45 protein-coding genes, 2 pseudogenes and 2 riboswitches (1 of these 49 only partly in view) are annotated in these 57,671 nt (G+C 62.9%); of the genes and pseudogenes, 29 read left to right on the plus strand and 18 right to left on the minus strand.

Annotated features, from left to right (window positions below; all coding sequences use genetic code 11):
- The first annotated feature begins 172 nt into the window (after window positions 1-172).
- A complete protein-coding gene (locus tag JYG34_RS11605; protein ID WP_213660811.1) occupies window positions 173-1,426 on the plus strand; it encodes a PucR family transcriptional regulator in 1,254 nt (417 codons plus the stop codon).
- 46 nt (window positions 1,427-1,472) lie between these two features.
- Here the strand turns inward: JYG34_RS11605 and JYG34_RS11610 are convergent, their stop codons facing one another.
- On the minus strand, window positions 1,473-2,033 hold the full coding sequence (locus JYG34_RS11610) for a TetR/AcrR family transcriptional regulator (protein WP_249746251.1): 561 nt from the start codon (window positions 2,031-2,033) through the stop codon (window positions 1,473-1,475).
- 225 nt (window positions 2,034-2,258) lie between these two features.
- On the opposite strand from JYG34_RS11610, the gene JYG34_RS11615 reads away from it, so the two are divergent.
- The 4 genes from JYG34_RS11615 to JYG34_RS26645 all read left to right on the plus strand — a co-directional run bounded on the left by JYG34_RS11615 (window position 2,259) and on the right by JYG34_RS26645 (window position 6,891).
- The gene (locus tag JYG34_RS11615; RefSeq protein WP_213660812.1) at window positions 2,259-3,251 is read left to right on the plus strand and encodes a DNA-binding protein; all 993 of its coding nucleotides are present in this window, start codon (window positions 2,259-2,261) and stop codon (window positions 3,249-3,251) included.
- Window positions 3,252-3,332: 81 nt separating this feature from the next.
- Window positions 3,333-5,603, plus strand: a complete 2,271-nt coding sequence (locus tag JYG34_RS11620) for a KAP family P-loop NTPase fold protein (protein ID WP_213660813.1) — start codon at window positions 3,333-3,335, stop codon at window positions 5,601-5,603.
- Window positions 5,604-5,851: 248 nt separating this feature from the next.
- Complete coding sequence (locus tag JYG34_RS11625; RefSeq protein ID WP_213660814.1) at window positions 5,852-6,286, plus strand: hypothetical protein; 435 nt, start codon at window positions 5,852-5,854, stop codon at window positions 6,284-6,286.
- Between the two features lie 365 nt (window positions 6,287-6,651).
- Window positions 6,652-6,891 (plus strand): hypothetical protein, encoded by a 240-nt coding sequence (locus tag JYG34_RS26645; RefSeq protein ID WP_434011710.1) that lies wholly within the window; start codon window positions 6,652-6,654, stop codon window positions 6,889-6,891.
- On the opposite strand, the gene JYG34_RS11635 is transcribed toward JYG34_RS26645, so the two are convergent.
- Window positions 6,820-7,038, minus strand: a complete 219-nt coding sequence (locus JYG34_RS11635) for a hypothetical protein (protein WP_191087916.1) — start codon at window positions 7,036-7,038, stop codon at window positions 6,820-6,822. The two genes, JYG34_RS26645 and JYG34_RS11635, sit on opposite strands and share 72 nt — an antisense overlap.
- A gap of 552 nt (window positions 7,039-7,590) precedes the next feature.
- On the opposite strand from JYG34_RS11635, the gene JYG34_RS11640 reads away from it, so the two are divergent.
- The 6 genes from JYG34_RS11640 to JYG34_RS26450 all read left to right on the plus strand — a co-directional run bounded on the left by JYG34_RS11640 (window position 7,591) and on the right by JYG34_RS26450 (window position 13,687).
- Window positions 7,591-8,058, plus strand: a complete 468-nt coding sequence (locus tag JYG34_RS11640; RefSeq protein WP_224372301.1) for a hypothetical protein — start codon at window positions 7,591-7,593, stop codon at window positions 8,056-8,058.
- 11 nt (window positions 8,059-8,069) lie between these two features.
- Window positions 8,070-9,029 carry a hypothetical protein gene (locus JYG34_RS11645; protein ID WP_213660816.1) on the plus strand — a complete coding sequence of 320 codons (960 nt, stop codon included), beginning with the start codon at window positions 8,070-8,072 and terminating at the stop codon, window positions 9,027-9,029.
- A complete protein-coding gene (locus JYG34_RS11650; RefSeq protein WP_213660817.1) occupies window positions 9,016-9,690 on the plus strand; it encodes a hypothetical protein in 675 nt (224 codons plus the stop codon). The genes JYG34_RS11645 and JYG34_RS11650 overlap by 14 nt, the downstream gene beginning before the upstream one ends.
- Before the next feature lie 102 nt (window positions 9,691-9,792).
- On the plus strand, window positions 9,793-11,694 hold the full coding sequence (locus JYG34_RS11655; protein WP_213661154.1) for an ATP-dependent nuclease: 1,902 nt from the start codon (window positions 9,793-9,795) through the stop codon (window positions 11,692-11,694).
- Complete coding sequence (locus JYG34_RS11660) at window positions 11,694-13,487, plus strand: UvrD-helicase domain-containing protein (RefSeq protein ID WP_249746252.1); 1,794 nt, start codon at window positions 11,694-11,696, stop codon at window positions 13,485-13,487. Before JYG34_RS11655 ends, JYG34_RS11660 begins: the two co-directional genes overlap by 1 nt.
- An 80-nt stretch (window positions 13,488-13,567) precedes the next feature.
- Window positions 13,568-13,687: an antitoxin Xre/MbcA/ParS toxin-binding domain-containing protein gene (locus tag JYG34_RS26450; RefSeq protein ID WP_213661156.1), complete on the plus strand. Its 120-nt coding sequence runs from the start codon at window positions 13,568-13,570 to the stop codon at window positions 13,685-13,687.
- A 703-nt stretch (window positions 13,688-14,390) separates the two neighbouring features.
- Here the strand turns inward: JYG34_RS26450 and JYG34_RS11670 are convergent.
- Entirely contained in the window at window positions 14,391-14,711 is a 321-nt protein-coding gene (locus tag JYG34_RS11670) for a hypothetical protein (RefSeq protein ID WP_023102075.1), read from the minus strand.
- A complete protein-coding gene (locus JYG34_RS11675) occupies window positions 14,708-15,109 on the minus strand; it encodes a hypothetical protein (RefSeq protein WP_213660818.1) in 402 nt (133 codons plus the stop codon). The genes JYG34_RS11670 and JYG34_RS11675 overlap by 4 nt, the downstream gene beginning before the upstream one ends.
- A 367-nt stretch (window positions 15,110-15,476) precedes the next feature.
- On the opposite strand from JYG34_RS11675, the gene lexA reads away from it, so the two are divergent.
- The 7 genes from lexA (at window position 15,477) to JYG34_RS11710 (ending at window position 25,850) form a co-directional block, all read left to right on the plus strand.
- Window positions 15,477-16,094: a transcriptional repressor LexA gene (lexA, locus tag JYG34_RS11680; protein ID WP_044488012.1), complete on the plus strand. Its 618-nt coding sequence runs from the start codon at window positions 15,477-15,479 to the stop codon at window positions 16,092-16,094.
- A complete protein-coding gene (gene imuA, locus JYG34_RS11685; RefSeq protein WP_213660819.1) occupies window positions 16,094-16,714 on the plus strand; it encodes a translesion DNA synthesis-associated protein ImuA in 621 nt (206 codons plus the stop codon). Before lexA ends, imuA begins: the two co-directional genes overlap by 1 nt.
- Before the next feature lie 6 nt (window positions 16,715-16,720).
- Window positions 16,721-18,139 (plus strand): Y-family DNA polymerase, encoded by a 1,419-nt coding sequence (locus tag JYG34_RS11690; protein ID WP_213660820.1) that lies wholly within the window; start codon window positions 16,721-16,723, stop codon window positions 18,137-18,139.
- Window positions 18,136-21,216, plus strand: a complete 3,081-nt coding sequence (locus tag JYG34_RS11695) for an error-prone DNA polymerase (protein ID WP_213660821.1) — start codon at window positions 18,136-18,138, stop codon at window positions 21,214-21,216. Before JYG34_RS11690 ends, JYG34_RS11695 begins: the two co-directional genes overlap by 4 nt.
- 88 nt (window positions 21,217-21,304) lie before the next feature.
- Window positions 21,305-22,753, plus strand: a complete 1,449-nt coding sequence (locus JYG34_RS11700; protein ID WP_213660822.1) for a sensor histidine kinase — start codon at window positions 21,305-21,307, stop codon at window positions 22,751-22,753.
- A 207-nt stretch (window positions 22,754-22,960) separates the two neighbouring features.
- Window positions 22,961-24,454, plus strand: a complete 1,494-nt coding sequence (locus JYG34_RS11705) for a sensor histidine kinase (protein WP_213660823.1) — start codon at window positions 22,961-22,963, stop codon at window positions 24,452-24,454.
- Complete coding sequence (locus JYG34_RS11710) at window positions 24,423-25,850, plus strand: sigma-54-dependent transcriptional regulator (protein WP_213660824.1); 1,428 nt, start codon at window positions 24,423-24,425, stop codon at window positions 25,848-25,850. The genes JYG34_RS11705 and JYG34_RS11710 overlap by 32 nt, the downstream gene beginning before the upstream one ends.
- A 202-nt stretch (window positions 25,851-26,052) precedes the next feature.
- Here JYG34_RS11710 and JYG34_RS11715 read toward each other — a convergent pair whose 3' ends face one another.
- The 3 genes from JYG34_RS11715 to JYG34_RS11725 all read right to left on the minus strand — a co-directional run bounded on the left by JYG34_RS11715 (window position 26,053) and on the right by JYG34_RS11725 (window position 28,461).
- Complete coding sequence (locus JYG34_RS11715; protein ID WP_213660825.1) at window positions 26,053-26,346, minus strand: hypothetical protein; 294 nt, start codon at window positions 26,344-26,346, stop codon at window positions 26,053-26,055.
- A 108-nt stretch (window positions 26,347-26,454) separates the two neighbouring features.
- Entirely contained in the window at window positions 26,455-27,807 is a 1,353-nt protein-coding gene (locus JYG34_RS11720; protein ID WP_213660826.1) for a GntP family permease, read from the minus strand.
- A 114-nt stretch (window positions 27,808-27,921) separates the two neighbouring features.
- Window positions 27,922-28,461, minus strand: coding sequence for a gluconokinase (locus tag JYG34_RS11725; protein ID WP_213660827.1), 540 nt, complete (start codon window positions 28,459-28,461; stop codon window positions 27,922-27,924).
- 208 nt (window positions 28,462-28,669) lie between these two features.
- Here JYG34_RS11725 and JYG34_RS11730 point away from each other — a divergent pair, with 208 nt between their 5' ends.
- From JYG34_RS11730 to JYG34_RS26655, 4 genes and pseudogenes are all read left to right on the plus strand, one after another.
- Window positions 28,670-29,689, plus strand: coding sequence for a LacI family DNA-binding transcriptional regulator (locus JYG34_RS11730; RefSeq protein WP_213660828.1), 1,020 nt, complete (start codon window positions 28,670-28,672; stop codon window positions 29,687-29,689).
- Window positions 29,690-29,926: 237 nt separating this feature from the next.
- Window positions 29,927-33,100 carry a hypothetical protein gene (locus JYG34_RS11735; RefSeq protein WP_213660829.1) on the plus strand — a complete coding sequence of 1,058 codons (3,174 nt, stop codon included), beginning with the start codon at window positions 29,927-29,929 and terminating at the stop codon, window positions 33,098-33,100.
- Window positions 33,101-33,595: 495 nt separating this feature from the next.
- Window positions 33,596-34,312: pseudogene (locus JYG34_RS26650) on the plus strand (PAS domain-containing protein); the annotation flags it as partial.
- A gap of 102 nt (window positions 34,313-34,414) precedes the next feature.
- Window positions 34,415-34,849 (plus strand): annotated as a pseudogene (locus JYG34_RS26655) (methyl-accepting chemotaxis protein); the annotation flags it as partial.
- Here the strand turns inward: JYG34_RS26655 and JYG34_RS11745 are convergent.
- The 7 genes from JYG34_RS11745 to JYG34_RS11775 all read right to left on the minus strand — a co-directional run bounded on the left by JYG34_RS11745 (window position 34,824) and on the right by JYG34_RS11775 (window position 41,322).
- Window positions 34,824-38,102 carry a transporter substrate-binding domain-containing protein gene (locus tag JYG34_RS11745; protein WP_213661157.1) on the minus strand — a complete coding sequence of 1,093 codons (3,279 nt, stop codon included), beginning with the start codon at window positions 38,100-38,102 and terminating at the stop codon, window positions 34,824-34,826. The pseudogene JYG34_RS26655 and the gene JYG34_RS11745 overlap by 26 nt on opposite strands.
- Before the next feature lie 6 nt (window positions 38,103-38,108).
- Window positions 38,109-38,723 carry a response regulator transcription factor gene (locus JYG34_RS11750; RefSeq protein WP_213660831.1) on the minus strand — a complete coding sequence of 205 codons (615 nt, stop codon included), beginning with the start codon at window positions 38,721-38,723 and terminating at the stop codon, window positions 38,109-38,111.
- 207 nt (window positions 38,724-38,930) lie between these two features.
- Window positions 38,931-39,173 (minus strand): DUF1272 domain-containing protein, encoded by a 243-nt coding sequence (locus JYG34_RS11755; RefSeq protein ID WP_213660832.1) that lies wholly within the window; start codon window positions 39,171-39,173, stop codon window positions 38,931-38,933.
- Window positions 39,174-39,239: 66 nt separating this feature from the next.
- Window positions 39,240-39,992, minus strand: coding sequence for a precorrin-4 C(11)-methyltransferase (cobM, locus tag JYG34_RS11760; RefSeq protein ID WP_213660833.1), 753 nt, complete (start codon window positions 39,990-39,992; stop codon window positions 39,240-39,242).
- Between the two features lie 28 nt (window positions 39,993-40,020).
- Entirely contained in the window at window positions 40,021-40,431 is a 411-nt protein-coding gene (locus JYG34_RS11765; protein WP_213660834.1) for a cobalamin biosynthesis protein, read from the minus strand.
- A complete protein-coding gene (locus JYG34_RS11770; protein ID WP_213660835.1) occupies window positions 40,431-41,126 on the minus strand; it encodes a CbtA family protein in 696 nt (231 codons plus the stop codon). The genes JYG34_RS11765 and JYG34_RS11770 overlap by 1 nt, the downstream gene beginning before the upstream one ends.
- Before the next feature lie 10 nt (window positions 41,127-41,136).
- Entirely contained in the window at window positions 41,137-41,322 is a 186-nt protein-coding gene (locus JYG34_RS11775; protein ID WP_011533637.1) for a CbtB domain-containing protein, read from the minus strand.
- Window positions 41,323-41,429: 107 nt separating this feature from the next.
- Window positions 41,430-41,652, minus strand: a riboswitch (cobalamin riboswitch).
- 61 nt (window positions 41,653-41,713) lie between these two features.
- Window positions 41,714-41,912: riboswitch (cobalamin riboswitch) on the plus strand.
- A 101-nt stretch (window positions 41,913-42,013) separates the two neighbouring features.
- Between JYG34_RS11775 and cobW the strand changes: the two genes are divergently transcribed.
- Genes cobW through JYG34_RS11795 form a run of 4 tightly spaced genes read left to right on the plus strand, consistent with a single transcriptional unit; the run spans window position 42,014 to window position 48,515 of the window.
- Complete coding sequence (gene cobW / locus JYG34_RS11780) at window positions 42,014-43,081, plus strand: cobalamin biosynthesis protein CobW (protein ID WP_213660836.1); 1,068 nt, start codon at window positions 42,014-42,016, stop codon at window positions 43,079-43,081.
- Window positions 43,082-43,084: 3 nt separating this feature from the next.
- Window positions 43,085-46,846 (plus strand): cobaltochelatase subunit CobN, encoded by a 3,762-nt coding sequence (gene cobN / locus JYG34_RS11785; protein WP_213660837.1) that lies wholly within the window; start codon window positions 43,085-43,087, stop codon window positions 46,844-46,846.
- Between the two features lie 2 nt (window positions 46,847-46,848).
- A complete protein-coding gene (locus JYG34_RS11790) occupies window positions 46,849-47,847 on the plus strand; it encodes an ATP-binding protein (protein WP_213660838.1) in 999 nt (332 codons plus the stop codon).
- A 53-nt stretch (window positions 47,848-47,900) separates the two neighbouring features.
- The gene (locus JYG34_RS11795) at window positions 47,901-48,515 is read left to right on the plus strand and encodes a vWA domain-containing protein (RefSeq protein ID WP_249746254.1); all 615 of its coding nucleotides are present in this window, start codon (window positions 47,901-47,903) and stop codon (window positions 48,513-48,515) included.
- 95 nt (window positions 48,516-48,610) lie between these two features.
- Here JYG34_RS11795 and JYG34_RS11800 read toward each other — a convergent pair whose 3' ends face one another.
- A complete protein-coding gene (locus JYG34_RS11800) occupies window positions 48,611-48,877 on the minus strand; it encodes a hypothetical protein (RefSeq protein WP_213660839.1) in 267 nt (88 codons plus the stop codon).
- A 334-nt stretch (window positions 48,878-49,211) separates the two neighbouring features.
- On the opposite strand from JYG34_RS11800, the gene JYG34_RS11805 reads away from it, so the two are divergent.
- Window positions 49,212-50,537 (plus strand): sigma-54 dependent transcriptional regulator, encoded by a 1,326-nt coding sequence (locus JYG34_RS11805; protein ID WP_213660840.1) that lies wholly within the window; start codon window positions 49,212-49,214, stop codon window positions 50,535-50,537.
- 142 nt (window positions 50,538-50,679) lie between these two features.
- On the opposite strand, the gene galE is transcribed toward JYG34_RS11805, so the two are convergent.
- From galE to JYG34_RS11820, 3 genes are all read right to left on the minus strand, one after another.
- Window positions 50,680-51,642: a UDP-glucose 4-epimerase GalE gene (galE, locus tag JYG34_RS11810; RefSeq protein ID WP_213660841.1), complete on the minus strand. Its 963-nt coding sequence runs from the start codon at window positions 51,640-51,642 to the stop codon at window positions 50,680-50,682.
- Between the two features lie 117 nt (window positions 51,643-51,759).
- Window positions 51,760-54,360: a glycosyl hydrolase family 5 gene (locus JYG34_RS11815; RefSeq protein WP_213660842.1), complete on the minus strand. Its 2,601-nt coding sequence runs from the start codon at window positions 54,358-54,360 to the stop codon at window positions 51,760-51,762.
- 5 nt (window positions 54,361-54,365) lie between these two features.
- Window positions 54,366-55,892 carry an O-antigen ligase family protein gene (locus JYG34_RS11820; protein WP_213660843.1) on the minus strand — a complete coding sequence of 509 codons (1,527 nt, stop codon included), beginning with the start codon at window positions 55,890-55,892 and terminating at the stop codon, window positions 54,366-54,368.
- 95 nt (window positions 55,893-55,987) lie between these two features.
- Between JYG34_RS11820 and JYG34_RS11825 the strand changes: the two genes are divergently transcribed.
- Both JYG34_RS11825 and JYG34_RS11830 read left to right on the plus strand, forming a co-directional pair.
- Entirely contained in the window at window positions 55,988-57,364 is a 1,377-nt protein-coding gene (locus tag JYG34_RS11825; protein ID WP_213660844.1) for an oligosaccharide flippase family protein, read from the plus strand.
- A gap of 304 nt (window positions 57,365-57,668) precedes the next feature.
- Window positions 57,669-57,671 carry the beginning of an FAD-dependent oxidoreductase gene (locus tag JYG34_RS11830; RefSeq protein WP_213660845.1) on the plus strand. Its footprint extends 1,470 nt past the window's final position, so the window shows 3 of its 1,473 coding nt (coding positions 1-3); it begins with the start codon at window positions 57,669-57,671; its stop codon lies off the right edge, out of view.

A 57,671-nucleotide genomic window follows, 5' to 3' on the forward strand; every position in this document is an offset into this window, starting at 1 on the left:
GAAACAGGCCTGCTTGCTACTGCGCTAAACCCAGGAAAGGGACATGGAGCGCCACGGTGCCTCCTGGTTCTTTTTGTTCAGGCAGTGAGTTCATGCTAGGTTTGCACTGGCCCTGCGCCAAGGTACGAACTGCACCATTTTCCAGCCGATTTTTGAGTGATTTGCACCGCCCATGACCAGCACGCCATCGCCCTGGCCACGCCCCTCGGAAGCCGTTCGCGAGCTTATGCGCAAAGGCGCCGAACTCGCTCAGGCGCTGCCCCCTGAGTGGGTCGAGCGGCTGAACCAGTCACTGTTCTCTTCACCCGAAGATGCCAGGTTGCTGGAGGACCCGGTCATCCTCGCGTCGTGCCGGCGCGCCAACCGAGCAGAGTTGCTGCATTGGGCCAATGCCAACCTGCAGCGCCCTGGTGAGCCGGTGGAGCCCTACGTGTCTGCTGACATGGTGGACACGGCCAGGGAGCTCGCCCGCAGGGGGCTGTCCGAGCTGCTGATGAATGTTGCAAGGTCGACACAGAACGCAGCCTGGGACCTGTGGATGAAGATGGCCTTCAGCCTGACGCAGGATCCCGTGGTGCTCGAGGAATTCCTGAAGGTCTCGTCGCGTTCGATCTCGGAATTCATCGACAGCAACATGCGTGTGGTGACGCAGATCATCCTCGAAGAAAAGAACGCCCAGACCCATGATGATCCTGTCGATAAACGCAGCCTGGTCAGCCGGCTGCTCGATGGCAGGGATGTGGACGCGGAGCAGTTCGGCAGGCGACTGGGCTACAGCCTTGCGCAGAGACACCATGCCTGCCTCATCTGGAGCGAAACCCCGGACGCCGAGATTCGCCCCCTGGAAGATATGGCGCGTGCCCTGGCGCAGCTCACGGGCACGGTAGCGCCCCTGATCGTATTTGCGGGCCCTGCGACCCTGTGGGCCTGGAGCAATGCGGCAAAGCCGCTGGACCTGAACCTGCTGCAAGGCGTCGCTCGACAATTTCCCAAGATTCGCGCGGCAATCGGTTCGGCGGGCGCGGGGATGAATGGCTTCCGGCGCTCGCACCTAGAAGCCTTGACCACCCAGCGGGTGATGGGCCGCTTGGCGGGTTCACCCGCCGTTGCCACGATCGATCAGGTGAGGATGGTGTCGTTGATGACCCAGGATGTCCGCGCGGCCAGGCAGTTCGTCTTGAGCACCTTGGGGCGTCTGGCGACCGAACCCACGGTGCTTCAGCATTCGTTGCACGCCTTCCTGGCCAATGGCTGCAGCATCACCCAGACCGCCGAGGTGCTGGGTACCCATCGAAATACCTTGCTGCGCCGGCTGGAGCGCGCCCAGGACCTGCTGCCTGTCCCGCTTGCCGATCATCGCATCCAGATCGCCGCCGCTCTTGAGCTGGTGATCTGGAGTACGCCGCTCGATGGCGACGAGCAATAGCGGTTATCCCCTTCCTTTGGCGCAATAGCGCTTCACGGCTGTTGCCCTACGCGGGCGCCCAACAGGGTGCCCGCGTTGCAATGCCCTGCAAAAACGCGTTCTCCAGCATCTTTGCACGCTCGCTTGGCGCATGCCCTCGCTGGCGGGCATGGACCATGCCGTGCAACAGCGATAAGAACATCTCGGTCAGCAGCGCCGCGGTGACATCCGCTCGAAATACACCCTGTCGCTGGCCGCTGAAGAACAACGCATCGAGCCTTTCCAGATAAAACCGCAGGTCGTGCTGCACGCTCATGTGCACAGGGTAACGGGAAGCCAGGAAGGCGATCAGTTCGCCTTGGGCCAGGTGTTCGCGAATCAGCTGACGCAACGCGGCCAGGGGCTCTGTGGAAGCCAGCGCGCCGCTGTTGTCGAGGATCTGCATGAGCGTGTTTTTGGCGTGCTGTTCGAGCTGGCTATCGAGGTTTTCTCTCGTCCCGCAGTAACGGTGCAAGGTAGCCCGGCTGATGCCAGCCAACGCCGCCAGTTCACCCATGGACGCTCTGGGTCGCAAGGCGGCGCCGCCATAGCCTTCTTGCGCGATCACCGCGATCGCCGCCGCCAGCAACTCGGACCTTTTGGCGTCGCGATCTCTAACCGGGCGCCCACGACGGGCAAGCGGTAATTAACGCCTCGGCCGCGGCGCCACTGCTTCTACCGCCAGGGGAACTGAGACGGCAATTCCTAGTAATTATGTATTATTTAATACGTTGAACGTATTATTTATTAGTTTTTGTCGAGATTAGATCGGATAAGATTCAATTATCAGACCTAAGGCAGCGGAGGACAGGGCATGGCAGTAGGCGTACCGGAAAACCACGTATTCGCTGCAGCGGATGCGGTCTTAGCCCGCGGTGAACGGCCGACGGTGGAACGGGTGCGCCTGGAACTGGGTCGAGGCAGTCCGGCGCGGGTCGGTGCCTTGCTCGACCAATGGTGGGAGCAACTGGCGGAGCGCTTGCGCGGCGAAACGCGCTTGCCGGACCTGCCAGCGGAGCTGGCGCAAGCCTTCGTGGCAATTTGGCAGCAGGCCATCACTTTGGCCCAGGGCGTGGCTGAACAGGGGCTGGCCAGTCAGCGGCAGGTGCTCACGGAAGAGCGGGAAGCGCTGGTCGCGTTGGAAGCCCGCGCCCGTCTGGACGTTGCCCAAGCACGCCAGCAGACGGGAGAGGCGGTGAGTGCGCGACAACGCGCAGAAACCCGTCTGGCTGACTTGGAGCAACTGCTAGCCCAGCGACTAGCGCAGATCGATGATCTGCGTGGCCAACGCGACGAGCTGTTGGCTCAGCGCAACGAGGCGCGCGGACAGGTCGTAAACCTCCAGCAGCAGGTTCACGACGCCCGGGTGCAAGCGGAGCAGGCGCGTGAAGAGCAGCAGCGCTACACCCGCGAGGTTGAAGATCGCGCTTATCGGGAAATTGACCGTACCCGGGAAGAGAACAAAGGCTTGACGCTGCAGTTGACGGAGAGCAGCGGCAAACTGCAGGTGATGCAGCAAGCTTTGACGACGAGCCAAGGGGAATTGAGTGCAGCGCGTGAGCAACGCAGCAGCGCCGAGCGGCTATCGCGGACCGCAATTGAGCAGTTGGAGCAGGTACGGACGACCTCGCTGCAGCTGGATGAGCAGCGGCAAGTCCTGCAGGAGCGAGTGCAAGTCCTGTACGGCGAGTTGGCTGATGCACAGCGCAGCGCGGTGGCGCAGCAAGCGCGCGCCGACACCCTGGAGACGCAGCTCTCGCAGTTGCGGCAGACATTGCAAAGTAAGCATCAGCGCACTCGACCCTGAGGCGCCGACTGCCGACCTACCCCGTCCGCGGCTCGCAGATGCTGTGCGTCGTTCCATGCCACCTTGTTCCAGGAGCTGTTGATGAACCACGATAACCTGCAGTTTGCCCACGATAGGCCGATCGCTCGGCAACAAGACGACCGGCTGGATCGAGCCGACTTTGCTCAACGCCTGGCATGGGCTGTCAGCTCCTGGAAGAACCAGGAAAGCCTGGTCATTAGCCTTACCGGCAGTTGGGGAAGCGGCAAAAGCTCGATTAAAAACATGACTCTAGAGCAGTTGGCGAGCATTCAAGGTTGTCAGGTGATCGAGTTCAACCCCTGGCAGTGGGCCGGCCAGGACAAGCTAAGTAGTGCCTTCTTCGAGGAGATCTCTCGGGCAGTTCAGCGCCAGGACTCAAGCAAGGATGACAAGCAACTTGCCAAAGTGCTTCGGCGCTATGAGCAGCGCCTGAACGCGGGCGTCAGTGTCCTCAGCCATACCGCCAAATGGGCGCCGATCCTGCTCGGCTCGGCCGTGATGACCACCGCCCTGGGCAGCATTGCGCAAGGCACTACTGCACAGGTGACCATTTGGACGCTCAGTGCGGCCAGCTGGCTGGGGAGTATCGCCCCATGGCTGAAACAAGGGGCTGAATGGTGTCTCAAAAAGGCGAACATCCTTGATCAGCAGGCCAAGGACAACGAGATGACCCTCCAGCAGATTCGCGCAGAACTGCAACAGTTGCTCAGCAAGCGCCAGCAACCGCTGTTGATTGTCCTCGATGACCTGGACCGGCTGTCCACCGAGCAGCTGAAAGATATGTTCCAATTGGTCAAGGCGCACATGGATTTCGCCAATGTGGTGTTCCTCTTGTTGTTCCAGCGTGACACGGTCGAGCAAGGCCTTGCCCGTGCAGGGTTCGACGGCGCGGATTACCTGGAGAAAATCATCCAGGTACCGTTCAGCGTACCGGCGATCTCGACCAATCAGCTGGAGGAGATCCTGCTCAGCAGGTTGAATGACATCCTAGCCAGTGAACCGCAACTGCAACAACGCTTCGACAAGGCGTATTGGGGGCAGGTGTTCCAGCGCGGGATGCGCCCTTTTTTTGGCAACTTGCGCCATGTCTATCGCTACGCTTCCACCTTGGCGTTTCATTGCCGGCTGCTTCGTGGTACCGAGGTGGCGGAGATCAATGCGGTCGATTTGTTTGCCCTGGAGTGCCTGCGGATCTTCGCACCGGAAACCTACGCAGCGATGCCGCGCTACAAAATACTGCTCACCGGCAGCGAGCCCTACGCTCGACAGGATGAAGCGCAACGCAACCGTATTATTGAGGTCATTGACCAACTGGTGAAGCTTGCCCCGGAGGTTCATCAGCCGGCCACACGCCAGTTGCTCCAGGAAATGTTCCCGACCCTGGACTGGGTGTTCACTCGAACGCAGCACGATCAACCCATCCAGCTCCGCTGGCTCATCGACTCGCGGGTCTGCTGCGAGGAAGTGTTTGATCGCTATTTCGAACTGTCGATTCCCACGCAGGAGCTTCCTAACTCGCTGTTGCACGAGTTCGCCCGGCGGATCACCGAGCCAGAGGACTTCGCCAGCTTACTGTGCACATTCGAAGATCACCGACAGGCGGGAATTCTGCAGCGCTTGCTGGGCCTTGTGGACGAGTTCCCGCTCGATCAGTCACCGGCCGTAGTGCAATCTTTGCTACGGGCCGGTGAGCAAGTGGGCCGGCGCATGTCGCACACCCACTGGTCGCCGCGCGAGCAAGTCGTACGCTTGCTGCGGCTGTTCCTGAAGCGCCACGCGCAAGAGAGTACGCGCAGCCAGCTGGTTGTCGAGGCGTTTCACGCAGTGCCCAGCCTGCCCGTGGCCGACCAATTGCTCGCCGCAGACTATGCGCTGCGCCGCAGAGGCGATATCGGCATGTTCGACGATGCGGGGCTGGAGCAACTGAAAAACTTGTACCTGGGTACCGTACGCCAGGTGGCAAGTGCAGACCCTGATGCGTTTCTGGGTGACGAAGACCTATCTTCCTATCTCACGGACCTCAACCGCTACGGCACCGGCGGCGATGAGGGGCGCGGCTGGGTGGAGCAGCACGTCAACTCACCGAGCCGATTCCTCCAGTTCGCACGGGGATTTACCAGTTTTCAAAGCTCGTACACCGGCGGCAATACGACTTATACGGCCTACATTTCGCCAAGTACCTTGGAATACATGATGGGGCTCAGTCGCTGCGCTGAGTGGGTTGAGCGGTTGGAATCGATGGGATTGGGTGACGACGATTCGGAAACGCTAGCGCTGGTCAAGGACGCTTTGTCGCGTCATGCACAAAGTGAGGCCACCATACAAGAGTGACGCGCACAGGACGGGAGAAGCTGGCAAGGTCGGTAAGGCCAGTCATTGTTGGCGTGTGTGGTGAGCGAGACCATCAGTGCTCCCGCAAATGATTGAGGTATGACCGACTGTTCAACTTAGCGTGATGATGTAGCGCGCATGGCGGGGCCTCACCGATTACCTCCCACGCGCCCTGCATCGGCCGGAGCGGGTCAGCGAAGCCAACCGCGTGGTCAGGGCCATGGGTTATATGCCCAATCAGCCGGCTGGTGGCCATCCTGCTGCCAACCATCATCAATTCCATCTTCACCACAGCTGTGCAAGCTATCATGGATCGCTTCACGGAAGCTCGCTACTGGCAGTCGTGCTCGGTGGCGTGTCAATCACGGCGATGTCCGGATGCGTCGGATTTTAGTGGCTTCGCCATGATGGCGAGCGGCTGGCTATGGGCTTTTTCGCCTCCATGCCCGGAGGCGCTGCGAAAAGGGTACTGTACTGATTTGCGCGTGAGGTGGATTCCGGTCTCCTTCGCCGAGCAGCCTGAATGGGCCCTCACCGAGCGCGCAATGGAAATACATACTATGGCGTTGAGATTTGCCGGTAATGTGGTGATTGTGTCCTTTCAGCCTGAGACGCTGCTCTGTTCAGGAGAACGATATGCCAAACAAAAAGTGCCTCACCGAACGGGAGATTCGGAGCCTTGAAGACGAGATTCCAGCAGTCGCCGCAGATGCAACTCATGCAGCCTATCTGCGAGCGATCTCAGCCGGGCATACTGTTATAAAGGTGCAGGGCAATTACCTCGTTGAGTGTAAGGCCGACAGGCCCGCGATGGTTGTCGGCAACGCCAAACCACGCCGCAAAGTGAGCGTTGGCCATGCCATTCAGGTCCGCCGGTTAAGCCCCAGTATTAGTGTCTAGACTTTATGTTCTTATGAGTTCAAAACCGTCGAAAAAATTCATGCCGCGTTAACTGTGCGGTGGCCGCGGCGAGCGACCAACGGTGGAGAAGGCAGCACTGCCGGTCGAGCTGCAAGCACGCGTGGTGTCGGCCACATGGCACTCTCGAATGACTCGATCTCCAATAGAGGGATACGACAGTTGGTCGAAGCATGAACAAATACGTGCCGCTGTAACACGCGCCGGCATCACTCGTTGGTTGGCAATCGATGACGACCCTAATCACAGTTGGCCAGCCCGCGACTATCGTCTGATACGTTGCGAATCCACCATGGGGCTAGGCAGCGAAGCTACTCAGCTGGAGTTGCGTGCCAAGTTGCAGGCGCTGGTAGACACCTCTGATGGCTAGTACTGACGACCACCAGTGCGGGAAGATATCACCCGATTGATCCGGGATAACGAGAGGATCATTGCCGAGAATCGCCAACAGGCGAAAGAGGCCTCGCAACATCGCGAGGCCCTCGAACGTCTGCAGGGTGATTTGGGCATTGCCCATGCCGCTACTGCCCGTGCGGAGGGTGCCTAGGAAGTGCTCGCAAGCCAGCTAGAAGCGATATTTAGAGGCTCGTGGCGCTCAGTGAGGTCGCAGCTGCGAAGCTGAGGGCGGAGGGTATGGCACACAAGCTCGTCAGCTCAGAAGCAGAACATACAGCGTTGCGTGCATCGAGTGGGGTGGATGATCCAGAGGCGTAGCGCTGAGAACCTTTAACCAGTAGTGCAGTATGGAATACATTTGTACTCCACCAGGATTCGTAGCGCGCGATCCGAGCCTGGTGGCATCCATGCGAAACCAGCGCTTGTCATACCTTCAAATTTCAGGCGTATGAGTACCTGCAAATCGCCACCGCAGGTGAAGACGTCGCCCAGACCACAAGCCGAAAGTAAGCACCGCAACGACTAAAGCATGGGGCGTGAAGGGTATTATTGAGTCTCGGGGCTGCGAAGGAACGCAACATACTGGCCCAAAGGTGCTCAGCAGGTACGAACATGACGAATCGCTCAGTTCTCCGTAATATGTTGGCACATCGCCATACAGGAGTTCAGCGTAATGCCTACAGCCTCCATCCCCGCATATAAGGCAGTTTCACCCCTGCTCGCAAGAAACGCTGTGCCGAGAACAGGTACCGACAATCTGCCAGGCTATTACTCGACTCAGCACGATATGTGGGTTGTTGAGACACCTAATGGTACTCAGCCCATTATTGCTCGTGGAGCGCTGGACGAGCTTCTCACCAAGACGAAAGTCAATAGTGAAGAGGATGACGACTCGTTCGTGACGCTCGAAACGCTCACAAAAACATACTCCAAGCCCGAAAGTGACGACGATCTCACCTCCAATGGGCAGGCCTCTCATCTGCTCCAACTGATGACCAAGACTGATACGGTGATCGAAGAGGATGACCCGGGCGACAGCTACGCCATGCTGGAGCTGATGACCAAAACCGAGGCAGAGCTTGAGCACGATGATCCAGGGGATATGCAATTCGGCCTCGATGAGCGCTTTTACCTGGATTGAGGCTTTCCACCATGTTTCTGCTGGTCACTAATCGCCGCGACATCACGATGGACTTCGTCGTCGCAGAGCTCCAACGGCGAGGCTTGCCTTATTTCAGGCTTAACACTGAACTGCTCCCTCTGTCCCGAAGCACGTTGGGCGTGAGTGCCATGGATGATTGGGCAATTGAGCTGGAGGGGAAACGAATTACGGGGCGTGACATTACCGCTGCATATTTTCGCAGGCCTGGCGCGCCACAAGCACCTGAGGCAGTCATGGATACGGGTGAGCGTGCCTACATTGAAGCGGAATGGAGTAGTTTCCTGAAGAGTCTCTATTTCCGATTGGAGGGTTGCTGGTTCAGTGACCCTACTCAGATTTTTCTGGCTGAAGATAAACCGCGACAGCTCCTAGTTGCGCGGCATCTCGGTTTCAATATTCCTGATACCGCCATCACTAACGAGTTGAAGCCGGCCGAGTTACTGACAGCAGAGGGAAGGGCAATTGGGAAGCCTCTGCGGCAAGCGGTATTGCCGGGCGTGCTGGAGAAGGTGATGTTCACCTCACGACTGCAGCCATTGACCGAAGCAGATGCGCCTGCCCTTGGCCTTGCCCCGTTGATCATTCAGGCTGAAGTGCCAAAAAAATATGATGTTCGTGTCACTGTCGTTGGTGCTCAGGTGTTCGCCACCGCCATCTGGTCTCAGGATAACGAAGAAACCGAAGTTGACTGGCGACGGGGTAGCCGCCCGGACTTACGACACGAGGCCATTAGTTTGCCCGATCAAGTGGCTGCTCAATGTCGAGAGTTGGTAAACCGTTTGAACCTGCGGTATGGCGCTATTGATCTGGTATGCGACACAGATGAAAAGCTGTGGTTTTTGGAGATCAATCCAAACGGTCAATGGGCGTGGATCGAAAATCAAACCGGATACCCAATTGCTGCGGCAATCGTTGATGAGCTGGAGATGATCCGAAATGGCCCGCTTTAATAGGCAGTTGCTTTGGCCGACACTGGCTTCACCTACGCCTGAACAGGTTGTGGCAAATGACCAAATGCGCGCCGGGTGGAAAGCATCCGTCAACGACGGCAATTGGGATCTGCAGAGCGAAATAGCGTTGGAAGAGGCGCGCCGGATGTACGACGCCGAACAGGAGCGTCGTAAAGGTGCTGACACGAAAGCAGGGGTCTATCTTGCGGCAGTAACCGCACTCATCCCAGTGTTGGTGTCGTTATTGCCGACCCTTTGGAGCGACAAGACCAGTAAAGCCCTTGGCGCCCTGTCGCTAGTAGTGTTTGCGCTTGCAGTGGCGTATGTCCTTCGAGCGGGGTACAGCGCGTTCTGCGTACTGCGCGTGAGCAATGCCCACACGGTGGGGGCCGGCGACATTTCGCGTTGCTGGAGTACGCAACAACCCGCCGCGAGCTTGGCCAAGTCTATCGCTATCAAAGTCATCGAAAACTACCCAGGCAACAACGCCAAGGTTAGCCATATCAAGCTGGCGCATGCCTACCTCCTGCGAGCGTTTTTCATTTTCACCGTGCTGCTGGCTGTACAGGCGCTGTGGCCTTGCGCGACATGGGTAATAGAAGAGGTTTCCAAGCTGATGGCACCTGATGTGAGACAACCCCTAGTGATGTGTTTTTCCTGAGCAAGCACCACAAACGAGCAGACCTGGCTCGATGTCACTGTGATAGTGCAGATGGAGCGGCTCAAATCCGGCTATTCAACAATTTATGAAGAAGGGATGCTCATGTATTTACGTACGCTGGATGTTCAGGGCTTCAAATGCTTTGGGGAGCCGTTCTCGATCGAACTCCATGACGGCCTGAACGTTCTGGTCGGCGAAAACGGGGCCGGCAAGACTGGCGTCGTCAGCGCGATACGACAGCTCTTCAATGACTCCGAGTCGGGCAAACGGGTTATCAGTGAGCGTGATTTCTACAGGGGATTTGGCAAGGATGATGTCGCGGCTGAGGAGATCAAAATTCAGGCGACCTTCTCCGGTCTGGACAAAAACGACGTCATTGCGTTTGACACCTGGTGCGGCAACCAGCCCGAGGCAACACTCACGTTCACGGCCCTAAACCAGGAGTCTCGTGGTCGGTTCAAACACCATACTTACGGTGGCCACGAGTACACCAAAGCGTTTGAAACCGAGAAATTGGACTATGTCCACTGCGTTTACCTCCCACCGTTACGTGACGCTGAAGTCAAGCTGCGAGAAGGGCGCCAGTCTCGCTTGGCGCGCCTGCTCAAAGCACTCTGCCGCAAGGACATAGACGCTGCTAGAAAAGCCCGCGTTCCGCATCCGCTTGAGCAGCATGTCGGAGACTTCAATCGCGAGCTGTCAGAGAGCGACAAGTTCGCGATCAAAGCAGCTAACCAGCGAATTGGTGAAAGTCTAAAAGCTGCCCTGGGCGCTCACCTGTCTCAGGGCACAATGATCCAGTTCTCGGAGGTGAGCTTCTCCCGAATCGTGGAAGGGCTGAGGCTCCTTTACTTCCCGGATCTGAGCAAAGCTGACGCCGCTCAATTTCGGGCGCTGGAAGAGAACAGTCTGGGCTACAACAACCTTCTGTACATCGCCTCCATTCTGGCAGAGCTGACCTACGAAGCAGATGAAGGGCAGGGCGAGAAAACGTACCTACGCCTGCTGTTGATCGAGGAGCCGGAGGCGCACCTTCATCCCCAGCTTCAGCTCCGGCTCCTTCGGCACCTCAAGAAGGCCGCTGAGGCTCGCGGAATGCAGGTGATCATAACCACCCACTCGACTGTGATCACCTCTGCGGTATCTGTAGATCACGTTATCCACCTGTCCAACCTGAGCCGCCCCAAGGCAGTGCCCCTCAGGAAATGCGGCCTGCCCGAGCAAAGCCGACACTTTGTGGACAGATGGCTTGATGCTACGAAGTCCAACCTGCTCTTCGCCAAAGGCACGATACTAGTCGAGGGCATAGCGGAGGCCATGGTCTTGCCAGCGCTCGCCAAGATCGTACTGCAGCCCTTCGGCGACGGGCGAAATTCCCTGGACGACTACGGTGTGTCGGTCATCAATCTGGGCGGAATCTATTTCAACCACTTCATGCAGCTGTTCTGCAACGTCAAAGCCGAGCATCAAGGTGAAAACATCCCTGTCAGGTGCTCAGGATTGACCGACAACGATCCTCCAAAGTCAGTGATTGAGGACAATAGAGCGGGTGGTCAAAAGAACGTTCCATTTCTGCCCCATGCAGACAACTGCATCGTCGGCAACAACCCGGCGCTGGCTTTGCAGAAGCACATAGGCCTGTCAGAGTTTGGACGGTTGTTTGCGGGGAAGTACAAAACCTTCGAGTACGACATTGCAATGGAAGGCGACAACCTCAAGACAATGCTGATCGTCGCTGCTGGCCTCTGGCAGGCCCAAGATGGGCCGGTGGTCAAAGGTCTAAAAGCAGACGCGGAACTCGATTTTGCTGCTATGACCTCCGCCCAGCGGGCGCCTTACGCCGCCGCATTACTGGATCGTATTGACTCTGATGACATTGGCAAGGGCATCTACGCTCAAACCTTCGCCGACGTACTAGAGGCTAATGGAGCCGGCTTTGTGGTACCGGTGTACATCCGCCAGGCCATCCTCTGGGCTTGCGGTCTGGAAGAGGGTGCGGCCTGATGGCGGCAGAAGATAAGGCAGCCCAAGTGGGTGCAGCCGACATCGAATTCACCGACCGGCAGCAGAGATACATTGATGCACCGTTGGATCGGCATGTGTACCTGAGAGCCTGCCCTGGTAGCGGCAAAACTGAGGTCGTGGCCGCCAAGGTATGCAAGATTATCCAGGAGTGGAACCATCACCCTTCCGGAATCGCTTTGCTCACCTTTCTCAATAGTGCTACCGAAGAGCTCCAGAGCAGAGTTTATAAGTACCTGCGCGAGCCATTGGGCTTGCCGCACTACATCTCCACCTTCGATAGTTTCGTGCTAACACACCTGCTTTCGAGTATCGCCAGCGAGATCACGGGCTTTCAAGGCCGGGATGGCGACTTCCGTATTCGGATCATCGACAAGTCCGCTGATATCTACCACACGCGCATCAAGATCTGTGGACGCACCGTATCAGCCTGTCGATACAACTACGATAAAGGATCCAAACGCTACGTCTTTTCGACCAACGACCGGAAGTGGGATAACGAAGCCAACCTCGCCCAACAGGACGAGGCCGACCAGAAGGCACTGTTGGCGACCAAAAAACGGCTTTGGGCCGCTGGCTTTGCAACCTACGGTGACATTGATATTCTCGCTTTGGTCGGGATGCAAGAAGAAAAATTCAAAGATTACTTCTCGCGTATTGCACGCCGATTCCCGTTGATCATCGTTGATGAGTGCCAAGACTTGTCGGCAGAGCAGCTTTTGATCGTCAAAAGACTGAGCCTACTAGGCGTGAAATTCCATTTTGTAGGTGACCTTAATCAGTCAATTTATGGTTTCAGGAAATCGAATCCTGCAAACGTGCGTCGGCGCATGGAGGAGCTTGGCTTTGAGGAGTACGTCCTCAACGAGAATTGGCGAAGTGGTCAAGCCATTGTAGATGTGTGTTCCAACATTCTTCAATCCGACCGTGTGGTGGGAAATCCTCGAATCGCTTCAGTAAAGCCAAGGGTCGTCGAGTATCAGAACTGCCCGTCGGAGGTGCTTCCAGCCATTCGAGAAATGAGCCTGATACATGACAAGGTGGTGGTCGTCGCGCGCGGACATACAACACTTCAGCGCTTACGTACTGGTAGAGCTTTCGAGGGCATCGAGCTGCTGGCGCTGGCCTGCATAAACCTCAAAGCAGGCAGGTTGACAGACATAGCGCAATGCCTGGAAACATTCGGTAAGTGGCTGGCGGCCCGGCTAGAACTGCAGGTGACGAAAGCAGGCCCTTACTGCCCTATGGATATTGAGTCAAAACTGACGTGGCGTATATTCCTTCACGACGGTCTCCAATTCTTGGTGGAACACGGCGTCGGAGATGGTAATCAGACTTGGTCGGACTGGGCCCGGGCAGCAAAAATTGCGCTTGGAAAGCTGCCAGATCAAACATTCGTACCTGTAGAGGTGCGTGAGCATTTAGAAGGCCTGAAAGGCCTTAATTTGCGAGCCCGTTCTGGGCAGGGGAAGATGCTGATCTCCGAAAGGTTGGTCGGGGTACCCGATGTGGTCGCCCAACGTGACTGCCTGCGTTTCGAGACGATTCACGGGGTCAAGGGTGAAACACACGACGTGACCGTGGTTGTATCGTCACAGAAACCGGGCGTGCATCAGTCGCACTGGAAGGACTGGCTGCGTGACCGGACTTCCGAAGCTGCGAGATTTGCCTATGTGGCGAGCTCGCGGCCGAAGCATGTGCTGATTTGGGCAGTGAAAAAATTGAAGGCTGAAGATCGGCTGGTGCTTGAGGGCCTGGGATTCGAGCTCCCGTAGATGATTAAGGCAGGAGCGACCTAAGCGTTAATCGCGATGGGGAGGCGTTCCACAGGGTCAAGACACCGCAAGGTGGCTGGATTCCGCGCCCCGTTACAGCGTTTGGTGGCAAAGCTCCTGTCGCCATGATCACAACCAGGCTGGGAACGGACACGGTCATCGAGTTTATCAGGCGCTTGGGGCATGGGTTTGTGGCCTGAATGACCGCAGATAGAGTCGATCTGCTGATGAGCTGCAACAGCAAAGGTAAGCGTTGATGAGGGTAGGGGCATCGCCCCTAGTTTCGTAGCCACCTCCAAGCCTCATAATTGCCCAAATAGGAGGAGCCATGAGTCGTCAATGCCCGGTGCGCATCAGAGAGTTAAGGCATTACTTGAAGGAAGCACACCCCTGAAGCGCTCATGAGATCATAAGGATCAGGCTCAGCTGACTACCTTAGAGGTGGTCAGTTGAATCTCATTAAACGTAGCATCCTTCCTTGCCGACCGAAGCAATCGCGGATCGCGTGCGTCAGGCCCGTTTAGCATGCGTGTCGCTGTCACTCGTGCAATGAAGACGGCGACTATTTTGATGCCGACTGGGCGAAATCGCTGCCCGTTGATTTGAACGCAAGAGGACTCATCAGTTGGAGATGCCGCCAGGGATCATCGCGTCATTACTGATGTGCGACTGATCGGACGTTGCGGCCCGCTAAGCTAGAGTGAAAAACAAAAGGCTCAGTAGCAACGACCCCGCCTTCTTTGTCTGGCGGACAATGTGGAACGGGTTTCAGGTGAGTGCAAAACAGCGCTGGTTGATCAAGGTTGGACCTATAGCTCGCTGATGATACTCCGATTCATCGGTTTCGGAATAAAGCGCGAGTTCGATCCTGCCCAATGTCCTGCGCGCGCTCTTTTCATGTATTCACCAGAGGCCTCGAAACTGATTGATATCTGCTGTTTGTGAATAACGATACTCCTCAGGTGAAAAGCGTCCCTGTGGACCAAACAGTAAATCGGCCGTTAGATTTTCGAGATAGGTGATCGCCGCCGGTTGCGCATATCGCATAAAGTACTCGCGCTGTTCCGCAGATAGACAAGCTCGGTGTTTCAGACATGTTCTCACCATTTCCGCCAGTACATAGCCGCGTATGTCGTATCGCTCATCCATGGCGCAAAGGATGGTTCGATAGCATAAGTGATAGTTCGGTTTCTGGCCGGTCTGTAGGTAGGCGTCGTTACTCATCCTTGGCTCCCGGCCTGCCAGGAGGCCAGAAATTGCAGCACCTGCTCAGCTTGGCCCTGACTGACCAGTTGTTCCGCAGTTCGCCCTTCGAAAGTTAACAATTGATCTTGGCGGAACCAGCCAATGGCTTGCTCGACAGTAACTCCGGTCTCAGTCACCGTCAGAACCACCCGTAGGACATCTGTTATGAAGCGTAGCGCTGCTTCGGAGTCAGGCATGGTTGCACCATCTGACTGGCTTTGGCGATAAGTAGTGAGGTAAACGTCAAACTCAGCTGGGTTGAGGCCAAAGACCCTGGCGTAACGCTCCCCTGGAGAGGTTGTCCCTTTCGTGTTGCATAGGTAATCAGCCAGTTCTGCAGCCGACAGCGCGGTTAACTGAAATGCCTCTTGGTTCATGACTTGTTCCCCTCGCGACCTTTCGTTAACAGCATGCCCCCAAATCAACAGTAAGCAAAGCCATAGCTTTGTGGTTTTTATGGTCGACGTGGCAAGGGCGGTCGTTCAGCGGAATCGTATGTACGTCACGGATGTGGAGCTTTCAAGCAACGGTTTGGAATCCCCCAATGACACAGTAGACACAGAAAGGGCCAGGTTGAACGACTAAGGCCGCGTGATGGCGGTGGGCGGCCTGGAACTAATGTTTAGGGAATGTGCGGCAGGGTCGATTTGGGGGATTGACTTACCGCTTTTTGGTCTTTTCAGTTCTGATCACTGCCACTGGTCGACGAAGGGGGCTGGCCAGTGTCTCGCAAAAAGAGTACAAATGTACTCCATGGACAATCTGACCCCCAAACGCCGCGCCATCCTTGATTTCATCCGCGAGCGCATCACCGACCAGGCCCAGCCTCCCTCGCTGGCCGACATCGCCGAGCGCTTCGGTTTCGCTTCGCGCAGCGTGGCGCGCAAGCACATCACCGCCCTGTGCCAGGCCGGCTATATCGATGTCACGCCCAACCAGGCACGGGGCATCCGCCTGGCCGAACCGCTGCGCCGGCCTGAAATCCTCGAACTGCCAGTGCTCGGCCAAGTGGCCGCCGGTGCCCCCATCGGCCCCGACCTTGACATCCACGAGCAACTGCTGCTCGACCCCAGCCTGTTCCGACGCACGCCCGACTACCTGCTCAAGGTGCGCGGCGACTCGATGGTCGACGACGGCATCTTCGACGGCGACCTGGTCGGCATCCGCCAGCAGGGCGATGCCCGTGACGGGCAGATCGTGGTCGCCCGGCTCGACGGCGAGGTCACCATCAAGCGCCTGCAGCGCACCCGCGAGGGCTACCGCCTGTTGCCGCGCAACCCGCACTACCAGCCCATCGACGTGGGCCCCGAACGCGACTTCTTCATCGAAGGCGTGTTCTGCGGCCTGCTGAGGCGCGACTGATGGGCGCGGTGGTCGAGCTCGACCGCCTGCTCGACCAGCGCCAGGTCTGGCGTGGTCGGCAAGCGCAGGCACGCCCGCTCGGCCTGCAACCCACCGGGCACGCCGCGCTGGACGCGCGGCTGCCCGATGGCGGCTGGCCAGCGGCGGCGTTGAGCGAACTGTTGCTGGCCAGCCCGGGCTGCGGCGAACTGCAACTGCTCTGGCCGACGCTGGCGCGCCTGACCAGCGTCGGCGAGCGGGTGGTGCTGGTGGCGCCACCGTTCATCCCCTTCGCGCCGGCCTGGCAGGCGGCGGGGGTGGACCTGCGCTGGCTGGCCCAGGTCGACGCCACGGCGGGCGACGCCTTGTGGGCGGCCGAGCAGTGCCTGCGCTCGGGCAGTTGCGCGGCCGTGCTGTGCTGGCCGGAGCGCGTAGACGACCGCGCGCTGCGGCGCCTGCAGGTGGCGGCGGAAACCGGCGAGGCCCTGGCGTTTGCCTGCCGCACGCAACAGGCCGCGCTCAACCCGTCGCCGGCTGCCCTGCGCATCGCCATCGACACCCGTCCGGCGCAGTGGCGGGTACTCAAGTGCCGTGGCGGCCTGCCGCCCGCCGCGCCTATCGCCTGCCCGGGGCGGGGCTGATGCATCATGCTCTGGGCCTGCATCCTGCTGCCGCAGCTGGCGCTGGACACCGTCCTGCGCGAGCGTGACGACCCCGACACGCCGCTGGTATTGATCGACGGGCCGACCCAGCGCCGCGTGCTGCGGGCGGTCAACCCGGCCGCCAGCCAGCTGGGCCTGCGTGCCGGGCAGAGCCTGACCGCCGCCCGCGCCCTGGCCGATGGCTTCACCTGCGTCGAAGTCGATCCGGCGCGTATCGAGCAGGTGCAGCAGTTGCTGGCCGCCTGGGCCTACCGGTTCAGTGCCCAGGTCAGCCTGCATTATCCTCGCGCACTGTTGCTGGAAGTGGGCTCGAGCTTGCAGCTGTTCGGGCCCTGGCCGTTGTTCGAGGCGCAGCTACGCCAGGAACTGGCTGCCTTGGGGCTGCGCCAGCGCATCGTGCTGGCCAGCAATCCGGTGGCCGCGCGCATGCTCGCCAACGCTCACGATGGTCTGGCCGTGGCCAGCCCCGATGAGACCCGCGCCGCCGTGTCGAACCTGCCCATCGACCGCGCCGGCCTGCCGCCGGAGGTCAGCACCACGCTGGCGCGCATGGGCCTGCGGCGGCTGGGGGAGGTGCTCGCGCTGCCGCGCGAGGCGCTGGCCAGGCGCTTCAGCGCCCAGGTTCAGGTGCACCTGGACCAGTTGCTCGGCCTGCGCACAATGGGGCTGGGCTTCTACCAGCCGCCCGACCGTTTCGAGGCGCGGCTGGAGCTGAACTTCGATGTCGAATCACACCAGGCGCTGTTGTTCCCCCTGCGCCGCCTGCTCACCGACCTGGCCGCCTTCCTGGCCGGGCGGGATTGCGGCGTGCAGCGTTTCGAGCTGCATCTGGAGCACGCCGAAGGCCCGGCCACGCGGCTCACGGTCGGCCTGCTGGCCGCCGAGCGCGACGCGGCGATGCTCTTCGAACTGGCCCGGGGGCGGCTGGAGCCGCTGCGCATCCCGGCTCCTGTGCGCAACCTGCGCCTGGTCGCCGCGGACCTGCCGGCCTTCGTGCCCCAGCACCGGGCCTTGTTCGACCCGCGTGCCCAGCAGGCCCAACCCTGGGAGCAGTTGCGCGAGCGGTTACGGGCGCGACTGGGCGACGAAGCGGTCAAGGGCCTGCGCGCCGAGGCCGATCATCGCCCCGAGTGCGCCTGGCAAGGGGCGTGGCAGGAGGGCGCGGGCCGGCTGGTCGTCGCCCCGGGCAGCCGCCCTGGCTGGTTGTTGCCGGAGCCACGGGCCTTGCCTGAAGCCGGCCTGCGCCTGCTCGGCAATGCCGAGCGCATCGAGTCCGGCTGGTGGGACGGCGGCGATGTGCGCCGCGACTACTACCGCATCGAGACCCGCGACGGCCTGTGCGGCTGGGCCTACCGTGACCTGGCCCAGCCCGGGCCGCTGTGGCTGCAGGGCTGGTTCGCATGAGCACGCCGGGCTATGCCGAGCTGCACTGCCTGTCGAACTTCAGTTTCCAGCGCGGCGCCTCCAGCGCCGACGAACTGTTCCGACGGGCCCGCGAGCAGGGCTACCAGGCCCTGGCGATCACCGACGAGTGCACGCTGGCCGGCATCGTCCGGGCCTGGCAGGCCGCCAAGGCGCATGAGTTGCGGTTGATCATCGGTAGCGAGGTGCAGGTGCATCAGGGGCCCAAGCTGGTGCTGCTGGTGCAGGATCTGCGCGGCTACCAGAACCTCTGCGCCTTGATCACTCGCGCTCGGCGCCGGGCACGCAAGGGCAGTTACCAGTTGCTCGGCGAGGACCTCGAGGCTCATCACCAGGGCCTGCTGGCGTTGTGGGTCGCGGCTCCTGGCGACCAGCCGGGGTCCGGGCCTTGGTTGCGCACGCTGTTCGGCGAGCGCCTGTGGCTGGCGGCGCACCTGCACCGTGGTGCCGACGATCAGGCCCGGCTGGCGTGGCTGCGTGCGCAGGGCCTGCGCCTCGATGTGCCACTGGTGGCCTGCGGCGACGTGCACATGCATGCCCGTGGCCGCCGCGCCCTGCAGGATTGCATGACCGCCATCCGCGCCCATTGCAGCGTGGCCGAGGCGGGCGGCCTGCTGTTCGCCAACGGCGAGCGCCACCTGCGCCCGCTCGACCAGCTGCGGGAGCTGTACCCCGCACCACTGCTGGACGAGACGCTGAATATCGCCCGGCGGTGCACCTTCGATCTCTCGCAACTGAAATACCGGTACCCCCGCGAACTGGTGCCGGAAGGTCACAGCCCCGCCAGTTGGTTAAGGGTGCTGTGCGAGCAGGGCCTGCCCGGGCGCTGGCCCGACGGCCCGAGCGACAAGGTGCGCGCGGTGCTGGACAAGGAGCTGGCGTTGATCGAGGAGCTGGGCTACGAAAGCTACTTCCTCACCGTCCACGACATTGTCGCGTTCGCCCGCCGCCAGCGCATCCTGTGCCAGGGACGGGGGTCGGCGGCCAACTCGGTGGTGTGCTTCGTGCTGGGCATCACCGAACTCGACCCCATGGTGCACCGCCTGCTGTTCGAGCGCTTTCTGTCCCGCGAGCGCAACGAGCCGCCGGATATCGACGTGGACTTCGAGCATGACCGCCGCGAAGAAGTGATCCAGTACGTGTTCAGCCGCTATGGCCGGCACCGGGCCGCGCTCACCGCCGTGGTCAGCAGCTACCACGCCGCCGGCGCGGTGCGCGACGTGGCGCGGGCGCTGGGGCTGCCGGCCGACCAGGTGGACGCCCTGGCCAAGTGCTGTGGGCGCTGGAGCGACCGTATCCCCGACGCTCAACGCCTGGCCGAGGCCGGTTTCGATGGGCAGAGCCCGTCGTTGCGGCGCATCCTGGTGCTGGCCGGCGAGCTGATCGGTTTCCCCCGGCACTTGTCGCAGCACCCCGGTGGCTTCGTCATCAGCGAGCAGCCCCTCGACCAGCTGGTGCCGGTGGAGAACGCGACGATGGAGGCGCGCACGGTGATCCAGTGGGACAAGGACGACCTGGACATGGTCGGCCTGCTCAAGGTCGACGTGCTCGCCCTCGGCATGCTCAGCGCCCTGCGCCGCTGTTTCGACCTGCTGTACCGGCACCGGGGGATCGAGCTCACCCTCGCCAGCATCCCGCCGGACGACCCGGCCACCTACGCGATGATCGGTCGCGCCGAAACCATGGGCGTGTTCCAGATCGAATCGCGGGCGCAGATGGCCATGTTGCCCAGGTTGCGCCCGGAGAACTTCTACGACCTGGTGATCGAGGTGGCGATCGTGCGCCCGGGGCCGATCCAGGGCGACATGGTTCACCCGTATCTGCGCCGTCGCCTCAGGCAGGAGCCGGTGACCTACCCGTCGGAAGAGCTCAGGGAGGTGTTCCAGCGCACCTTGGGTGTGCCGTTGTTCCAGGAGCAGGTGATGGAGCTGGCCATGGTCGCCGCCGACTACACCCCCGGCGAGGCCGACCAGTTGCGCCGCAGCATGGCCGCCTGGAAACGCCATGGCGGCCTTGAGCCGCATCGGCAACGGCTGGTCTCGGGCATGCTGCGCAACGGTTACGAGCTGGCCTTTGCCGAGCGCATCTTCGAGCAGATCAAGGGCTTTGGCAGCTACGGTTTCCCCGAGTCCCACGCCGCCAGCTTCGCCCTGCTGTGCTATGCCAGCAGTTGGCTGAAATGCCATCAGCCGGCGATCTTCACCTGCGCGCTGGTCAACAGCTGGCCCATGGGCTTCTACAGCCCCGACCAGCTGTTGCAGGAGGCGCGGCGGCAGGGCATCGAGGTGCGCCCGGTGGATGTGCTGCACAGTGACTGGGACTGCACCCTGGAGCCGGTGGGCGAGGGCGGCCTGGCCATTCGCCTGGGCTTGCGCCAGGTGCGGGGCTTCAGCGAGGCGGATGCCCGACGCCTGGAGCAGGCGCGGGCGCTGCGGCCCTGGCGCGATGTCGAGGACCTGTGCCTGCGCGTCGAGCTCGACAGCCGCGCCCGCGGGCGCCTGGCCGATGCCGGAGCGCTGCGGGCGCTGGCCGGCAACCGCCACCAGGCGCGCTGGCAGGTGGCGGCGGTGCAGGCGCAGCTGCCATTATTCGCCCAGGTCGAGCCGGCCCCGGAGCCGGTGGTGATGCTGCCGGCTCCCAGCGTGGCGCAGGACCTGCACGCCGACTACGTCACCCTGGGCACCACCCTGGGGCCCCACCCGCTGACCCTGCTGCGTTCACGGCTGCGGGCACTGGGCTGTCGCAGCTCAGGGGAACTGGCGGGTGTCGAGGACGGCGACAACATCGCCGTGGCCGGGCTGGTGGTCGGGCGCCAGCGGCCGCAGACGGCCAGTGGCGTGACCTTCGTCACCCTCGAGGATGAGCACGGCATGGTCAACGTGGTGGTCTGGCGCGACCTGGCCGAGCGCCAGCGGCGGGCGCTGGTGGGGGCACGGTTGCTCAAGGTCAGCGGGCGCCTGGAGCAGGAAAGTGGCGTGCGCCACCTGATTGCCCGGCGGCTGGAGGATATCAGCCCGTTGCTGCAGGGGCTGGAGGTGCACAGCCGCGATTTTCACTGAGCCCGAAGGGGCGAGGCGACAGGCTTCCCCCGGTTTTCCCCAACTCTGGGCTATAACCTGTAGATGGTGCCCAGCCGCGGAGCCCGCCATGGACCTCGCCCCTCGTCCCGACACACTGATGCCCGCCGCCGAATCCAGCGCGGCGCGGCGGCCGTTCGACCTGTTGCGCTGGTACGCCTGGGTCAGCCTGGCATTCATCGTTTCGGTGGCCGTGGGGCTGGGGCTGATCTCCAGCCGCTACATCATCGACGAGAGCGTCGAGCGTGACGCGCTGCTCACCGCCCAGTTCATCACCTCCATCGCCGACGCCGAAGTGCGCCATGTGTCGATTCCCAATGTGCGCACCATGGGCGAGTTGCTCGACCCACGCCTCGACCCGTCATTGCCGGACGTCGACCCCGAGGCCCGGCGCAAGGCCAGGGGCGAGTTCCTCGACCATATCGCCCACCTGCCGGACATGCTCCTGGCCAATATCTATTCGCCCGACCGCACGGTGATCTGGTCGAGCAACCCGGCGCTGATCGGCAAGCTGATAAACGCCGATGACGACCTCGACCAGGCCTTCGAATACAAGAGGCGCGTGTCGGCCAGCTATCACGACTTCGACCAGGTGCGTAGCGAGCAGAAGTTCATCACGCCGCCGGAGAAGCTGTTCATCGAGAACTACATCCCGCTGCTCGACGCCGATGGCGAGCAGGTCACGGCGATGGTGGAAATCTACAAGGAGCCCCATGACCTGATCGTGCGTATCGAGCATGGCCTGATACTGATCTGGCTGGCCATCACCGTGGGGGCTGGCATGGTCTACGTCGGGCTGTACGGCATCATGCGCCGGGCCGCGCGGGTCATGGCGGTGCAGCAGAAGCGGCTGATCGGTAATGAAACCTTCGTGGCGCTGGGCGAGGTGTCGTCGGCGGTGGCCCATAGCCTGCGCAACCCGTTGGCGAGCATCCGCTCGAGCGCCGAACTGGCCCAGGCCTTCGACGAGGGGCCGGCGCAGCGCCACGTCAACGACATCATCAGCCAGGTCGACCGCATGTCGCAGTGGGTGCGGGAGCTGCTGCAGTCGCTGCGACCACTCAATGACGAGGCGGTACCGGTAGACCTGGGGCAAGTGTTGCAGGAAAGTTTCCAGGTCTTCGCCGCGCCTCTGAGCAGGGGGCGGGTACAGGTGCACTTGCCGGAACTGCCTGGTGTGCGCGTATTGGGGCAGCCGGCGCTGCTTGCGCAGATCTTCAACAGCCTCATTGCCAATGCCTTGGAGTCGATGGGCCAGGGGGGCGACCTGCGTGTCGAGGTGATTCGGCGGGACCGGCGCAACCTGACCCTGCGCCTTTCCGATACCGGCAAGGGGATGAGCGAACAACAACAGCGCATGGCCTTCCGACCGTTCTTTTCCACCAAGCAAGGTGGCCTGGGGGTGGGGCTGATGTTGGTCAAGCGGATCATGGAACGTTTCGGTGGTTCGGTGCGTTTGAGCAGCTATCCCGGTTCCGGTACCCGGGTGTCACTGAGTTTCAGGTTGGCTTCTGGGTGATGTTAATTATTCGGTTTGCACAATAACTTCATGATTTTTAACGAATTCATGTCATTGATGAGTTTTCCCCGAATGTGGGGGTTTTTCTATAAACAGAATTAACAGAACAAAATAAGTGTCTGTTTTTAAAGTAAAAAATATTTTTGGCTGATTTTTTGCTGCTATGTATCAGTGGCCCCGAACAGGCGTCCAGGCGGGAACGAAGCTATGCAGACGCTGGAGAACGAAACCCCTGACAGCACCCGTGGCCCCTCCGTAGGGGGGGCTGTGCCGCTGCACGAATTCAACCTGCTGCGCTGGTTCTCCCTGGTCAGCCTGTTGATCATCGCATCGGTGGCCGGTGGCCTGGGCTATGTGTCGACCCGCTTCGTGGTGCGTGACAGCGTCGAGCGCGACGCCATGCTGACCGCCCAGTTCATCCAGGCCATGGCCCAGGCCGAGGTCCGTCACTCTCAGCTGCCGCCAGGCACCACCATGGGCGAGCTGATCGACCCTCGGCTGGACCAGCAACACCTGCAGTTCGGTGCCCCGTTGGCGGAGTCGACCCGGGTGGAGTTCCTCGACCATGTGGAGCACCTGCCCGACACGCTGCTGGCCAATGTCTATGCCCGCGATCGCACCGTGGTCTGGTCGACCAACCCGCAGTTGATTGGCAAACACATCGACGAGGACGACGACCTCGAGCACGCCTTTGGCTCGCGCAAGGCCGTTTCGGCCAGCTATCACAAGGCCGATGAGGACCGTGAGGAGCAGAAATTCCAGCGTGAGCCCCGGCACCTGTTCATCGAGAACTACATCCCGCTGTTCGATAGCCAGGGCGAGCGGGTGCTGGCGATGGTCGAGATCTACAAGGAGCCCCAGGACCTGGTGCGGCGAATCCAGCGAGGCTACGTGCTGATCTGGGCGTCCACCCTGGTGGGCGGCGCACTGATCTACCTGGGCCTGTTCTGGATCGTGCGCCGCGCCGCCAGCATGCTGCACCACCAACAGGACCGCCTGGTGGCCAGCGAAACCTATGCCGCCCTGGGCGAAATGTCCTCGGCAGTGGCCCATAGCCTGCGCAATCCATTGGCCAACATCCGTTCCAGCGCCGAACTCGCACAGGATATCGCCAGCCCGCAGGCGCTGCGCAACATCACTGACATCATCACCCAGGTCGACCGCATGTCGCGTTGGGTGCGCGACCTGCTGGTATCGCTGCGCCCGGTCAGCGACGAGCCGGAGGCGGTGGACCTGATGGCCGCCCTCGAGGATACACGCCAGGCCTTCGCCCCGCAGATCGAGCGCAATGGTGTGGGGTTCAGGCTGCTGGGGCCTGCTGAACAGTGGGTTGCCAGCCAGCCACTGCAACTGACCCAGATCCTCAACAGCCTGTTCGCCAATGCCCTGGAGGCCATGCCCAACGGTGGGCAGCTGTGCGCCGAGGTCCAGTTGCTGGAGAGCGGGCAGGCGCAACTGATGCTCAGCGACACCGGCAAAGGCATGACCGAGCAGCAGCGGCGCATGGTGTTCAAGCCGTTCTTCACCACCAAACAGGGCGGCCTGGGCGTGGGCCTGGCCCTGGTCAAACGCATCATGGAACGCTTCGGCGGCTCGGTCGAACTGAGCAGCCGCATCGAGGAAGGAACCCGCGTCAGCCTGACTTTCAACATTGCAGCGGGAGGGGACCATGGACCACAGCATCCTGGTGGTCGAGGATGACGACATCCTCGCCGACAACATTCGCACCTACCTGAGCCTCAAGGGCTTCGAGGTCTCGGTGTGCTCCAGTGCCGAGCTTGCCCTGGAGCAGATCCAGCGCGCCCGGCCCGACGCCGTGCTCACCGACAACTCATTGCCCGGCATGAGCGGGCACGACCTGCTGCGCACCCTGGTCGCCCAGGCACCGGAGCTCAAGGTGATCATGATGACCGGCTACGGCAACGTCGAGGACGCGGTGCAGGCCATGAAGGAGGGGGCTTTCCACTACCTCACCAAGCCGGTGGTGCTGGCCGAGCTCAAGTTGATGCTGGACAAGGCCCTGGCCACCGAACGCATGGAGCGCACGCTGTCGTTCTACCAGGAGCGCGAGGCGCAGAAGTCCGGCCTGCAGGCGCTGATCGGCGAGTCGCCGGCCATGCTCGAGCTCAAGCACACCCTGCGCCAGTTGCTCGACGCCGAGCGGCGCATGGCCAGCGACGACCTGCCGCCGGTGCTGGTGGAGGGCGAGACCGGTACTGGCAAGGAGCTGGTGGCGCGGGCCCTGCATTTCGACGGCAGCCGCGCCAAGGGGCCGTTCATCGAGTTCAACTGCGCATCGATCCCGGCCAACCTGCTCGAGGCGGAACTGTTCGGCCATGAAAAGGGTGCGTTCACCGATGCCAAGGAGCGCCGCGTTGGGCTGGTGGAGGCGGCGGACGGCGGCACCTTGTTCCTCGACGAGATCGGTGAGATGGACCTGGTGCTCCAGGCCAAGCTGCTCAAGCTGCTGGAGGATCGCAGCATCCGCCGCATCGGCGCGGTGAAGGAGCGCAAGGTCGACTTGCGGGTGATCAGCGCGACCAACTGCAACCTGGAGCAGATGGTGCAGCAGGGCAAGTTTCGCCGCGACCTGTTCTTCCGCCTGCGCATCATCGCCCTGAAAGTGCCGCGGCTGTATGCCCGGGGCCAGGATATCCTGCGCCTGGCCCGGCATTTCCTCGCCCATCATGGCCGGCGCTATGGCAAGCCGGGCCTGCGTTTTTCCGCCGAGGCGGAAGCCTTGATGCTGGGGTACAGCTGGCCGGGCAATGTGCGTGAGCTGCGCAACATGCTCGAGCAGACGGTGTTGCTGGCGCCCAACGAGGTGATCGGCGCGCACCAATTGAACCTGTGCCTGACCCTGGTGGATGAGCCGCTGGCCCAGCCGTCAGCGTTGCCCGTGTTCGACATCCCGCGACACGAGCCGGAAGCGACCGGCAGCCTGCCCGACATGGAGCGCGACATGGTCTGCCGTACCCTCGACCGTACCGACTGGAACGTCACCAAGTCGGCACGTTTGCTGGGGCTGTCACGGGACATGCTGCGCTACAAGATCGAGAAGCTCGGGCTGACGCGGCCGGACAAGCGCCAGTGGTGAGTCTCAGCTGGCTAGCTGCTCCAGCCTCAAGCCATGCACAATCCTTGCGCGAGATAACACAGCCCTTTGGGCTGCGCTGTCGCGCAGGGAGCAGGGGCCTCTGTAGGAGCGGCTTTAGCCGCGATGCAGGCGACGCGGTATCTGGTACCCGCTTCGCGGGTGATCGCGGCTAAAGCCGCTCCTACAGGTGTGGGCAATGTGCTCAAGGTTTGCCGCCGCTTCCCTCACCCTCGCGCCCCATCCCCTCCGAGCCGCTGTCACCCATCCCCGGCAAGTCACGCTCATCGTTCTGCCGCGCCGCCGGGCTGTCCGGGTCGCTGCCCTGGATCCGTGGGTCGGTATCCCGAGGCATGGGCTTTTCGATGGGGTTGAGGGTGCTGTCCACGCCGGGCTGCGGCGCCGGGCTGTGGGGGTCGTCCGGGTAGGTGGTCCCGGTACCGACCGCCAGGGCCAGCGGGGACGCGAGCAGGGCTACCAGCAGAAAGTAAGGCTTCATCGGGGCGGGCTCCTGTGCAACGGCAAGAAAAAGGCCCTGCCAGCGCAGGGCCTCGGTCTCAGTTGGGCCACGTCCGTGTCGACAAGGTGCGATCACCCCGATGGACGGTCAGACCACCATCGACAGCAGCATGATGAAGATGATGCCGACCACCGAGAGAATGGTCTCCATCATGCTCCAGGTCTTGAAGGTTTCGGCCACGGTCATGTTGAAGTACTGCTTGACCAGCCAGAAGCCGGCATCGTTGACGTGGGACAGGATCAGCGAGCCAGCGCCGGTGGCCAGCACCAGCAGCTCGCGGTTGACGCCGGGGACCAGGTCGATCACCGGGGCGACGATGCCGGCGCCGGTGATGGTGGCCACGGTGGCGGAACCGGTGGCGATACGGATCACCGCCGCCACCAGCCAGGCCAGCAGGATCGGCGAGATCTGCGCCTGCACCGCCATCTGCCCGATCACGTTGCCCACGCCGGTGTCCACCAGCATCTGCTTGAAGCCGCCACCGGCACCGACGATCAGCACGATCGCGGCGGTGGGGGCCAGGCTCTGGTCGAGCATCTTCATGATCTGCTGGCGGTTGAAGCCACGGGCCGAACCAAAGGTGTAGAAGGCCAGCAGCAGGGCGGCGAGCAGGGCGGTGATCGGGTGGCCGATCAGGTCCATCCACTGGCGCACGATGTGCTCGGCCGGCAGCACCACGTCGGCGAAGGTCTTGAGCAGCATCAGCACCACCGGCAGCAGCACGGTTAGCAGGGTCACGCTGAAGCTGGGCAGGTTGTTCTGGTTCGACTCGCGGGCGATCTGGTCCATCAGTTCCTGCGAGGGGTTGCCGGGGATGTAGCGCGAGATGAAGTTACCGAACAGGGGGCCGGCGATTACTGCGGTGGGCAGGGCCACCAGCAGGCCGTAGAAGATGGTCTTGCCGATGTCGGCGTGGAAAATACCGATCGCCAGCAGGGGGCCCGGGTGCGGTGGCACCAGGCCATGCACCACGGACAGGCCGGCCAGCAGCGGGATGCCGATCTTCACCAGCGACACGCCGGAACGGCGGGCGACGATGAACACCAGCGGGATCAGCAGCACGAAGCCGATTTCGAAGAACAGCGGGATGCCCACCAGGAAGGCGGCGAACATCATGGCCCAGTGCACTTTCTGTTTGCCGAAGGCGCGGATCAGGGTCTGAGCGATCTGGTCGGCGCCGCCGGAGTCGGCCATCAGCTTGCCGAGCATGGTGCCCAGGGCCAGGACGATGCCGACGAAACCAAGCACGCCGCCGAAGCCGTCCTGGAACGACTTCATCACCTTGGCCACCGGCATGCCGGAGGTCAGGCCGAGAAAGCCCGCGGCCAGGGTAAGGGCAACGAAAGGGTGGACCTTGAAATGGGTGATCAGCAGGATCAGCCCGACGATGGTGACCATCGCGTCGAGCAGCAGGTAGGTATCAGTAGCCAGTCCGAACATGGTTCGTAAGCCTCGGTCTTGTCGTTGTTGTTTTGGTATTGCTTGTAGGTTTAGCGTCAGCTGAGATCAGTTATCAAGACAGCGCTGTCTTTGGTGAGCCGGAAAACCACCGGGTCAGGCGGTTCGCGCCAGGGGCCGCTCACCGCAAGGCTTTAGCCAGGCATCTACGGACTCGGCCAGGGCCACGACCGGGAGGGTGGCGTCCAGGGCCAGGGTCAGCGGCTCACCGTGCGGGGCCTCCAATGCGGCGAACTGGCTTTCGATCAGGCTGGCGGGCATGAAATGGCCGGGGCGGGCGAGCACGCGTTTTTCCGCTTCCTGGGGCGTGAGTTCGAGGAACACGAAGCCCAGCGCCGGTACGGCACTGCGTAGCGTGTCACGGTAGCGGCGCTTGAGCGCGGAACAGGTCAGGATGGGGCGTTCGCCGGCAGCAATGGTGGCCTGCAGTTCTTCGCCCAGGCGTACCAGCCAGCCGGCTCGGTCATCGTCGTCCAAGGGGATGCCGGCACTCATCTTGCGAATGTTCTCGACGGGGTGGAAGGCATCGCCTTCGATCAGGCGACCGCCGCTGTGGGCGGCAATGGCGGCACCGATCGAGCTCTTGCCGCAACCAGCCACGCCCATGACCACAAGTGCGGACAGGGAAGGGTTCATCTGTACCTCCTGCTGGGTGAGATAGCGCTGTCTTGGTGATGACGGGTCAAGCCCGCCAGCGCCACCCTCCCGGGTGTTGTTGGTCTTGTCCTAGGCAGTATGGACGCATCGCATACGGCTGCTACCAAGATTGCATTGCCTGCGTCCTGAGACAGCGCTACCTTAGTGACCGTTCCCCATTCCTGCAAGTAGTAAAATTACAACACTCATGTCTCGCATCGGCTCGCGCACCACCGGTCGTCCCACCCTGGCGGAAGTCGCCAGGCTTTCCGGGGTTTCCCCCATCACCGCCTCCCGCGCCCTGCGAGGCGTCAGCACGGTCGCGCCCGATCTGGCGGAGAAGGTCAAGACTGCCGCAGCCACCCTGGGGTATGTCGCCAACCCTGCGGCACGGGCCCTGGCCTCGGCGCGCAGCCAGTCGGTGGTGGTGCTGATCCCGTCGCTGTCCAACCAGCTGTTCATCGATACCCTCGAGGCCATTCACGAAGTGATGCGCCCGCGTGGGCTGGAAGTGCTGATCGGCAACTATCACTACGATAGTGCCGAGGAAGAGAACCTGATCCGCAACTACCTCGCCTACCAGCCCTGCGGCATGCTGCTCACGGGTTTCGATCGCAGCGAGGCTTCACGGCAGATGCTCGCCGCCAGTGGCGTGCCGTGCGTGCACATGATGGAACTGGGTGGCGGTCAGGACGCGCTGTCGGTGGGGTTTTCCCAGCATGAGGCCGGGCGCGCCGCCGCGCGCCACCTGATAGAACGTGGCCGGCGGCGCCTGGCTTTCATCGCCGCCCAGCTCGACCCACGGGTGATGCAGCGGGCCGAAGGTTTCCGTCAGGCCCTGGCCGATGCCGGCTTGCAGGCACCGGAGCTTGAAGTTCTTGATCCGCAGCCGTCATCGATCGGGTTGGGCGGGGCCTTGTTCAGTCAATTGCTGGTGCGGGCACCGGACGTGGACGGCATCTTCTTCTGCAACGACGACTTGGCCCAGGGCGCTGTGCTACAGGCGCTGCGCGAAGGTATCGAAGTGCCTCGACAGGTGGCGATGGTCGGCTTCAACGACCTGCCGGCCTCGGCCTACATGGTGCCGCCGCTGACTTCGATTCGTACCCCACGGGCCGCCGTGGGACGAGGTGCCGCGCAGGCGCTGCTGGCGTTGCTCGATGGTAAGCGGGTAGGGGCCGAGCAGCAGGACATGGGGTTCGAACTGGTGGTGCGGGAGAGTTCTTGAGGGAATGCAATGCTCGCTTGGCACAGCTTGCAGGTCTGGCCGCTGACATCAGGCTCACTGGCACGGGCCCTGTAGGAACCGACTTTGCCGGTGAACAGCCGCCACGCCGCTCTACAGGCTGAACGTTCCCCGACAGCCGCTCACGGGTTGCACACCTGGCATTTTTACCAGTTTCGCCCGTCAGCCATGGTGGTTAGTGTCTCCGGACAAATGTGCGGACGCACGCCGGAGTTCGTCATGTCCAAATCTGAAGACCTACAAGCCCAGGCTCCCTCTACATTGGCCAAAGTTGCGGATTCGCCGTTGAGATTGGTCGTCTATCCGCAGGGTGGCAAGCCAGAAGACGGGATCGAGCAGAACGAACCACCGTTCAAGTTGTGCCATTGTGCCGAGCACCGTCTGTACGTGAAGGCGCCGGACGGCAGCAAATGGGTGGAGCAAAAGTTGGCCTTGTACTGGCAGGCTGGTCGGCCTGACAGCTACCGCCTGCGCGCGGATCCTTCCTTCCTGTTCGAAAGCACGCTCCCGCCCGAGGACGAGAGGAGCTTCAAGAAGTTATCCCGCGAGACCGGTGCGAACTGGGTATTGACTGCGATGGGAGGCGAGGCAGCACAGTCTGGTGAAAACCTGAAACTGGCTCTGGGCAGCTATTGGCAGGCGCCCAAGTACGGATTCTTGGTGCATGTGGGCGATTTCCATTATGCCGTCACCGAGCTGCAGTGGAATAACGTGGTACCGGTTGTCGACCCACCTACCGCCGCAATCCTGACTGCGACAGTGACGAGCCCTTATGATGCTGACCGCGTCATGTCGGGGAAACCAGTGTGTTTCGAGCTCAATGGCGAACCCTATGGTGCCCCCATCTTGACCGGGGATGATGGTATGGCGCATTTGCTGTATACACCCCAGCCTGAGGAGATCGGTGCAGAAAACCGCGTGACCATCAATGCATACTGCGTGGATGAGCTAGGTGAGACCAGTGAAAGGATATCGCGGACACTGCCTGCCTTCGCCAGCAATGGGTGGCCTGATCAGTTGAAGGTGGAGCTTCGTGATAGTGAGGGCCTCGTCCCCTCTACCGCGCTGGGGGTGAGGTTGACCCGTGGCGTTACCTACACGGTGACCCTGATACCTGAAAAGGGCAGTGCTTATGTCGACCAACCTACCAAGCTGATGTGGCCAGAAGGGGAAGCGCAGTTGGGGATCGACCTCACCCCCCCTGCTGGTGAACCTGAAGACGGTAGGCCGTTGCCCGAAGCAGGTTTGAGCTGGACCCTTCGGGGGGGCGATGAGAAAAGCGGGCAGTTCACCCTGTCGGTTGTGATATCTGCTTTGGAAATGCCTTTTCTGCTAAGGGGCACACAGATGTCGGCCGAGCTGGCGGATGAGGCTGATCTTGAGGTCGCCATCGAGGTGGAAGGAGCACCACCGATCTTCCACCGTGGTGTGGACAAGGCCGTACGCATCAAACCGAAGGATGGCAGCCCGCTAGCACGTATGGAACTGGCCGCCACGCTGCATTTCGGTCAAATCGAAGACGAGTTCGCAGCAGGGCAGGTGCCGGCTGACCCAGGCTATGAAAAGCCGAGTGAAAAGGTCACGGAAGAGGGCGTCAAGTGGCTGCTCAGGCCCAAGGAAGATGGCAACAGTGGCCAGTTTGGCCTCAAGGTCGAGGTGCCCGGCTTTACCACCGGCCTGAGGTTGGAGAAAGCGCTGGCGCTGTCCAGCGGTTTGGTCGACGAAGCGCAGGTGTTCATCGACGAGAGCAATATCCCGCTAGGTGGCAACGTGCTGGTCCTGCGTCGGGGGACACCGCTCACCATCAAGCTGAAACCAAGAGAGCATAGTGGGCTGGGAAGAACCCAGCTCAAGGGTTGGATCACATTCGACAGCGGGACATTGGATCCAAGGCAGGTGCCTTCGGATCCGGGCTATAAGGACAAGCAGGACATGGCCAAGGATGGCCTGAGTTGGACGCTGACGGGGGGAGATGTCAGTGGCAGCTTGAGCCTGACGATCCATGTCGAAGGATTCGAGAGGGCGATAACGTTGGCCAAGGTCATGCTGCTTTCGAATAAGCTGACTGACGAGGCCACAGTGAAAATCGACGAAGAAGCCCCTTCAACTGTTAATTGCCTGCGTCACAACAAGCCGCGGAATATCAGTATTGTGCCCAAGCATAATAGCCCATTGGGACAATCAGGTCTTGAATGCCATATTGCTTTTATAGAAGGCACGCTGACGTCTGACAGTGTAAAGGCGATCCCAGGATATGGAGACAAGATCAAGATAGTAGAGGGAACTCTGGCATGGTGCCTGGAGGGGTTGGAAGGCAGTGGTACCTTCGCTATCGGTATCCATGTAGAAGGGTTTGACGACACATTACAACTGACGGATGCGATCCTGCTCTCGCAACGCCTCAGCGATGAGGCCGTTTTAAAAGTGGACGGAGAGGAGGTGCCATCGATGGCACTGATGGTGTCCATGCCGCGCAAGGTTAGCCTGGAACTCTTGCCCAACAGTCCATTGGGGCTGGCCGAGTTGGACTGCTGGATGAGCTTCGAGAGCGACGAGGTGCCCGCGGAATCTGTAAGCGCTAAGCCGTGCTACGGAAATGAGGAACGCCTATTGCCGACGGGGTTGGAGTGGGAACTTGAGGGCGTAGATGTAAGCGGTAGATTTACCCTGATCGTCAAGGTAAAAGAGTTCGAGGATGCACTGACCTTGAGCGGTTTTGTGGGGGGGTATGCTGATTATCTCGAACTGACGAGTGAGAACGAAACTGTATGGCCAGGGCTATTCTTGTGGCAGGGGGAAACCACCAAGGTCAAGTTGCGCAATAAGGAGGGTAGCCCCCTGCCGATCAATCATAAAATCAAGGCCGCGCTTTTGCTGAAGGATGCGGGAACACTGGAGCCAAACAACTTGTGGCCGAGGCCGTATTACGACGTATATCAGACTGATACTATCGAGAACCTGAGCTGGGACGTGAAAGCATGGTCGGTGCGTGGGTGGTCGGACCTTGCAGTTAAGATTAAAGACTATGATCCGGTAATTGAGGGCAAGGCGCTGCTGCTGAGTGGAAAACCTTTCGATGAGGCGTATGCAAAATATCACATATATCATATGCTTGGTGCTGGTTCGAAGGACTTGGGGTTGGTAATTAGACCCGATAGTCCGTTGGAGATGATAAATCTTAAGGCGAAACTGGTGCTTGCTGAGAATGAATATGGCGGTGATTTCAAGGTTGAGCCGAGGCTTGGGGAGTGGGTGGATGTTGGGCAGGAAATGTGGACTATTACAGTGTTTGATGAGTCTTCGGGTTATCTGACATTCGATCTACTTATCGAGGGTTATAAAGTGCCATTAAAAGTTACCGCCATTATTGGTCAGGTGCTAGAAGGAAGTTAATGCCGTCGATGCCGCCGCCATCACGTTGGTGTAATGAACGCTGCGAAGCGTTCCGCCAATTCGCAGTAGTGAATATCTGGGCGGCGGCTCCTTTAAGCAACCTGCTCGTGTTCCGAACGGTTAATTCTTTTATCTGCTTGAATTGCTTCGTCCAACGATTCCGGAGGGCTTTGGATTAACGAGCTACCCGATCGGGACACTGGTCGTTCGATAGTGTTCCGCACGTCGGTGCATGGGCTTTGCAAACAAACGCGGTTGCCCCCGTTTCAGTTTGCGCTTCGGGTCGCACCGCGGAGTCCACTGGCAGGCCATCGCCATTCGGATAAACGGCCACAGATGCCTAACCCTAAAGTGATAGCAGTTGGCTTGCACGGCTAAAACCCCGATCTATGCTCAGGAACATCCCGTGGACACAAGGAGTCCTGGCCCATGTTCGAGTACCATCGCAAGTCCGATCTGGTCGAGATCCAACGCGCCCGCCAGGCCCTGGCCGGGATGGAAGCGAAGCTTGCCGCAATCAGCCGTTCCATGGCCATGATCGAGTTTGCGCCCGACGGCACCATCCTCGATGCCAACGACCATTTCTGCCAGACGATGGGCTACAGCGCCGACGAGATCCGCGGCAAGCACCACCGGTTGTTCTGCGACCCCACCTACGCCAAGAGCGCCGAGTACCAGCAGCTGTGGCGCGAGCTGGGCCAGGGCAAGGCCATCAGCGGCACCTTCGAGCGCCTGGACAAGGCCGGGCGCGAGGTGTGGCTGGAGGCCAGCTACATGCCGGTGCTCGACGAGCGCCAGCAAGTCACCAGCGTGATCAAGGTCGCCTCCGACATCACCCGCCATGTGATCGAGGAACACGAGAGCGAAAGCCTGCTCAAGGCCATCGGCCGCTCCATGGCGGTGGTCGAGTTCACCCCGGCCGGGCGGGTCATCAAGGCCAACCAGAACTTCCTCGACACCATGGGTTATCGCCTGGAGGAGGTGGTGGGGCGCCATCACGGGCTGTTCTGCCTGCCCCATGAGCGCGAGTCGGCGCAGTACCGTGATTTCTGGGCCTCGCTCAACCGCGGCGAGTACCACTCGCACCGCTTCGAGCGGGTCAACAAGCAGGGCCAGACGGTCTATCTGGAAGCTTCCTACAACCCGATTTTCGACAACAAGGGCCGGCTGTACAAAGTGGTGAAGTTCGCCAGCGACATCACCAACCAGGTCAGCACCCAGCAGACCGCCGCCGACGCCGCCCACGCCAGTTCCGTACAGACCGACGCCTGCGCGCGCAAAGGCACCCAGGTGGTGCAGCAGACGGTGGCGGTGATCGAGCAGATTTCCGCCGAGCTCAACGAGGCCGCGCGCAGCATCGATGCGGTGAGCAAGCAGTCCGAGGTGATCGGGCAGATCGTCCTGACCATTCGTGGCATCGCCGACCAGACCAACCTGCTGGCGCTCAACGCGGCGATCGAAGCGGCGCGTGCCGGCGACCATGGGCGTGGCTTCGCCGTGGTGGCGGATGAGGTGCGCAGCCTGGCTGCGCGCACCAGCAAGGCGACGCTGGAAATCGTCGACGTGGTGCGGCAGAACCACGACCTGTCATTGACGGCGGTCGCCAGCATGCAGTCGAGCCTGACCCGTACGGGACTTGGTGTGGAGCTGGCCAACGAAGCGGGCACGGTGATCATGGAGATCCAGCAGGGCTCGCGCCACGTGGTGGAGGCCATCAGCCAGATCAGCTCGACCCTGCAATTGCACTGAGGCCTTGGCGCAGCTCGCGCTCCAGGCTTTGCAGGCTGTTGCGCAGCCGCTCGAGCGCGGGGTCGAGTGGCTGTTGCCGGGCAATGGCCTGCTCGAGCGCTTCACAGTCCTGAACCACGGTCCTGACCTTGAGCATCCTCGCGCCCCCCTTGATCCGGTGTACCAGTGGCGTGAGGGTTGCCGGTTCAGGGCTAGTCCCCAAGGCAAGCAGTGCCTGCAGGTCTTCGCCATTGCTCTGGGCCAATTGCTGGAGCAGGCTGCGGGTCAGCTGCATGTCGTCCTGGGTGAGGTGGCGCAATTGCTCCAGGTCGAATCCGCTGGCCCGAGGCTGGATATGGGGCTGTGTGGGCGCAATGGCACTGATGTGAGCCAGGCCAGCCTTGAGCGCCTGCAGGCCGATGGGCTTGAACAGGCATTCGTCCATGCCGCTTTCCAGGCAGCGCTGGCGTTCCTCGGCCTGGGCATTGGCGGTGACGCCGATGATATGGCAGGCGGGCAGCTTGCCTTCAAGTTCCAGCCCACGAATCCGCCGGGTCAGCTCATGGCCATCCATCACCGGCATGCTGCAGTCGGTAATCACCACGTCGAAGCGGTTTGCCTGCCACAACATCAACGCCGCCTCGCCCTGGTCGGCCAGCGCGACACGGTGGCCAAGCGAACGCAGCTGTTTGTCGAGCAGCAGCAGGTTGGCGGGATAATCGTCCACCACCAGAACGTGCAGCGGGCCATGGGCGGAGGCGGGCACGGTTTCTGCCGATGATTCACTCGCCGGGGCGTCGGCGCTCGTCAGCCTGAGGCGGACATCGACCTGGGTGCCCAGGCCTTCGATGCTTTGCAAGGTAAGCTCGCCCCCCATCAGCTCGCACAGGTTGCGGCTGATCACCAGGCCCAGGCCGGCCCCCTGGCGCGTCTGTTGGCTGCCGACCTGCGAGAAGGCGCTGAACAGCCGGGCCTGGTCGCTGGCGCTGATGCCCTTGCCGGTATCCTTCACCTGCAACGCCACCCGCAGGCCAGGTTTGCCGAGCGTGTCCACCGTCAGCGTGACATCGATCTGCCCTTGATCGGTGAATTTGATCGCATTGCTCACCAGGTTCGACAGCACCTGCTTGAAGCGCAAGGGGTCGACGTGCACCCAGCACGGTGTGTCCGGCAGTGTCGCATGCAGTTGAATACCCTTGATCCTGGCATTGCCCTCGAATACCCGAAGGGTGACCTTGACCAGGCCGGTCAAGTCAGTGGCCACCGGTTGCAAGGTCATGTGCCCGGACTCGATACGCGAGATATCGAGCACATCGCCGATCAGGTCGAGCAGGCCGATCGCCGACCCGTGGGCGGTTTCCAGCGCCTGGGTGTCGCAGTGGCCACGACGACTGTCCTCCAGGGCGAGTTCCAGCAGGCCGATCACCGCGTTCATCGGGGTGCGGATTTCATGGCTCATCACTGCCAGGAAGGTACTTTTCGCCTGGCTGGCCTGTTCGGCGTCGTTCTTCGCCTGGCGCAACTGTTCGAGCAGCCCGCGGCTGAGCGCAAGCTGTTGCTGCAGGGCGCGTTCGGCGTCGGTGCGCTGGTGGATCAGCTTGCGCAGGTAGGTGTTCCAGAACACCACGCCCGCCAGCAGCACCCCGGCCAGCACCAGCACCTGCAGGGCCAGTGTGCGGTAGTTGCGCCAGGGGCTGTCGCTGACCACGGCATTGGTACGCCAGCGGTTGACCAGTTGTTCCTGCTCGTCGGGTGGGATGCTCAGCAGGGCCTTGTCGAGGATGCCCTGCAGCTGGGGGAGCGCGGGACTCACGGCAAAGGCGGCGAGCGCGGGCTCGTCACCTTGCAGCCCGGCGACCCGCAGGCGGCCCTTGAACACTTGGTTGATGAAGTAGACCGCATTGATTTGCGAACTCAGCGCCACATCGGCATCGCCGTTGGCTACGGCTTCCATCAGTTGCAGTGGATTCTCCGCTTCGAACACACGCATGCCGGGAGCGTCGCGCAGCAGTTGCTCGGTCAGCGGCGAACCTCGCAACAGGGCTACGCGCTGGCCACGCAAGGGCTGCGTCGCAGGCAACGGCGCGGCGTCCTGGCGCATCACCAGGACGCGCGGGCTGATCATGTAGGGGCGGGTGTAGCGAAGGCGTTCGGCGCGATGGTTGCCGTAGCCGATGGCACCGATCATGTCGACCTTGCCCTGGGTGGTGGCGTCGACCATATCCTCGAACGAGTCCGACTCGACGATCTGGAAGTTCAGGCCGGTGCGCAGGCTGATCCGTTCCAGCAGGTCGAGGGCGATGCCGCGAGGCTGCTGCTGGCTGTCGGTGAAGCTCAAGGGGGCCAGGGTCGTGTTGATCATCACCCGAATGGTCGGGTGGGTGGCGATCCAGCCGCGCTCCTCGGTGGTGAGCGCGTCCAGCCGGCGGTCGAGCAACAGGCTGGTGCTGCCGCTGGTCCAGCGCCGCAGGATGTTCAGCCGCTCGCTGTCGGCAACCCGGCTCAGGGCTTTGTCCACCAGGCGCAGCAAGCGCGGATTGTCGCGGGCCAGGGCAAAGGCGAAGGTACTGACCGGTACTTTGACGAAGTGATCGACCTTGACCATGCCCTGGAAGCCTTTGCCGATCATGTAGTCACTGCTGATCGCATCGCCCAGGTACGCATCGGCCTGGCCCAGCGCCACCGCGGCAATACCGGCCAGGGTGGAGCGATAGAGCGTGACCTGGGCCCGGGGGTACAGTTGCTGCACGGCCTGCAGGGGCAGGTAATGATCGACCATGGCCAGCTTGCGCCCGGCAAGGGCATGGTCCTCGCCCAGGGGGCTGCGCTGGCGCGACACGATCACCGCCAGGTCGTCGGCATAGGGTTGGCTGAGGGCGAGCTCGGCATCGGTGGCCTCGAAGGCATTGGAGGTGCCCAGCAAGTCGATCTCGCCGCTGCGCAGTGCGGCGATGGCCTGTGCGCGGTTGGCATAGCGGCGGATCTCGATGGAGACGCCCAGCTGCTCGGCGATCAGGCCGGCGTAGTCGGCGGTAAGGCCTTCGTAGTCGGCCTGGCTGGTGTTGATGTCGAAGGGCGGGTAGTCAGGGCGCGAACTGCCGAGCAGCAATGTCTTGCGCGCAGCGAGCCACTGGCGGTCGGGTGCGTCGGGGACCAGGGGGGGCGCGGCACTCAGTGCGCGCGCCAACAGATGGCGGCTTTCGCTGGACGATTGTGCCGCAGTGCATAGAGGCAGCAGCGCGACCAGCAACAGGCACAGCAGGGTGCGCCTGATCATCGGTCAGACCACGTTGTTGCGTTTGGCCAGGTCGACCATTTCCACCAGTGACTCGGCCTTGAGCTTCTCCAGGATCCGGCCGCGGTAGGTGCTGATGGTCTTGGCGCTGAGGTTCATCTGCTCGCCGATCAGTTTGTTGCTCTGCCCGGCGCACAGGCGGCGCAGCACTTCCATCTCGCGGTTGGAGAGGCTGCCCAGGCGCTCGTTCTCGCTGTCCAGGGTGTTGGCGTTTACTGCCATTTGTGGAAAGGTCGAGTAGCCCTTCACCAATGCCTTGAGGGCGAAGATCAGGGCGTCGAGGTCTTCGTCCTTGTTGACGAAGGCACTGATGCCGGCATCCATGCAGCGGCGCACGTACAGGTCGGCGGGCTGGCCGGTGAGGACCATGATCCGCGGCGCGGGTTCGAGCAGCTTGAGGCGCTTGATCACTTCCATGCCATCGAGGTCGGGCAGGCCGATGTCGAGAATCACCACCTCTGCCTTGGTTTCAGCGGCAAGGCGCGCAGCGTCCTTGCCTTTTCCAGTCTCCCCGACCACGGTGAACCGCTCGCCTTGGAGCAGCATGCGCACGGCCAGCCGGACAATATGATGGTCATCGACCAACAGCACGGATGTCATGGGTAACTCCTGTTGATGTGGACCCGTTTCCTGTCTCTGGTCGAATGTCGGTTCGCGGGTCAGCTGTAGGCAGCGCGCACCTTACGGGGATTCAGGATCCTTGGTAATAGGCGAGTATAGGTGTGTTGAATATACACGGCTGTTTTGTTGAAAAATCCTACAACGAAGGCTGGAGCGCACCTTCGTTGAGGCTGTCTGGGAAGAGGGTCAGGCGCAGGCTGCGTGCTTTTTGACCACCCGCAGGGTGGAGGCAGGGTTATTGTCCAGCGCCTTGCCGGTGCGGGTCGGCCGCGAGACCAGCTGGCCACCGCAATTCGGGCACTGGTTGTGGAAGTGACGATCATTGCACGCGCGGCAGAACGTGCATTCGAAGGAGCAGATCAGGGCGTCCGGGCTCTCGGCCGGCAGGTCGCTGTTGCAGCATTCGCAGTTGGGGCGCAGTTCGAGCATGGTGGGGCTTCCGGTATCCGTGGAAAGCCCCAGTGTGCTACGGCGCGAGGCGAGAGGGCAAACGGCTCATGGGCCGGGCCGGTAGAGGTGGGCATGGCCGGCGCGGTACAGGGCCGAATCGGCGAAGGGGGCGTCGCCCAGCACATGGCCGACCAGGATCAGCGCGGTGCGCCGGAAGCCCTTGCTCGCCACCCGCTCGACGATGTCCGCCAGGGTGCCACGGGCCCAGTCCTGATCTGGCCAGGTGGCGCGGTGCACCACCGCGATGGGGCATTCGGCGCCGTAGTGGGGCAGTAGCTCTTCGACGATGCGCGCGAGGTGTTTAACCCCCAGGTGGATGGCCAGGGTGCTGCCGTGCCGGGCCAGGTCGGCCAGTTGCTCCCCGGGTGGCATGGGCGAGCTGTCACCGTAACGGGTAAGGATCACCGTTTGCGCCACGTCGGGCAGGGTCAGCTCGCAGCCGAGCAGGGCGGCGCTGGCAGCGGTCGCGGTTACGCCCGGCACGATCTGGTAATCGATGCCCAGTTCGCGCAGGTGACGAATCTGTTCGCCGATGGCGCCGTACAGGCTGGGATCGCCACTGTGCACCCGAGCCACATCGTGCCCGTCGGCGTGGGCCTGGCGCATGGCCTCGACGATCTGTTCCAGGTGCAGTTCGGCGCTGTTGATCACGGTCTGGGCGGTATGCCCTTCGAGCACGGCGGGGGGCACCAGGGAACCGGCATAGATGATCACCGGGCATTGGCGGATCAGGCGCTGGCCCTTCACCGTGATCAGTTCCGGGTCGCCGGGGCCGGCGCCGATGAAATAGACCGTCATGGGAATTCCTTGCAGGTGAAAGGGCGGATTATCCGCCGATGGCCAGGGCCAGGGTAGCGCCAGCCAGAGCCTGCCGTGGGATGTGCAGGCGTGGCGGCGTGAATGCCTGGCCGGCCAGGGCCAGTGCCGCGCTCTCGGCGACGCCCCAGCAGCCGGTCTGGGCGTAGGCGGTGGCGGAGCGCTGGGTGAGTTGCGCTTCGAAACCAAGCAGATGCGGGGCATCGAAACAGATGAACGGCAACCCCAGGCGCTCAGCCAAGGCCAGCAGGCCGGGTTCCCGCGCCTTGGGTGTGATGCTGGCGATACCGCGCAGGCAGGAAAGCGGCAGGGCGTGCTGGGTCAGGGTCTGGCGCAACAACACCGACAACGTCTCGACCGGGCAGCCGCGACGGCAGCCAAAGCCGGCGTACAACGCCGGCTGAGCGGGATGCAGAGGCATCAAGCGTGGCTGGCGCGACGGTAGAGCCAGGCGCTGAGCAGGCCCAGCGCCAGCCAGAATGCAGCGTTGGTCAGCCAGGAGGCGATCTTGAACTGCGTTTCGAGGGCTTCCGGTGCCAGGCTTTCATGCACGGGTGGCTGCGGCGCGCCGATGACATGGGGGATGACCAGCAGGGCGACACCGAGCACCTTGAACAGCCAGTGGTGGGCGAATACCAGCAGCGCCAGGCCGGCGGCGGTGGCGGCGGCGGTGCCGACCCACCACGTCTGCCGTTGGCCCAGGTCGGCGGCTGCGGTGCCGGGCAGTTCGGGCGGCAGGCCCAGGGTCGGGGCCAGGCAGAACACGGCGAAGCCGGCCAGGCCCCAGAGCGCGCCGGTGCTGACACGGCCAGGCTCGCGCAGGTTGTACAGCGCGGCGAGGATCAGGGCGAAGCCGACCGCCACCACCAGGTTGCCGCCGGTGGTGGACAGCACGCGCTGCCAGCCATCTTCCGGCGCCCAGGCTTCAGCGCTGTGCTCATGTTCGTGGGGCGTGGCGGCTTCGCCATGTTCGTGGTGTTCGGCGGCGGGGGCCGCATTCTCGTAGGTTTCCGCCTGGAGAATCAGCGGGGCCACCCAGAAGCTTTGCAGCAGGGTCAGCAGCAGGGCGGCCAGCAGCCCGCTGAAGCCCGCGGTACGGGCGATGCGCGTGATCATGCGGGCGTACTCAGTGGCAGGGGAAGGCGGCGCTGTGGCGGGTGTCGTGAGCGGCGTTGTGCACCGCCTCGATGTGCGAGAAGCCGGCGAAGTAGACCAGGCACAGGCCGAGCAGGCTGGCGCCGACGGCGACGATCATGCGCTGGCTGAGGCTGACGGGGGTGGCGATGCTGTGTTTCGTGCTGGTGATGGGCATGACGCGTTCCTCTGCTGTTGCTTTTGTCAGGTATTGGGGCAACGGGCAAGCGCGGCGACCCCGGGCGAAGCTCGCCCAGGTATGCGACAGCGCCCGCCCACCGCGGGGTGTTCATGTGGTGTCAGGCCGGTCTCCGGGCTGGCGAGGTGGAGTTGGGCTCCGTTGTTGGCGTCACCTTCCCATGCCGAGACGACGGGCACAGTGGTCAAGACGCTTCACTCGCTTACCGTTGCGGGGGCAGCACCGGCATTGTCCGGCCTCTCGAAGAGGCACGTGACGCACCGGTTTCCCGTTTCACCCCAAGGGGGCACCTGAACGCAATGCGCTAGCAGATCATGGGGCGAACCATTGCGTCAATGGCGGCGGCGGTTGACCGCAAGCCAGGCTCTGCGTAGCCTTGCCGCTTCGAGGTTCTCCGGCGTTGGCCGGAGCTAAGACGGGAACGCGGTCGATGCCGCGGCTGCCCCCGCAACTGTAGGCACTGGAACGGATCGGCACAGCCACTGCGCACGCGCGGGAAGGCGCCATCCAGCAGGCAATTCTGCCGGCACAGTGCGAGCCAGGAGACCTGCCTCGTGACGTTTTCGACTTTCAACCGGGCGGGGTGATCCGGTGGCGAACCAGCCATGCCGGCAAGGCCCGTGGCTATCGTCCTGCATGCCCGCGCCACAGCCGCCAAGGGCACCGCGACATGAAAACACTGGCCAAGCTCCCCGTCACCATCGTTACCGGCTTCCTCGGCTCGGGCAAGACCACCTTGCTCCGCCATATGCTGGACAACGCCCAGGGCCGCCGCATCGCGGTGATCGTCAACGAGTTCGGCGAGCTGGGCATTGATGGCGAAATTCTCAAGCAGTGCAGCATTGGTTGCAGCGAAGAAGAAGCCAATGGCCGGGTCTATGAGCTGGCCAACGGTTGCCTGTGCTGCACCGTGCAGGAAGAGTTCTTCCCGGTGATGCGCGAACTGGTGGCCCGCCGTGGCGACCTGGACCACATCCTCATCGAGACCAGCGGCCTGGCGTTGCCCAAACCGTTGGTCCAGGCCTTCCAGTGGCCGGAAATCCGCAACGCCTGTACCGTCGACGCGGTGATCACCGTGGTCGACAGCCCGGCCGTGGCCGCGGGCACCTTCGCCGCCTATCCGGAGCAGGTCGACGCCCAGCGCAAACTCGACCCCAACCTCGACCACGAGTCGCCCCTGCACGAACTGTTCGCCGACCAACTGGCCAGCGCCGACCTGGTGGTGCTGAACAAGGCCGACCTGATCGACGCCGAGGGCCTGGCCAAGGTCCGCACAGAGGTGGCCGAGGAACTGCCGCCGGCGGTCAAGGTGATCGAGGCCAGCAGCGGTCGCTTGCCGCTTGAGGTGCTGTTGGGTGTGGGGGCCGAGGCCGAAGCGCATATCGATGGCCGCCGCACCCACCACGACTCGCACCACGATGGCGATGACCACGACGACCATGACCACGACGCCTTCGACTCCATCTCCATCGACCTGCCCGAAGCCGACGAAAGCCTGCTGCTCGACGCCCTCACGCAACTGGTCACCGAGTTCGGCATCCTGCGCGCCAAGGGCTTCGCCGCCATTCCCGGCAAGCCGATGCGCCTGCTGATCCAGGGCGTGGGCACCCGCTTCGACAAGCACTTCGACCGCGCCTGGCGCAGCGAGGAACCGCGTATCACCCGCCTGGTGCTGATTGGCCAGGACCTCGACGCCGCACAACTGGAAGCGCGCCTGCGCCAGGCCCTGGGCGCCTGACCCATGCACCTGCTGCGGACCCAGCCCGGCGGCTTCGTGCCGGACGACAGCATCGCCGACCTTGGTCAGACCCCTGCCGAGCTGGTGATCCTCTGCAGCGGTGACTCGCACCTGGCACTGCTGGCCGAAACCGCCGAGCAGTTGCCGGATGATTTTCCCAGCCTGCGCCTGGCCAACCCCATGCAGGTGCAGAACCATGCCTCGGTCGACCTCTATATCGACGAGGTGCTGCGCCACGCCAAGGTGATCCTGGTCTCGCTGCACGGTGGCGTCGGTTACTGGCGCTACGGTGTCGAGCAGTTGGTGGAACTGGCCAACCGGGGTGTTCAGCTGATTCTGGTCCCAGGCGATGATCGCCCCGATCCGGAACTGACCGACCTGGGCACGGTGCGTGGCGAGCAGGCCGAGCGGCTCTGGCACTACCTGCGCCAGGGCGGCAAGGCCAATGCCGTCAACCTGTTCAATTGCCTGGCCAGCCTATGGCTCGGGCGTGACTACCCGTGGCAAGAACCGCAACCGTTGCCGCGCACAGCGGTGTACCACCCGGGCAAGGCCAGCGCGGTGCTGGAGGACTGGTACACCGAGTGGAACCCGGCGTTCCCGGTGGCACCGTTGCTGTTCTATCGCTCGCACTTGCAAGCCGCCAACACGGCCTTCATCGATGTGTTCTGCCAGCGCCTGCAGGCCTGCGGCCTGAATCCGCTGCCGATCGCCGTGGCCAGCCTCAAGGAGCGCGCTTGCCTCGATCAGGTTGAAAACTGGCTCGACGAGGTCGAGGCCGAGGTGGTGATCAATACCACCGGCTTCGCTTTGTCCAGCCCCGAGCAGCCCAACCTGCGCCCGTTGCGCCGCGACGTGCCGGTGTTGCAGGCGATCTGCGCCCAGGACAACCAACCGGCCTGGGAGCAGAGCGAGCAGGGGCTGGGCGCTCGCGACCTGGCCATGCACATCGCCTTGCCGGAACTGGACGGGCGCATCATCACCCGGCCGGTCAGCTTCAAGGACCTGGCCTGGCGCAGCGAGCGCAGCCAGTCCGATGTGGTCTGCTATCGGGCCCACCCTGAACGCATGGACTTCGTCGCCGAGCTGGCGCGGCGCTGGGTGGAACTGGCGCGCCTGGACAACCAGGAAAAACGCATCGCCCTGGTGTTGGCCAACTACCCGACCCGCGATGGGCGTATCGGCAACGGTGTCGGCCTGGATACCCCAGGCGCTGCCTTGAACATTCTCCAGGCCCTGCAGGCGCAGGGCTATCCGGTGGCCGGCCTGCCGGGCAGCGGTACCGAGCTGATCCACCAGTTGCTCGGCGGGGTGACCAACGACCTCGACCACCTGGACCAACGCCCCTGCGCCCAGAGCCTGAGCCTGGCGGACTACCAGAGTGCCTTCGGCGCATTGCCCGAGGCGAACCAGCGCGCGGTGCTCGAACGGTGGGGGCCACCCGAAAAGGACCCGATGTTCCGCTCGGGGCGGATGATGGTCGCCGGGCTGCGCTATGGCCTGACTTTCGTCGGCATTCAGCCGGCCCGGGGCTACCAGGTCGACCCCAGCGCGGTGTACCACGACCCGGACCTGGTGCCGCCCCATGGCTATCTGGCGTTCCATTTCTGGCTGCGCAACGGCTACGCCGCCGACGCGGTGATCCATGTCGGCAAGCACGGCAACCTGGAGTGGCTGCCGGGCAAGGGCGTGGGCCTGTCCAATGAATGCTGGCCGGATGCGTTGCTCGGCCCGCTGCCGAACATCTACCCGTTCATCGTCAATGACCCGGGCGAAGGCGCCCAGGCCAAGCGGCGCACCCAGGCGGTGATCATCGACCACCTGATGCCGCCGCTGACCCGCGCCGAAACCTACGGCCCGCTGCGTCATCTGGAGCAACTGGCGGACGAGTACTACGAGGCCCAACTGCTCGACCCGCGCCGCGCCCGTGAACTGCAGCGCGACATTCTGGAACTGGTCAAGGCCAACCATATCGACCGCGAGCTGCAGCTCGAAGGGCAGCTGGAAGACGCGGCGGTGTGGCTGCCGCGCCTGGACACCTACCTGTGCGACCTGAAGGAATCGCAGATCCGCGATGGCCTGCATGTGTTCGGCCAGTCGCCCCTGGGGCGCTTGCGCAGCGATACCTTGCTGGCGCTGCTGCGGGTCGAGCGGGGGGACGGCAAGGGCGGCAACGCCAGCCTGATCCGCGCCTTGGCCAAGGCGCTGGCGCTGGGCTTCGACCCACTCGATTGCGACCTGGGTCAGGCCTGGCAAGGGCCGCGCCCGGCAGCGTTGCAGGCGTGCGATTCAGGGCTGTGGCGTACCCAGGGCGATACCCGCGAGCGCCTTGAGCTGCTGGCGGTCACCTTGATCGAGCAGGCGCTGGCGGGTGATGTCGGCCTGCCGGATGCACCGTGCTGGCAGCCTGTACGGGAGGTGCTGCGCGCCCTGTGCGAAGAGGTCGCGCCCAACCTGGACGCGTGCGGCGACGCTGAGATCGATGGCCTGCTGGCCGCCCTGGCCGGGCGTTTCGTGCCCGCCGGCCCCAGTGGCGCACCCAGCCGTGGGCGGCTTGACGTACTGCCGACCGGGCGCAACTTCTATACCGTCGATGTGCGCAACCTGCCGACCACCACGGCCTGGCGCCTGGGCTTCGCCTCGGCCAACCTGATCCTCGAACGTCACCTGCAGGACCACGGCGACCACCTGCGACAACTGGGGCTGTCGGTGTGGGGCACGGCGACCATGCGCACCGGCGGCGACGACATCGCCCAGGCGATGGCGCTGATGGGCGTGCGCCCGGTGTGGGCGACGGGTAGCCAGCGGGTGGACGACTTCGAGATCCTGCCGCTGAGCTTGCTCGACCGCCCGCGGGTCGATGTGACCTTGCGCGTTTCGGGCTTCTTCCGCGATGCCTTCGGCAACCTGATCCGGCTGTTCGACGCGGCGGTGCAGGCGGTGGCCGCGCTGGATGAGCCGGACGATCTCAACCCGCTGGCCGCCCGTGTGCGAACAGAGCGAGAGAAATGGCTGAACGATGGCGTGGACGCCGAGCAGGCCGCCCGCCAGGCCGGCTGGCGGGTCTTCGGCGCCAAGCCCGGTGCCTACGGCGCGGGCGTGCAGAACGCCATCGACGGGCGCCTGTGGCACAGCCGCGACGACCTGGCCGAGGTCTACCTCAACCACGGTGGCTACGCCTATGGCGCCAGCGACGAGGGCACCCCGGCCCGCGCCCAGTTCGCCCAGCGCCTCAGCCAAGTGCAGGCGGTGCTGCAGAACCAGGACAACCACGAGCACGACCTGCTCGACTCCAACGACTACTACCAGTTCCAGGGCGGCATGCTGGCCGCCGCCGAAACCCTGGCCGGCAGCGCCCGGGCCAGTTACCACGGCGATCACAGTCAGGCCGACCGGCCGCGCATCCGCACCTTGAAGGAAGAGCTGAACCGGGTGATCCGCGCCCGCGCCCTGAACCCCAAGTGGATCGACGGCACCAAGCGTCATGGCTATAAAGGTGCGTTCGAGCTGGCCGCGACGGTGGACAACCTGTTTGCCTTCGACGCCACCACCCACCTGATCGACGACCATCATTACCAGGGCCTGGCCGATGCCTATGTGCTCGACCCGGCCACCCGTGATTTCATGCGCGAGCACAACCCCGAGGCCCTGCGTGACCTCACCGAACGCCTGCTGGAGGCCCAGCAGCGAGGGCTGTGGCAGGAACCGGGCGACTACCGCGACAGCCTCGAGCAGCAGTTGCTCGATGGCGAGGAAGACAGCTGAACATGAGCGAACCCGTGCAATTCCCCCTGGCCGCCGTGGTTGGCGCCGATGATCTCAAGCTGGCCCTGTGCCTGACGGCCATCGACCCGAAGATCGGCGGTGTGCTGATCGAGGGCCCGCGTGGCATGGCCAAGAGCACCTTGGCCCGGGGTCTGGCCGATCTGCTTGGTGATGGGCCGTTCGTGACCTTGCCGCTGGGCGCGACCGAGGAGCGCCTGGTCGGCACCCTCGACCTGGATGCCGCCCTGGGCCAGGGCCAGGCGCGTTTCTCGCCGGGGGTGCTGGCCCATGCCGATGGTGGCGTGTTGTACGTCGACGAGGTCAACCTGCTGCCCGACCCGCTGGTGGACCTGCTGCTGGATGTGGCCGCCAGCGGGACCAACCGGGTCGAGCGCGATGGCATCTCCCATCGCCATGCCGCCCGCTTCGTGCTGATCGGCACCATGAACCCGGAAGAAGGTGAGCTGCGCCCGCAGTTGCTCGATCGTTTCGGCCTGAATGTCGCCCTCGACGGCTTGCCGGCGCCCGAGGCCCGGCAGCAGATCATCCGGCGACGCCTGGCGTTCGACAGCGACCCCGAGGCATTTTGCGCCGAATGGGCGCAAGCACAGGCGCAGCTGCGTGAGCGTTGTCACGCGGCGCGCGGGCAACTGGCTTCGATTCCCCTGGATGACCAGGCCCTGGCCTGGATCACCGAACGCTGTTTTGCTGCCGGCGTCGATGGCCTACGTGCCGACCTGGTCTGGCTGCGCGCTGCCCGGGCCCATGCCGCCTGGCGCGGCAGCGTGTCCATCGAGGTGGCTGATGTCGATGCGGTGGCCGAGTTCGCCTTGCGTCACCGTCGGCGCGCCGATGCGCAACAACCGGCGCCGGCCGGTGCGGCTGAGCCGTCGCAGGGGCGGGAGCGTGAACAAGGGCAGGGCGACTGGGGCGCATTGCCGCCACAGCCGGTGGCCGGCGGTGCGCGGCGTGAGGTGCCGAACTGGGCAAAAAAGCCCTGAGCATCCGCCCGCGCAACACCCAGGCGGCGGATGCCAGGCCCCGCGCAGGTCAGTTGAAGGGAGCCTCCCGTGGCCGCCCACGCGTGGCCGATGGCGGGCGAATCGCCTGGTTGCCCACTTTGCTCAAGGGCCGGCCTCGACAGCGCCAGGATCTATGCTGGCAGCAACGTCAGGCCGACGGGCCCGCGTTGTGGCTGGTGATTGTCGACGCGTCGGCCTCGACCCGTCGCCATCAGGCCCTGGCCCAGGCCAAGGGGCTGCTGGCCGAGCTGTTCGACCAGGCCTACCGGCAACGGGCGCGCCTGGCACTGCTCACCGCAAGCGGCAACCGGCCACACTGGCAGCGCCACGGCCTCAAGGCTTCGGCGGCGTTGCAACCTTGGCTGCAGGGGCTGGGGGCGGGTGGTGGCACGCCTTTGTTCGCCGCGCTGGAGGAGGCGCGCCACTGGCTGCTGGCACGACGCAAACGTCTGCCGCACGAAGTGCACCGCTGCCTGATACTGACCGACGGTCGGTTGCGTCAGTGGGCCACGCCGCAGCCATTGCCATGCGCCACTTTATTGGTGGACATGGAACTGGCGGCAGTACGCGTGGGGCGGGCAGGGCAACTTGCCGAACAACTACAGGCCGAATATCGGCATATAGAAACGTTCGCGCTGATCAATTAAACAGGGTGCGCGCGACAGTATGTCGCAGCCGCAGGAAAGTTATGACGTAGGCCCTGCGGGAATTGCACAAGTGCGCGAACTGCGCGCACCTGTGTTTATTTCGGCATCGACCAGGGTTGCAGGTCATAACCTTTCTGGCACAGTTCCGCGCGTACTTCCTCGATCAGGCAGGCCCATTGCGCTGGGTCGGAATACACCCGCGAGGAGACTTGCTTGGCGCCGATACGGGTGCTGGTCCGGTCGATTACCGCCAGGCTCAGCTCGCCCGTGCCGTTGGGGGCATCCCAGGCGACGCACTGGAAGGGTTCGAAGGCGTGGTCGGCAATCAGCAGTGCTTCGTTGACACGGAGCGGGGCGTTCATGGTTCGGTCTCTCTATGGTCCCAAACAGCGAAATACAGGTTCCGCGGTGTTATGCCAGGCAAGGGTACAGCGCGGGGTTATTCGTACTGATGCTCCAGATCAGGGTTGGAGTCACACCGAGTTTGAAAATTTTTTATCGAAGTCCCTTTATCCGTTTATCCGCATCGCCGAATGTGACGTCGATAGTTAGCGATAATTCCAAGGTGTGGCGCAGTGCGATGGCTGGGCTGACCAACGGTAGTGGGGGCTGTCAAGTTCATTGCTACTGTTAAGTCGGGCGTCGCAAAGTACTGTTTCTTCGGAAAAAACCATTATGTGGCGCCAAGGAATGGTCATGCCTGAATCTGCATCCCAGCGCCGTTTGCTGATCGTCGACCCGTGCGACGAGTGTCACCAGCTGCTTCCGGGCCTGCGCGACATCGGCTGGGAAGTGCGCAGCAGTGTCCTCGACACCGCTCTGGAGCACCCGTGCGATGTGGGGGTGCTGCGCTTGCAGGCGCAACACCTGCGTCATCCCGACGCGGTCAAGGATATGATCAAGCGCAGCAATACCGAGTGGATCGCCGTGCTCAGCGCCGAGGAACTGCGCATGCAGAACGTCGGCGATTTCGTCTGTGAATGGTTTTTCGACTTCCACACGCTGCCGTTCGACGTGTCGCGGGTCCAGGTCACCCTCGGGCGGGCCTTTGGCATGGCGCGCTTGCGCGGCAAGGGCGCCATGCACCTTGACCAACCCCAACACGAACTGCTCGGCGAAAGCCGGCCCATCCGCGAACTGCGCAAATTGCTCGGCAAGCTCGCGCCGACCGAGTCCCCGGTATTGATCCGTGGTGAAAGCGGTACGGGCAAGGAGTTGGTGGCGCGTACCCTGCACCGCCAGTCGCAGCGCTGCGACCAGCCCTTCATCGCGATCAATTGCGGCGCGATCCCCGAACACTTGATCCAGTCCGAGCTGTTCGGCCATGAGAAGGGTGCGTTCACCGGAGCCCACCAGCGCAAGGTGGGGCGTATCGAGGCGGCCAATGGCGGCACCCTGTTCCTCGACGAAATCGGCGACCTGCCCTTGGAACTGCAGGCCAATCTGCTGCGTTTTCTGCAGGAGAAACACATCGAGCGGGTAGGCTCGAACCAGCCGATCCCCGTGGATGTTCGGGTCCTGGCGGCGACCCATGTGGACCTGGAGAAAGCCATCGAACAGGGGCGTTTTCGCGAAGACCTGTACTACCGGCTCAACGTCCTGCAAGTGGTGACTGCGCCGCTGCGTGACCGTCACGGCGACATGCCGATGCTCGCCAGCCATTTCGCCGACTTCTACAGCCTGGAAACCGGCCGGCGCCCTCGCTCGTTCAGTGACAGCGCGCTGGCCGCCATGGGCCGGCACGACTGGCCGGGCAATGTGCGCGAGCTGGCCAACCGGGTGCGGCGTGGCCTGGTGCTGGCCGAGGGGCGGCAGATCGAGGCGAAGGACCTGGGGTTGCACGAGGTGCGCGAGTTGGAGCAACCGTTGGGAACGCTCGAAGATTACAAGCAACGCGCGGAGCGCCAGGCGTTGTGCGATGTACTCAACCGCCACAGCAACAACCTGAGCGTGGCGGCCAGGGTGCTGGGGGTTTCGCGGCCAACGTTCTATCGGTTGCTGCACAAACATCAGATTCGCTGACGAAGAAGAGCCCTCACAGATCTGACGCAGCCTCTGTAGGAGCGGCTTCAGCCGCGATCACCCGCGAAGCGGGTGCCGGCTATCGCGCTGCCCGTATCGCGGCTAAAGCCGCTCCTACAAACGGCGACAGCGCAGCCGAATGTCAACGCCAGGGAAACTTGAGCTCCCAGCGCCAGGCATGGGCCACGATCTGCTCCAGCGAGTCGAACTGCGGCGTCCAGCCGAGCACCTGCCTTGCCTTGCCGGCATCGGCCACCAGCCTGGGCGGGTCGCCAGGGCGACGGGGTGCATCGCTGATATCGATCGGCCGCCCCGTCACATGGCGTGCGGCATCGATCACCTGCTGCACCGAGAAACCCTGGCCATTGCCGAGGTTGAACGCCGAGCTCGCGCCACCGGCGACCAAGTAGTCCACCGCCAGTGCATGGGCCGAGGCCAGGTCGGCGACATGCACATAGTCGCGAATACAGGTGCCATCCGGAGTGTCGTAGTCACGGCCATACACCGTGATCGCCGGGCGCCTGCCCGCGGCAGCCTGCAGGATCAGCGGGATCAGGTGCGTCTCGGGATCGTGGCATTCGCCCAGTTGCCCCTCCGGGTCCGCGCCGGCAGCGTTGAAGTAGCGCAGGCACACCGACCTCAGGCCATAGGCTCGGTCGAAATCCGCTAGCAGCTGCTCGACCATCCATTTGCTGCGCCCGTAGGGATTGATCGGTGCCTTGGGGTGTTCTTCATCGATGGGCGTTGCCACCGGGTCGCCATACACGGCCGCCGTGGAGGAGAACACCAGTTTGTCGATACCAGCCCGCACCATGGCTTGCAGCAGCGTCAGGGTGGCCGCAACGTTGTTCTGGTAGTACTTGCCGGGGTCAGCGACGGATTCGCTCACCTGGATGTACGAGGCGAAGTGAAACACCGCGTCGAAACGGTATTCGGCGAGCAGCGTGTCCAATGCGTGGACATTGGCGATGTCCAGTTGCACCCAGTGGATCCCCGGACGGGTGGGCGCTGTGTCCGCCACCACCACCTGATGGTTGGCCCACAGCAGGTGCTTGACCATGTGCGAACCGATGTAGCCTGCACCGCCGACAACCAGAAAATTCATGCAAACCTCCTGGATTCCTTTGCCTGTGCAACCTTCCCTGACGCGCGCTGGGAGCGGTGGCTTGTCGGCGGCCCCGGTCACAGGCTGCCAGAACAGGTCTTCTGAGACTCTAGATGGCTATTTCAGGAACAGCCAATTGGTCATCCGCTGGCCGTCGAGGCGCAGGTTGTAGCGGCCATCCTTGTAGGTCACGGGGAGCTTGCTCTGTTTGCCAGAGGCGTCGCGGCTGTAGAGTTTCAGGCCCTGGGCGGCCTTGATGGACAGCCTGCCTTCGAGGGGTTCGACACGGAAAGGCGTCTTGTCATCCGCCCTGGGCACCGCCCGGCTACCCAGCGAAACCAGCAGGCTGCGGGACTGGGTGAGCGGCTTGGCGTCCAGGCTTTGCACAACGACGCTGGCATAAGGGGTTTTCAGCTGTACCTGGATATCCCTCAGGTTGACCGACTGGCCGCCAAGCCAACCGGTGGCCGCCTGGGTCAGGGGCGTGTCGATGGTATAGAGCCCTTGCTGCCAGTTGCGCTTGAGCTCGCCGGTGTCGGTGGTCGCCTCGGCGGCGTTGGCCTCGATCAGTGACTGGTCGGGGTCGCGCAGCACCTTGGCATCGGCGGGTATCGCGCTGGCATGCAGCCACGGCAGCACGGGGGTGGCGGGCATGGCGACCTGCAGCCGGCCCTTGGTCATGGCGGTGCGCAGCAACGCCGAGTTGGCGGGGGTGATCTCCTGGCCGAAGAGCATGCTCGACGGTGGCGCGAAGACATAGCGGGTGCTCGCCGGCTGCACGTCGCCCCGGCGATAGAGCAATGCCGCAGCGGGGAGGGTGGCGAGCATCGCCGGGTCGTTGTAGGCGTGCCAGTTGTCGGCCGTGCGCCAGCCTTCGGTCAGGGCCTGCTGGCTGTAGGCGTACTGCATCAGCGCATCCCAGCCCTGGTGCCGGGCGGTCGCCGCCACATACAGGGGTAGCGAGTGGCGGTCGGGTGTGGGGAAGGGCTCGGCGTTCCACTCGGTGACCGTCAGCGGCATGCCCACCACCTGGGCGGCGGCGATCCAGTTGATCATGCCGTCGCTGGTCAGCGGATTGCGGTCGAGCTGGCCAGCGCCGCCGTAGCTGTGCGCATCGATCACGTCGCCGGCGGTCAGCGCCGGCAGGGCGCTCAGGCCGTTGCCGCCCCAGGTGCTGGTGGTGACGATCGGCACCTTCACTCCCAGGCCGCGCAGGTGTTTGATCATGTCGACGTTGAAACGGTGCTCCAGGTCATTGAGGAACAGTTTCGAGGGGCCATGTGCCCAGGCCTGCCAGATAGTCTCCGTGGGCAGTTGGTTGCGCAGCGCAAACACCTTGGCCTGGTCCATGTAGAGCTTGCTGTGCTGGGGTACGTTCTTGTCCTCGAGCAAGGCATTGCCGAAGTGCTGGGTGATGTCGTTCTCGTTGGTGATCAACATCGCGGCGATCGCCGGATCATCCTTGTAGGCGAGGCCGGTGTAGGTGTTCACGTGGGTCAGGTACTGTTCGGCGAAGCGCTTCATCGCCTGCTGGATGGTCGGGTTTACATAGGCGTAGCCTTTGAGGTCGATCGCCCGGTCGCCCCTGGCCACTTCGTCGAAGCCATAGATCCGGTCGGCGGCGGCGAGAGGGCGCTGTACGTGAAGGTCGAGCCAGACATAGACCCCTTCCTCTTTCAGGCACTTGATCCACCAGTCGATCTTGCGCAGCGATTCGGCGCTCAGTTGCTGGGTGTCGCGCAAGGTATTGACGTCGCCGAAGATGTTCGGGCTCACCCAGGGCGAGTCGTGGTGGTGGATGCGCACGAGGTTGAAGCCCAGTGCCGACAGGCGCTTGGCCTGTTGCCTGATTTCGTCGTCGGGGGTCTTGAAGATCGCATAGGCCGACAGGTTGGTGCCCCAGAAGCGGGCTGGAGTGTTGTCGGCGAACACCAACTGCTCGCCCGCCGCCTTGACGAAACCTCGCTTGCCGGCCGGCTTTTCCGCCTCGTTGAGGAACGACAGGTCGACCGGCGAGGTGCGCCAGTCGAGCTGGTCATCTGGCCAGCGCGTGGGGTCGACGAGGCCGAAGCGCTCGGTGGGGGTTGGCCCCAGGGTGATGTCGCCGCTGACTTCGAGGGTGGCCTTGATCTGCTGTTTGCCGGGCAGGATCGGGTCCTGATAGAAAAACGCCCGCACTTCGTTGGCGTTGCCGCGTTCGAAATACACCCTGGCCAGCGCTGGCTCGAAGCGCATTTCGATACGCCGCGCCCGGCCATTGCCGCCCCAGGCCCAGCCGCGGTTGTCGGGCAGCAGCACCGGGGCACCCATTTCCCCGTCGATCAGCGCCTGGTCGAACTGGAAGGTGATACCGCCACCCATCACGTTCGCCTTGCGGCTGCGGGCATTCAGGTCGAAATTCCAGGTCAGGGTTTGCGCGGAGGTCTTGCGAATGTGGGCCGCGAGGTCGAAATCGAGTTCCTGGTTCTTGCCCTCAAGGCGGTAGTCATAGGGGCCGTTGACCTTGAAGGCGGTGTAGAAGCCTGTCCAGCTCCAGTCCTTCGCCCAGAAGTCGAACTTGGACGCCATGGTCGGCCCGCCACCCCGTGTGAGGGCCGGCAAGCCATTGCGCTCGTCGACGCTGACGTTCCAGGCCGCCGCCCAGCCCGCCATTGGCAGCAACACCAGGCCAGCGCATGCCGATATCCCTATGAAGCGGCGCAGAAAACCTCGTGTCATGGCTTTTACCTGGGTTGAAGGCCTGCATTGGAAAGTTGGATGTCAGGGGCATAGCGCTGCTGGCGGACCATCTGGATATAGGCCACGGCCAGCCCGCCCACCGACCAGTACACGGTGGGGATGACGGTAATGCTGCTGACGGTGAAGATGATCACCATGATGCCGATCAGTGTCGCCAGCAGCGCCCGTCCCAGCTGGCGTTGCGGGTCATCCTTGTCGGGGAAGGTTTGCATGGATTTGCGGATACCCACCAGGATGACCACGAAGAACGCCACGAACAGCGCCAGGCCCACCAGGCCGACCCTGAGCGCCAGGCTCACGTAGGTGTTGACGATGTCGATGATGCCGTCGCCCTGGATCATCGACTGCATTTCCGGGGTGTTGCGAAAATCGAATGAACCGAACAGCGGGTTGCGCTGGATGACGATCCACGAATTGTCCAGCAGGCGTTCGCGGTAGGTGATGTTTTCTTTTTCGATATTGCCGATGAACGGCAGCAGGTCGAGCACTTTCTGCCCACCGGGCATCACCGTGAGCAGGGGCAGGGCCAGCACGCCGGCCATGGCCAGCAGCATCAGGCGCTTGACGGCGCTCCTGCCGGTGGCGATGAACGCCACCAGGATGATCCCGGCGCCGATCCAAGGGCCGCGCGACAGTGGCGCGACCAGGCCGGCCGCCAGCAGCAGGGCGCCCAGGGCGCGTTGCAGGCCGCTGCGCACGAAACCCTGCACGAACAGGTACAGGCCGGCGGCCACGCTGATGACATAGCCCAGGGCGATGGCCTGGCCGGTGGTGGCGCTGGCCCGCAACGAGCCGCCACGGCTGAGGTAGCTGGACATCTCCCAACGCACGCCCATGGCGTCGAGCAACGCGTCGTAGAGCAGCCAGTGACGCAGGAACTCGGCCACCCCGATCAGCGCCAGGACGAACGAGGCGAGCACGAAGGCCAGCAGGGCGTCCTTGAAGTCTTGAAGGGTCTTGAGCGCGCGGCTGGCCACGTAGTACGGCAGGATCACGTCGACATACAGGTAGAACGCCTGGCGCAGGGTGTCGGTGAGGGTGGTGTCGCGCAGGTACAGCAAGGTCAGGAGCACCACGCCCGCCACCAGCAGCTTGTCCGGCCAGAGCCGGCCCAGGCGTACCGTGCCGCCCTGGCGGCTGAGGTGCAGCGCCGCCGGCAGCAGGATGCACAGGCTCAGCAGGCGCAGGTGGTTGAGGTCGAGCAGGTAGTTGATGACGCCGAAGCCGGGTATCTGCACCGAGGCGGGCGGAATGAGAAACAACAGCATGAAGAATAGCGCCATGGTGTTGCGCTCGCGTCTTCCGGCCAGGTACATGACCAGCGCCGCGGCGGCGGCGTACACCCAGAAGCTGAACGAGAAGAACGCCACCAGCGTCAGGGCGAACCACAGGTTGCGCCGCCGCTTGAAGTCGCTGTAGGGGATCAGGTCTGTCGCCGGGCGGCGGGCGAGCGTGAAAACGACGCCGGCGGCAAACAGAATGACGATCAACGCACGAATATGTTCAGGCATTGGCGGTGTTCACCTATCCGGTGGTGGACGACGGCTAGCATCATGGCTGATTGAAACTATAGTGACTTCTAGCCATCCAGTCAGGGATCGAACTCATGCCGTCAGTTGAAGCGTCTGCATCGGGGAGCCTTCGTAGGCGGGCGTTAGGGGCCGGGGCCTGGAATGTGTTCTCCCTCGTCGCCTCACAGGTGATGCGCCTGGGCGGCAACCTGATCATGGCCCGGCTGCTGCTGCCGGAGATGTTCGGGATCATGGTCATCGCCACCACTGTCTCGGTGCTCCTGCACCTGCTTTCCGACGTGGGCCTGCGCCAGAACATCATCCAGAGCCCGCGCGGCGACGATCCGCTGTTCCTCAACACGGCCTGGACCGTGCAGATCATCCGCGGCTTCATCCTGTTCGTCCTCACCTTGCTGCTGGCGCTGGGCGCCTGGCTGTCCCAGTTGGCCAACCTGTGGCCGGCGGGGTCCACCTACGCGGCACCGGAGCTGCCCATGATCCTGGCGGTCACCGGCTTGTCGGCGATCATCTACGGGTTGCAGTCGACCAATATCGACGTCGCCCTGCGCACGTTCCAGCAGAAGCGCGTGGTGATGGTGGAGCTGGGCTCGCAGCTCGTGGGCTTGATCACCATGCTGGTCCTGGGCTACTTCACCCGTTCCATCTGGTCGCTGGTGATCGCCGGCCTGGCCGGCGCCCTGGCGGGCACCTTGCTCGGGCACCTGGCGATCAAGGGGCCGGTCCACCGCCTGAAGTGGGACCGCGAGGCGCTGGCCGAGTTGGTGGTGTTCGGCCGCTGGATCCTGGTGTCGTCGATCGTCGGTGTGCTGGCGATGTACGGCGACCGCATGTGGTTCGGCGCCAGCATGACCACCGCGGAGCTGGGCGTGTACTCCATCGCGGTGCTGATTCTCGGCTCGCTGCAGACCGGCTTGCTGAAAGTGGTCGGCACAGTGGCGCTGCCGGCCTTCAGCGAGGCCACCCGGTCGGGCGACAGCGAGCGGCTGAAGGCGTTGTACCACCGCTCGCGCCTGCTGGTGGACCTGGTGATGCTGTTCACCTGCGGTGTGTTCCTGACCGCCAGCCCCATGCTGATCGGCTGGTTGTACGACGAGCGCTACGCCGCTGCCGGGCCGATGCTGGCTATTCTGTCATGGTCGTTCTTCACCTTGCGCTACACCTTGGCGCACCAGGTCTGGATCGCCCTGGGGCATCCCAAGTACCAGGCCATGGACAACATCATCCGCATGGTCGCGCTGTGGGTGGGCTTACCGTTGTTGCTGGCCATCGGCGGCGTGAAGTACGCGATCTGGGGCGTTGCCTTGCACTCCTTCCCGACCCTGGTGCTGATCGTCTACGTCAATTGCAAGCTGGGCATGTTCAACCTCAAGCGCGAACTCGTGGTGCTGCCGATGATTGCGGTCGGCGCAGCCTGCGGCGCGTTGGCGACGAGCTTCTTCAACTGGCTCTGAGACCATTTCGAGTGATTCGGCGCAGGGGCGCCGGGGGCAGTGCCGCGCAGGCAGGGATCGAGGCGCGATTCGGGCACTGGGATTCACGCAGTCTATGGCATGGGGCTTGGATCATGGGGAAGCTTCAGTTCTGTACTCCGCCTTCTGGTCGTAGGGGCTTTATTCGTAGTTGTGTCTTGCTGGGCGCGGGGGTGGCGGTATTTGGTACCGGGACGGTCGTTGGGCGCAAACCGGCTGAGCAAGGCGGCTTCGTCATCATCAACGGCTGGGTGTTGCCTTCTCAGTATTTTCGGGACGGGCAGGCATG

This window comes from Pseudomonas entomophila, assembly GCF_018417595.1.
GTDB lineage: Bacteria > Pseudomonadota > Gammaproteobacteria > Pseudomonadales > Pseudomonadaceae > Aquipseudomonas > Aquipseudomonas entomophila_C.

Bases quoted from the DNA above. Each gene is read 5' to 3' on its own strand.
- JYG34_RS11735 (WP_213660829.1), top strand. From the start codon at position 29,927: ATGTCCAAATCTGAAGACCTACAAGCCCAGGCTCCCTCTACATTGGCC.
- JYG34_RS11815 (WP_213660842.1), bottom strand. From the start codon at position 54,360: ATGACACGAGGTTTTCTGCGCCGCTTCATAGGGATATCGGCATGCGCT.
- JYG34_RS11650 (WP_213660817.1), top strand. From the start codon at position 9,016: ATGGCCCGCTTTAATAGGCAGTTGCTTTGGCCGACACTGGCTTCACCT.
- JYG34_RS11725 (WP_213660827.1), bottom strand. From the start codon at position 28,461: ATGAACCCTTCCCTGTCCGCACTTGTGGTCATGGGCGTGGCTGGTTGC.
- JYG34_RS11700 (WP_213660822.1), top strand. From the start codon at position 21,305: ATGGACCTCGCCCCTCGTCCCGACACACTGATGCCCGCCGCCGAATCC.
- JYG34_RS11820 (WP_213660843.1), bottom strand. From the start codon at position 55,892: ATGCCTGAACATATTCGTGCGTTGATCGTCATTCTGTTTGCCGCCGGC.
- lexA (WP_044488012.1), top strand. From the start codon at position 15,477: ATGTACTCCATGGACAATCTGACCCCCAAACGCCGCGCCATCCTTGAT.
- cobN (WP_213660837.1), top strand. From the start codon at position 43,085: ATGCACCTGCTGCGGACCCAGCCCGGCGGCTTCGTGCCGGACGACAGC.
- cobW (WP_213660836.1), top strand. From the start codon at position 42,014: ATGAAAACACTGGCCAAGCTCCCCGTCACCATCGTTACCGGCTTCCTC.
- JYG34_RS11690 (WP_213660820.1), top strand. From the start codon at position 16,721: ATGCTCTGGGCCTGCATCCTGCTGCCGCAGCTGGCGCTGGACACCGTC.
- JYG34_RS11765 (WP_213660834.1), bottom strand. From the start codon at position 40,431: ATGCCTCTGCATCCCGCTCAGCCGGCGTTGTACGCCGGCTTTGGCTGC.
- JYG34_RS11750 (WP_213660831.1), bottom strand. From the start codon at position 38,723: ATGACATCCGTGCTGTTGGTCGATGACCATCATATTGTCCGGCTGGCC.
- JYG34_RS11825 (WP_213660844.1), top strand. From the start codon at position 55,988: ATGCCGTCAGTTGAAGCGTCTGCATCGGGGAGCCTTCGTAGGCGGGCG.
- JYG34_RS11635 (WP_191087916.1), bottom strand. From the start codon at position 7,038: ATGGGCAATGCCCAAATCACCCTGCAGACGTTCGAGGGCCTCGCGATG.
- JYG34_RS11660 (WP_249746252.1), top strand. From the start codon at position 11,694: ATGGCGGCAGAAGATAAGGCAGCCCAAGTGGGTGCAGCCGACATCGAA.
- JYG34_RS11720 (WP_213660826.1), bottom strand. From the start codon at position 27,807: ATGTTCGGACTGGCTACTGATACCTACCTGCTGCTCGACGCGATGGTC.
- JYG34_RS11655 (WP_213661154.1), top strand. From the start codon at position 9,793: ATGTATTTACGTACGCTGGATGTTCAGGGCTTCAAATGCTTTGGGGAG.
- galE (WP_213660841.1), bottom strand. From the start codon at position 51,642: ATGAATTTTCTGGTTGTCGGCGGTGCAGGCTACATCGGTTCGCACATG.
- JYG34_RS11770 (WP_213660835.1), bottom strand. From the start codon at position 41,126: ATGATCACGCGCATCGCCCGTACCGCGGGCTTCAGCGGGCTGCTGGCC.
- JYG34_RS11695 (WP_213660821.1), top strand. From the start codon at position 18,136: ATGAGCACGCCGGGCTATGCCGAGCTGCACTGCCTGTCGAACTTCAGT.
- JYG34_RS11640 (WP_224372301.1), top strand. From the start codon at position 7,591: ATGCCTACAGCCTCCATCCCCGCATATAAGGCAGTTTCACCCCTGCTC.
- JYG34_RS11675 (WP_213660818.1), bottom strand. From the start codon at position 15,109: ATGAACCAAGAGGCATTTCAGTTAACCGCGCTGTCGGCTGCAGAACTG.
- JYG34_RS11615 (WP_213660812.1), top strand. From the start codon at position 2,259: ATGGCAGTAGGCGTACCGGAAAACCACGTATTCGCTGCAGCGGATGCG.
- JYG34_RS11800 (WP_213660839.1), bottom strand. From the start codon at position 48,877: ATGAACGCCCCGCTCCGTGTCAACGAAGCACTGCTGATTGCCGACCAC.
- JYG34_RS11730 (WP_213660828.1), top strand. From the start codon at position 28,670: ATGTCTCGCATCGGCTCGCGCACCACCGGTCGTCCCACCCTGGCGGAA.
- imuA (WP_213660819.1), top strand. From the start codon at position 16,094: ATGGGCGCGGTGGTCGAGCTCGACCGCCTGCTCGACCAGCGCCAGGTC.
- JYG34_RS11790 (WP_213660838.1), top strand. From the start codon at position 46,849: ATGAGCGAACCCGTGCAATTCCCCCTGGCCGCCGTGGTTGGCGCCGAT.
- JYG34_RS11715 (WP_213660825.1), bottom strand. From the start codon at position 26,346: ATGAAGCCTTACTTTCTGCTGGTAGCCCTGCTCGCGTCCCCGCTGGCC.
- JYG34_RS11755 (WP_213660832.1), bottom strand. From the start codon at position 39,173: ATGCTCGAACTGCGCCCCAACTGCGAATGCTGCAACAGCGACCTGCCG.
- JYG34_RS26645 (WP_434011710.1), top strand. From the start codon at position 6,652: ATGACTCGATCTCCAATAGAGGGATACGACAGTTGGTCGAAGCATGAA.
- cobM (WP_213660833.1), bottom strand. From the start codon at position 39,992: ATGACGGTCTATTTCATCGGCGCCGGCCCCGGCGACCCGGAACTGATC.
- JYG34_RS11805 (WP_213660840.1), top strand. From the start codon at position 49,212: ATGCCTGAATCTGCATCCCAGCGCCGTTTGCTGATCGTCGACCCGTGC.
- JYG34_RS11775 (WP_011533637.1), bottom strand. From the start codon at position 41,322: ATGCCCATCACCAGCACGAAACACAGCATCGCCACCCCCGTCAGCCTC.
- JYG34_RS11620 (WP_213660813.1), top strand. From the start codon at position 3,333: ATGAACCACGATAACCTGCAGTTTGCCCACGATAGGCCGATCGCTCGG.
- JYG34_RS11670 (WP_023102075.1), bottom strand. From the start codon at position 14,711: ATGAGTAACGACGCCTACCTACAGACCGGCCAGAAACCGAACTATCAC.
- JYG34_RS11605 (WP_213660811.1), top strand. From the start codon at position 173: ATGACCAGCACGCCATCGCCCTGGCCACGCCCCTCGGAAGCCGTTCGC.
- JYG34_RS11705 (WP_213660823.1), top strand. From the start codon at position 22,961: ATGCAGACGCTGGAGAACGAAACCCCTGACAGCACCCGTGGCCCCTCC.
- JYG34_RS11645 (WP_213660816.1), top strand. From the start codon at position 8,070: ATGTTTCTGCTGGTCACTAATCGCCGCGACATCACGATGGACTTCGTC.
- JYG34_RS11710 (WP_213660824.1), top strand. From the start codon at position 24,423: ATGGACCACAGCATCCTGGTGGTCGAGGATGACGACATCCTCGCCGAC.